This window comes from Pseudomonas sp. 30_B, assembly GCF_017491605.1.
GTDB lineage: Bacteria > Pseudomonadota > Gammaproteobacteria > Pseudomonadales > Pseudomonadaceae > Pseudomonas.
This window is the reverse complement of the sequence record NZ_JAFGYY010000015.1, coordinates 55,639-113,309: the sequence shown is the minus strand read 5'-3', so window position 1 is coordinate 113,309 and position 57,671 is coordinate 55,639. Positions and strand designations below refer to the sequence as shown.

At 65.1% G+C, this 57,671-nt stretch carries 46 protein-coding genes (2 of these 46 only partly in view); 21 read left to right on the top strand and 25 right to left on the bottom strand.

Features of this window, described 5'->3' with window-relative positions; translation table 11 throughout:
* Positions 1-903, bottom strand: partial view of a cystathionine gamma-synthase family protein gene (locus J5M67_RS17770; protein ID WP_207886655.1) — the 5' portion only. It extends 372 nt beyond the left edge of the window; the window shows 903 of its 1,275 coding nt (coding positions 1-903); the start codon lies at positions 901-903; the stop codon falls past the left edge of the window.
* Between the two features lie 303 nt (positions 904-1,206).
* Here J5M67_RS17770 and J5M67_RS17765 point away from each other — a divergent pair, with 303 nt between their 5' ends.
* Positions 1,207-2,115: a LysR family transcriptional regulator gene (locus tag J5M67_RS17765; RefSeq protein WP_207886688.1), complete on the top strand. Its 909-nt coding sequence runs from the start codon at positions 1,207-1,209 to the stop codon at positions 2,113-2,115.
* Here J5M67_RS17765 and J5M67_RS17760 read toward each other — a convergent pair.
* Positions 2,101-2,877: a substrate-binding domain-containing protein gene (locus J5M67_RS17760; protein ID WP_207886654.1), complete on the bottom strand. Its 777-nt coding sequence runs from the start codon at positions 2,875-2,877 to the stop codon at positions 2,101-2,103. The genes J5M67_RS17765 and J5M67_RS17760 overlap by 15 nt on opposite strands.
* A 16-nt stretch (positions 2,878-2,893) precedes the next feature.
* Positions 2,894-4,195: an MFS transporter gene (locus J5M67_RS17755; protein WP_207886653.1), complete on the bottom strand. Its 1,302-nt coding sequence runs from the start codon at positions 4,193-4,195 to the stop codon at positions 2,894-2,896.
* A gap of 358 nt (positions 4,196-4,553) precedes the next feature.
* Here J5M67_RS17755 and J5M67_RS17750 point away from each other — a divergent pair, with 358 nt between their 5' ends.
* Entirely contained in the window at positions 4,554-4,769 is a 216-nt protein-coding gene (locus tag J5M67_RS17750) for a hypothetical protein (protein ID WP_207886652.1), read from the top strand.
* Positions 4,770-5,125: 356 nt separating this feature from the next.
* Here the strand turns inward: J5M67_RS17750 and J5M67_RS17745 are convergent, their stop codons facing one another.
* Positions 5,126-6,049 carry a LysR family transcriptional regulator gene (locus J5M67_RS17745; protein WP_207886651.1) on the bottom strand — a complete coding sequence of 308 codons (924 nt, stop codon included), beginning with the start codon at positions 6,047-6,049 and terminating at the stop codon, positions 5,126-5,128.
* Between the two features lie 291 nt (positions 6,050-6,340).
* On the opposite strand from J5M67_RS17745, the gene J5M67_RS17740 reads away from it, so the two are divergent.
* Entirely contained in the window at positions 6,341-7,846 is a 1,506-nt protein-coding gene (locus J5M67_RS17740) for a cytosine permease (protein ID WP_207886650.1), read from the top strand.
* Positions 7,847-7,869: 23 nt separating this feature from the next.
* Positions 7,870-8,718, top strand: coding sequence for a nitrilase family protein (locus tag J5M67_RS17735; protein WP_207886649.1), 849 nt, complete (start codon positions 7,870-7,872; stop codon positions 8,716-8,718).
* A 91-nt stretch (positions 8,719-8,809) separates the two neighbouring features.
* On the opposite strand, the gene J5M67_RS17730 is transcribed toward J5M67_RS17735, so the two are convergent.
* Positions 8,810-9,751, bottom strand: coding sequence for a GlxA family transcriptional regulator (locus J5M67_RS17730; protein ID WP_207886648.1), 942 nt, complete (start codon positions 9,749-9,751; stop codon positions 8,810-8,812).
* 113 nt (positions 9,752-9,864) lie between these two features.
* Between J5M67_RS17730 and J5M67_RS17725 the strand changes: the two genes are divergently transcribed.
* Positions 9,865-10,656 (top strand): SDR family oxidoreductase, encoded by a 792-nt coding sequence (locus J5M67_RS17725; RefSeq protein ID WP_207886647.1) that lies wholly within the window; start codon positions 9,865-9,867, stop codon positions 10,654-10,656.
* A 134-nt stretch (positions 10,657-10,790) separates the two neighbouring features.
* Here J5M67_RS17725 and J5M67_RS17720 read toward each other — a convergent pair whose 3' ends face one another.
* Positions 10,791-11,084 (bottom strand): hypothetical protein, encoded by a 294-nt coding sequence (locus J5M67_RS17720; RefSeq protein WP_207886646.1) that lies wholly within the window; start codon positions 11,082-11,084, stop codon positions 10,791-10,793.
* A gap of 293 nt (positions 11,085-11,377) precedes the next feature.
* Between J5M67_RS17720 and J5M67_RS17715 the strand changes: the two genes are divergently transcribed.
* From J5M67_RS17715 to chrA, 5 genes are all read left to right on the top strand, one after another.
* The gene (locus tag J5M67_RS17715; protein WP_207886645.1) at positions 11,378-11,974 is read left to right on the top strand and encodes a DJ-1/PfpI family protein; all 597 of its coding nucleotides are present in this window, start codon (positions 11,378-11,380) and stop codon (positions 11,972-11,974) included.
* 104 nt (positions 11,975-12,078) lie between these two features.
* Entirely contained in the window at positions 12,079-14,199 is a 2,121-nt protein-coding gene (locus J5M67_RS17710; RefSeq protein ID WP_207886644.1) for a TonB-dependent siderophore receptor, read from the top strand.
* A 230-nt stretch (positions 14,200-14,429) separates the two neighbouring features.
* The gene (locus J5M67_RS17705; RefSeq protein ID WP_207886643.1) at positions 14,430-15,083 is read left to right on the top strand and encodes a dihydrofolate reductase family protein; all 654 of its coding nucleotides are present in this window, start codon (positions 14,430-14,432) and stop codon (positions 15,081-15,083) included.
* A 123-nt stretch (positions 15,084-15,206) separates the two neighbouring features.
* Positions 15,207-16,148, top strand: coding sequence for a chromate resistance protein ChrB domain-containing protein (locus J5M67_RS17700; RefSeq protein WP_207886642.1), 942 nt, complete (start codon positions 15,207-15,209; stop codon positions 16,146-16,148).
* Positions 16,141-17,505, top strand: coding sequence for a chromate efflux transporter (gene chrA, locus J5M67_RS17695; RefSeq protein WP_207886641.1), 1,365 nt, complete (start codon positions 16,141-16,143; stop codon positions 17,503-17,505). Before J5M67_RS17700 ends, chrA begins: the two co-directional genes overlap by 8 nt.
* A 17-nt stretch (positions 17,506-17,522) precedes the next feature.
* Here chrA and J5M67_RS17690 read toward each other — a convergent pair whose 3' ends face one another.
* Positions 17,523-18,881: a PLP-dependent aminotransferase family protein gene (locus J5M67_RS17690; protein WP_207886640.1), complete on the bottom strand. Its 1,359-nt coding sequence runs from the start codon at positions 18,879-18,881 to the stop codon at positions 17,523-17,525.
* A 139-nt stretch (positions 18,882-19,020) separates the two neighbouring features.
* Here J5M67_RS17690 and J5M67_RS17685 point away from each other — a divergent pair, with 139 nt between their 5' ends.
* The 4 genes from J5M67_RS17685 to J5M67_RS17670 all read left to right on the top strand — a co-directional run bounded on the left by J5M67_RS17685 (position 19,021) and on the right by J5M67_RS17670 (position 21,642).
* Positions 19,021-19,425 (top strand): VOC family protein, encoded by a 405-nt coding sequence (locus J5M67_RS17685; protein ID WP_207886639.1) that lies wholly within the window; start codon positions 19,021-19,023, stop codon positions 19,423-19,425.
* A 43-nt stretch (positions 19,426-19,468) separates the two neighbouring features.
* Entirely contained in the window at positions 19,469-20,098 is a 630-nt protein-coding gene (locus J5M67_RS17680; protein WP_368735939.1) for a LysE family translocator, read from the top strand.
* An 81-nt stretch (positions 20,099-20,179) separates the two neighbouring features.
* Positions 20,180-21,007: a PhzF family phenazine biosynthesis protein gene (locus tag J5M67_RS17675; RefSeq protein ID WP_207886638.1), complete on the top strand. Its 828-nt coding sequence runs from the start codon at positions 20,180-20,182 to the stop codon at positions 21,005-21,007.
* 59 nt (positions 21,008-21,066) lie between these two features.
* Positions 21,067-21,642 (top strand): DinB family protein, encoded by a 576-nt coding sequence (locus tag J5M67_RS17670; RefSeq protein WP_207886637.1) that lies wholly within the window; start codon positions 21,067-21,069, stop codon positions 21,640-21,642.
* A 330-nt stretch (positions 21,643-21,972) separates the two neighbouring features.
* Here J5M67_RS17670 and J5M67_RS17665 read toward each other — a convergent pair whose 3' ends face one another.
* Positions 21,973-22,317 carry a cupin domain-containing protein gene (locus J5M67_RS17665; RefSeq protein WP_207886636.1) on the bottom strand — a complete coding sequence of 115 codons (345 nt, stop codon included), beginning with the start codon at positions 22,315-22,317 and terminating at the stop codon, positions 21,973-21,975.
* 10 nt (positions 22,318-22,327) lie between these two features.
* Positions 22,328-23,692, bottom strand: coding sequence for an FAD-binding oxidoreductase (locus J5M67_RS17660; protein ID WP_243434733.1), 1,365 nt, complete (start codon positions 23,690-23,692; stop codon positions 22,328-22,330).
* Between the two features lie 386 nt (positions 23,693-24,078).
* On the opposite strand from J5M67_RS17660, the gene J5M67_RS17655 reads away from it, so the two are divergent.
* Genes J5M67_RS17655 through J5M67_RS17645 form a run of 3 tightly spaced genes read left to right on the top strand, consistent with a single transcriptional unit; the run spans position 24,079 to position 26,775 of the window.
* Positions 24,079-24,426: a RidA family protein gene (locus tag J5M67_RS17655; RefSeq protein ID WP_243434728.1), complete on the top strand. Its 348-nt coding sequence runs from the start codon at positions 24,079-24,081 to the stop codon at positions 24,424-24,426.
* A 60-nt stretch (positions 24,427-24,486) separates the two neighbouring features.
* Positions 24,487-25,431: an NAD(P)-dependent oxidoreductase gene (locus J5M67_RS17650; RefSeq protein WP_207886634.1), complete on the top strand. Its 945-nt coding sequence runs from the start codon at positions 24,487-24,489 to the stop codon at positions 25,429-25,431.
* A gap of 42 nt (positions 25,432-25,473) precedes the next feature.
* Positions 25,474-26,775 (top strand): MFS transporter, encoded by a 1,302-nt coding sequence (locus J5M67_RS17645; RefSeq protein ID WP_207886633.1) that lies wholly within the window; start codon positions 25,474-25,476, stop codon positions 26,773-26,775.
* Between the two features lie 54 nt (positions 26,776-26,829).
* Here J5M67_RS17645 and J5M67_RS17640 read toward each other — a convergent pair whose 3' ends face one another.
* The 11 genes from J5M67_RS17640 to J5M67_RS17590 form a co-directional block, all read right to left on the bottom strand.
* The gene (locus J5M67_RS17640) at positions 26,830-27,849 is read right to left on the bottom strand and encodes a GlxA family transcriptional regulator (protein ID WP_207886632.1); all 1,020 of its coding nucleotides are present in this window, start codon (positions 27,847-27,849) and stop codon (positions 26,830-26,832) included.
* Between the two features lie 117 nt (positions 27,850-27,966).
* A complete protein-coding gene (locus J5M67_RS17635) occupies positions 27,967-29,454 on the bottom strand; it encodes a TolC family protein (RefSeq protein ID WP_207886631.1) in 1,488 nt (495 codons plus the stop codon).
* A gap of 63 nt (positions 29,455-29,517) precedes the next feature.
* A complete protein-coding gene (locus J5M67_RS17630; protein ID WP_207886630.1) occupies positions 29,518-38,046 on the bottom strand; it encodes an Ig-like domain-containing protein in 8,529 nt (2,842 codons plus the stop codon).
* A 98-nt stretch (positions 38,047-38,144) separates the two neighbouring features.
* Positions 38,145-38,756, bottom strand: coding sequence for a phage tail protein (locus tag J5M67_RS17625; RefSeq protein WP_207886629.1), 612 nt, complete (start codon positions 38,754-38,756; stop codon positions 38,145-38,147).
* A gap of 80 nt (positions 38,757-38,836) precedes the next feature.
* A complete protein-coding gene (locus J5M67_RS17620; RefSeq protein ID WP_207886628.1) occupies positions 38,837-39,148 on the bottom strand; it encodes a hypothetical protein in 312 nt (103 codons plus the stop codon).
* Positions 39,145-39,648, bottom strand: a complete 504-nt coding sequence (locus tag J5M67_RS17615; protein ID WP_207886627.1) for a GNAT family N-acetyltransferase — start codon at positions 39,646-39,648, stop codon at positions 39,145-39,147. Before J5M67_RS17615 ends, J5M67_RS17620 begins: the two co-directional genes overlap by 4 nt.
* Positions 39,649-39,790: 142 nt before the next feature.
* The gene (locus tag J5M67_RS17610) at positions 39,791-40,792 is read right to left on the bottom strand and encodes a sulfotransferase family protein (RefSeq protein ID WP_243434727.1); all 1,002 of its coding nucleotides are present in this window, start codon (positions 40,790-40,792) and stop codon (positions 39,791-39,793) included.
* Entirely contained in the window at positions 40,780-41,580 is an 801-nt protein-coding gene (locus J5M67_RS17605; RefSeq protein ID WP_207886626.1) for an aspartyl/asparaginyl beta-hydroxylase domain-containing protein, read from the bottom strand. Before J5M67_RS17605 ends, J5M67_RS17610 begins: the two co-directional genes overlap by 13 nt.
* Positions 41,581-41,607: 27 nt before the next feature.
* Positions 41,608-43,704 carry an HlyD family efflux transporter periplasmic adaptor subunit gene (locus tag J5M67_RS17600; protein WP_207886625.1) on the bottom strand — a complete coding sequence of 699 codons (2,097 nt, stop codon included), beginning with the start codon at positions 43,702-43,704 and terminating at the stop codon, positions 41,608-41,610.
* Positions 43,701-45,020 (bottom strand): efflux RND transporter periplasmic adaptor subunit, encoded by a 1,320-nt coding sequence (locus J5M67_RS17595; RefSeq protein WP_207886624.1) that lies wholly within the window; start codon positions 45,018-45,020, stop codon positions 43,701-43,703. Before J5M67_RS17595 ends, J5M67_RS17600 begins: the two co-directional genes overlap by 4 nt.
* Positions 45,017-45,799 carry an efflux RND transporter periplasmic adaptor subunit gene (locus J5M67_RS17590; protein WP_207886623.1) on the bottom strand — a complete coding sequence of 261 codons (783 nt, stop codon included), beginning with the start codon at positions 45,797-45,799 and terminating at the stop codon, positions 45,017-45,019. The genes J5M67_RS17595 and J5M67_RS17590 overlap by 4 nt, the downstream gene beginning before the upstream one ends.
* Before the next feature lie 197 nt (positions 45,800-45,996).
* On the opposite strand from J5M67_RS17590, the gene J5M67_RS17585 reads away from it, so the two are divergent.
* Positions 45,997-46,398: a GFA family protein gene (locus tag J5M67_RS17585; RefSeq protein ID WP_207886622.1), complete on the top strand. Its 402-nt coding sequence runs from the start codon at positions 45,997-45,999 to the stop codon at positions 46,396-46,398.
* 179 nt (positions 46,399-46,577) lie between these two features.
* Here J5M67_RS17585 and J5M67_RS17580 read toward each other — a convergent pair whose 3' ends face one another.
* Positions 46,578-47,294, bottom strand: coding sequence for a class I SAM-dependent methyltransferase (locus J5M67_RS17580; RefSeq protein WP_207886621.1), 717 nt, complete (start codon positions 47,292-47,294; stop codon positions 46,578-46,580).
* Positions 47,295-47,876: 582 nt separating this feature from the next.
* On the opposite strand from J5M67_RS17580, the gene J5M67_RS17575 reads away from it, so the two are divergent.
* Together J5M67_RS17575 and J5M67_RS17570 are read left to right on the top strand one after the other, a co-directional pair.
* Complete coding sequence (locus J5M67_RS17575; RefSeq protein WP_207886620.1) at positions 47,877-48,782, top strand: LysR family transcriptional regulator; 906 nt, start codon at positions 47,877-47,879, stop codon at positions 48,780-48,782.
* Between the two features lie 212 nt (positions 48,783-48,994).
* On the top strand, positions 48,995-50,305 hold the full coding sequence (locus J5M67_RS17570; protein ID WP_207886619.1) for an OprO/OprP family phosphate-selective porin: 1,311 nt from the start codon (positions 48,995-48,997) through the stop codon (positions 50,303-50,305).
* A 71-nt stretch (positions 50,306-50,376) separates the two neighbouring features.
* Here the strand turns inward: J5M67_RS17570 and J5M67_RS17565 are convergent, their stop codons facing one another.
* On the bottom strand, positions 50,377-50,727 hold the full coding sequence (locus J5M67_RS17565; protein WP_207886618.1) for a DUF3147 family protein: 351 nt from the start codon (positions 50,725-50,727) through the stop codon (positions 50,377-50,379).
* 268 nt (positions 50,728-50,995) lie between these two features.
* Between J5M67_RS17565 and J5M67_RS17560 the strand changes: the two genes are divergently transcribed.
* A complete protein-coding gene (locus J5M67_RS17560; RefSeq protein ID WP_207886617.1) occupies positions 50,996-52,333 on the top strand; it encodes an OprD family porin in 1,338 nt (445 codons plus the stop codon).
* Positions 52,334-53,153: 820 nt separating this feature from the next.
* Here the strand turns inward: J5M67_RS17560 and J5M67_RS17555 are convergent.
* The 3 genes in view from J5M67_RS17555 to J5M67_RS17545 are tightly spaced (at most 38 nt apart) and all read right to left on the bottom strand, a layout consistent with a single transcriptional unit that may run on beyond the window.
* Positions 53,154-56,303: a CusA/CzcA family heavy metal efflux RND transporter gene (locus J5M67_RS17555; protein ID WP_207886616.1), complete on the bottom strand. Its 3,150-nt coding sequence runs from the start codon at positions 56,301-56,303 to the stop codon at positions 53,154-53,156.
* 12 nt (positions 56,304-56,315) lie between these two features.
* Positions 56,316-57,566, bottom strand: coding sequence for an efflux RND transporter periplasmic adaptor subunit (locus J5M67_RS17550; protein WP_207886615.1), 1,251 nt, complete (start codon positions 57,564-57,566; stop codon positions 56,316-56,318).
* A 38-nt stretch (positions 57,567-57,604) separates the two neighbouring features.
* Positions 57,605-57,671, bottom strand: partial view of a hypothetical protein gene (locus J5M67_RS17545; RefSeq protein ID WP_207886614.1) — the final stretch only. The gene runs 101 nt beyond the window's last position; only the last 67 of its 168 coding nucleotides appear in the window; its start codon lies beyond the right edge, outside the window — the gene reads right to left on this strand; it ends in the stop codon at positions 57,605-57,607.

Sequence of the window (57,671 nt, the reverse complement as noted above, 5' to 3'; positions counted from 1 at the left end):
GGGATGCTGGGGCAAGCCTGGGTAGTTCACCGCCTCCACCAGCGGTTCGGTGCACAGGTACTCGGCCAGTGCCTGCGCGCTGGCCTGCTGCTGACGCAGCCTGACGGCCAGGGTCTTGATGCCGCGGATGATCAGGTAGGCGGAAAACGGGTCCAGTGCCGCTCCGTTGATTTCCCGGTAGTGGCGTACCTGCGCCAGCAGCGATTCCGCGCCGCAGACCACGCCGCCCAGGACGTCACCGTGCCCGGAGAGGAACTTGGTCGCGCTGTGTACCACCACGTCGACACCCAGCGCCAGCGGATTCTGGTTCAGCGGCGTGGCGAAGGTGTTGTCGGCCACCACCAGTGCGCCGACCTGCTTGGCCGCGGCGACCAGGCGGCGGATGTCGAGCACCTTGAGCGTCGGATTGGTGGGGGTTTCCAGATAGAGCAGATCGCAGCCGGCGGTGATCTCGCGCTCGATGGCGTCGGTATCCAGGGTGTCGCACAGGCAGACCTGCACGCCCATGCGCGGCAGGAATTCCTCGAAGATCTTGTTGGTGCCGCCGTAGCTGTCGCGGGTCGAGACCACGCGCTTGCCGCTGGACAGGAAGGTATGCAGCACCGCGCTGATGGCGGCCATCCCGCTGCTGAAGGCGACCGCCGACTCCGACTGTTCCAGCTCGCACAGTTTGGCTTCCAGCGTGGCGACGGTCGGGTTGCTCATGCGGCTGTAGATATAGCCGGGCAGTTTACCGAGGGCGACGTCGTACCAGGCGTCGATGTCCTGGTAGCCATAGGCGGCGCTCACCACGATCGGGGTCTGAGTCGCATTGTACGGATGCTGGACCTGTTCGCCGCTCCAGACCACCCGGGTGCCGATTCCGGCACCGCTGCTGCACTCGTTATCTACATTCTTGTTCATGTCCAGTTCCCGCACGTCTGAGTTGACTACACCGATCCGGGATCGGTCTGCGGGGACTATAGGGACGCGCTCCGCTTCTGAAAAACGATGGAATCCGGGCCTGAGAGGCGTTTTTTTTAATGGCTCCGGGCGAACATCCGGAGTCGGACAAGCCTTGTGCGACCTTGCCCTCCACAGGCAGTACCAGCGTCCTGTTCAGGCTCGAAGCAAGCGACTGGGCCGGGCACTGGCCCTGTTGCGCTTTTCCGACTGCGGCCGAAAGTGTTATTGATGCTTTCCGATCATCAATCCGCGTCCGATCAGATGAGCATCAACTTCGATCTAGACGATCTTCAAGCGTTCCGGGCCATTGTTGAAAACGGCAGTTTTCGCAAGGCCGCCGAGGCGGTGAAGATCACCCAGCCGGCGCTCAGCCGTCGCATCGAGAAGCTGGAATCCGCCTTGAACGTGCGGCTGTTCGACAGGACGACCCGAAAGGTCAGCCTGACGGCGGTGGGCCGCGCCTTCGTACCGGAAGTCGAGCGGGTGCTCGACCAGCTGGACAATGCGCTGATGAGCATTGCGGATGTCGCCTCCAGCAGGATGGAGCGCGTCACCCTCGCGTGCGTGCCATCGGCTGCCTACTACTTCATGCCCAATGTCATCAGCGAATTCCATCGCCTGTATCCACGCATCAAGATCATGGTGGTGGACTCCAGCGCACATGAGGTGAATGTTGCCGTCGCCAGCGGCGAAGCGGACTTTGGCGTCACCTTCAGCGGAAACCTGAGCCCGGAAGTGAGCTTCGACCTGCTGCTCGAAGAGCGCTACGTGATGGCCTGCCGACGCGATCATCCCCTGGCGAATCGACACGCGGTGACCTGGTCCGAAATGTATGAGCATGACTACATCTCGCTGGACAAGACATCGGGCAACCGCCTCATCCTGAGTCAGGCCTTGAAGCGCCTGTCCCCAGCCAGACACAGCATCTGCGAAACGCGACATGTCACCACCGCGATAGGGCTGGTGGAAGCCGGCCTGGGTGTGGCGGCCGTGCCCTCCATCGCCATGCCTCGCACCAGCCACCCCATACTCAAGGCGGTTCCCCTGGAGGAGCCTGCGGTCGTACGCAACGTCGGTCTGATCAAGCGCCGCGGACGCACGCTGACGCCCGCTGCGCTGGAGCTTGAACGGCTGGTCCGGAATACGCCGGTGAAATCACCTGGGGACTGAGTCCAGACCCGTGGATTGCACGACGGGTTGCGCAGCCGCGGACGACAGGTAGGACAACAGCGCCTTCGCCTGCTGCGGGTGTTTCGCATTGCGGGGTACGCCGGCGGAGTAGCGGGTGACCGATTGCAGGCTTTCAGGAATCTTGCCGACGAAGGTCACCCCGGGGACGGGCAGCAGCTCGGCGACCTGCTGGAATCCGACTTCGTATTGGCCCGAGGCAACGACCGAAGCGACCGGAATCCGCTCGATCATCTTCGCTTTGGGGCCAACCTGCTGCTCCAGCCCAAGCTTCCTGAACAATGTGTTCTTGATGTAGACCCCGCTGGCGCTGTCCGAATACGCAATCGGCCCGGCATCCAGCAGGCTTTTCCTGAACGCCTCTTCCGTATCGATCCGGGGCTTGGGCGCCCCCTGCCGGACCACCATGCCGATGCGCGAATCGGCCAGTTCCACCTTGGAAGCCGGATCCACCACGCCCTGCTTGATGAGCTCGTCCAATGCGTAGCCGACCATGATCACCACATCGGCATTTTCCCCTCTCGCCAGACGGTTGGGGATCGCTTCACGGGCCTGGCCCATGGACGGACCGAGAATGGTCTGGATGGTGTCGCCGCTGTCCTGCGCATACTTCGGGCTCAGCCGCTGGAAGGCTGCGGTGAACCCGCCGGAGGTCATGACATCCAGCTCTTGCGCATGTGCGGCAGTGCCAAACGTACAAAGACCAATGGTCAATACGGCAAGGTGCTTTGCCAGTGCTTTCATTCAGGACGTTCCTCGATCAGACAGGAATGGGGGTACGCGAAGCGCTTCTGCGGTAGAGCACCAGGGTCGAGCACAGCGCACAGATGGCGGCGAAGGTCATCCAGTAGCCAGGGGCGCCTTTATCGCCGCTCAGATGGATCAACCAGGTGGAAATGGCGGGCGTGAACCCGCCAAACACGGCGGTCGCCAGGCTGTATGCCAGCGAGAAACCAGCGACCCGGACTTCCACGGGCATGATTTCGGTGAGCGCCGGAATCATCGCCCCGTTGTAGAGGCCGTAGATGAACGACAGCCAGAGCAGCACCTGCAGCATGTGGCCGAAGCTCGGAGCCTGGGCCAGGAACGACAGCGCAGGATAGGCCGTGAAAATGGCCAGCAGGGTCATGGCGATGAGCACGGGTTTGCGGCCGAAGCGATCACTCAGGTGCCCGCCGATGGGCAGCCAGACGAAGTTCGAGATACCGACCAGCAGCGTGACGAGCAAGGCATCGGTTGTACTCAGGTTGAGTACCGTTTTGCCGAATGTCGGCGCGTACACAGTGATCAGATAGAACGCCGTGGTGGTCATTGCCACCATCAGCAGACCCGCCAGGACGACGCGCCAGTTCTCACCCAGAGTGGCAAATACCTGCTTCATGCTTGGGCGCTGGGAACGACGGGCAAACTCCTCGGTTTCCTCGAGGCTGCGACGAAGCACGAAGATGAACGGGACGATCAGGCAGCCGACGGCAAAGGGAATTCTCCAGCCCCAATCCGCGATCATCGCCGGCGGCATCGCTTGGTTGAGCCCATAACCCAAGGCTGCGGCAACGACGATTGCCACTTGCTGGCTGGCGGATTGCCAACTGGTATAGAAGCCCTTCCGCCCGGCAGTGGCCATCTCCGCCAGGTAAACCGAAACGCCCCCCAGTTCAGCGCCCGCTGAAAAACCCTGGAGCAGTCGCCCGACGAGCACGAGCAAGGGCGCCCATAAGCCGATGCTGGAATAGCCCGGCACCAGAACGATCAGCAAGGTGCCACTGGCCATGATCGCAAGGGTGACGATCAGCCCCTTCCGGCGGCCGACGTCATCAATGTAAGCCCCGAGAATCACCGCCCCCAGCGGACGCATCAGAAAGCCTGCGCCAAACACCGCGAAGGTCATCATCAGCGAAGCAAATTCACTCGAAGCGGGGAAGAAAACGGCAGCTATCTGCGTGGCGTAAAAGCCGAAGAGAAAGAAATCGAACTGCTCAAGAAAGTTGCCCGAGGTGACACGAAACACGGCACCCGCCTTGGATCGTGTGGAAGACGGGCCCTGTTTGAGGGAGGCATGCATAGGTAGTTTCTCCAGCGATCTTATTTAGGCTTGTTGGCGCTTTGGGTCACTGGATTCTGCTTGACACAATTTGAAACGATAAGTGCTATGTTTGCATCCATTGATGCATGGAATTTATCAATCTGTCTTTTTCCAGGTATCAGGCAATCGATCCGATGCCGTCCTTGGAAACCGCTTTCGGCACGGACAAGCGGGCAAATCCAGGGCGCCTGACAGGGGCTTGAATCCGCATCCGTTTTTGGTAAATTTTTCCTGCCCTGTGGTTTGGAGAGCAGCAGCCACGGGGCACAAGGCCGTATCGATGGGGTACGGCCTTTCTTGCTTCCGAGTGCTCTGAAGTCTCTCTGCGGAGGTCATCATGAACACCGCCCCCCTCCCCTCGCTTGTCTGCCGCATAAACCAGAACATCAATGCCACCAGCGCCGCCATCCGGGAGCTTGCAGCCTGGGCAGAGGCCAGCGGGTCATCCGAGACCTCAGAAGCCGTCCGGCGCCATCTGATGGTCCTGGAGGCCAACTCCCAACCCATCAGCGAAGCGTTGGCAGAACTGATCGCACGGCAAGCCGGACAATAAGGCTCGACGCCCATACCTTTGCGCTGCCACACGCTCGAAACTGCTGGATATCGTCAGTTCGGACAGCCTCATGGTGGCCGGCATGCACCTTGGGGAGCAGTGTTGCGAACGCTCTTACGAGGCATGGGAAAGGAGTGCACTGCTTCAGCCGAGAGGACAGCCCGCTCAGGCACTCCTGGGCCCGATAACGACTAACCGAGGCTGAGCGGTGGAAGAACAACAGCTGGAGATTCGGGCTCAGCTAAGACTCAGTAGCTGCCGGTGACCATCGTCCGCAATTGCAGAGGCTGCCCAGCCAGCGTCAAGGACATTATCGAAGCCTCAATTCACAGGCTTGGTCATGAAGCTGGCGCAGCTTATCGATCACCGAACCGCACTTCCCTTACGCCAAACACCTTCACCAACTCCTCAAGAAAGGCGCTTACCAGTTCCCCCGGGCGAGATGAGCGACGCATTGCAACCTGGAAGTCCACTTCGTAATGCAGGAGTTCGGGATTCAACGCGCGCAATTGCTGCTGCTCGACGTGTTTGACGGCGTAGTGCTCGGGCAGGAAGCCCAGGTGCTGGCCTGACAGTATGAGAAGCGCCGCACCGTCCATGCTGTCGGTGAGCGCGGTCAGGCGCTCCAGTGCGGCGGGTGCCGGCATTTCCGGGAGAGGATGACTGGGCCAGACCCATTCATGCTCGGCGACATCGCTGTGACCCAGCTCGCCGGCATCCCCGTACAGAGGATGGGTAACTCCGCAGTAGGCAATCTGGGTTTCACGGAACAATGGCTGGTAGTCCAGCGTGTCGAGGCGGCGCCAGAAGTAGCCGATGGCAAGGTCCAGATGCCCGTTGATGAGCTTTTCTTCGAGAAAGGTCGAGGACAGTTCGGTGAACTGGAAGAACAGCCCCTGATGGCGAGCGCGTATACGAGCGACCGCCAGGGCAATCTGTTTGTTCGCCTGGGGATCGATCTGCCCGAGGAGGCCGATGTTGATGGTGCCGCTCAGGGTGCGGTTGATCTGCTGCACTTCGAGCCGAAATCCTTCGGCAGCGGCAAGCAGCCGTCGAGCGGCATCCAGGAACTGGCTGCCTTTGGAGGTCAGAGCAAACCCGGCACGGCCACGCTGGCAAAGCCGAAAGCCAAGTCGCGCTTCCAACGACGCCAACTGCGCACTGATCGTCGGCTGAGTGGTGTTCAGCGTCCCTTGTGCCGCGGAAATACCGCCGGCCTCAACCACGGCAAGAAAGACCCGGATCAGACGGATGTCCAGCTCCGACACGTTCCCCTGCATCGCGCACCTCTGACGCCTTTATATAGGCTGATATCTATGTAAACAGTGGGAGTCCAGTATTTTACGGCCCGTTAACCGGGCCTAGATTCTGTCTCCGACGGCACCATCTTGCATAAGTTTAGGGACGTGACAGGGCACTGTCACCGAGGGGTAGCGATGCTTTGCGTGCATAGCGCGAGTCTCGCCTCGTCCTGGTGAAGAGCCCCATGCGCAGCATAGATGGACTCCATGTGTAAGTGACCGTAAAGAATCCTCCACAAGAACAATATCGCGTTGAGCAGGAGCGTTCCCATGTCCGGGTCCAGCCATACCGCCCATACTGCCGAGACCGGCACCGGGCTGGCCATCGAAGGCCATTCCATCGATTACATCCCGGAGTCCGAGCGCCACGCTCGACTCTCCAGCCAGGGCCCGTTCTGGTTCCTGGGCAACTTCCACTTCTTCACCATCTCCATTGGCTTTGTCGGGCCGAGCCTGGGATTGTCCGCCTTGTGGACGACGCTGGCCGGTGCGCTGGGCATCATGTTCGGCACTTTGTTCATGGCCTTCCACGGCTCCCAGGGCCCGGAGATGGGGCTGCCGCAGATGATCCAGTCGCGAGCCCAGTTTGGTTATCGCGGCGTGGTGCTGGCACTGCTGGCCACGCTCTTCGTCTTCATCGGCTTCAACGTGGTCAACGTCTCTCTGATCATGGATGGCCTGCACAACGTCTTCGGCCTTGAGCCGGTACCGGTCGCCTGCACGGTCATTGCGGTGGGCGCCTTGCTATCGATCTACGGCCACGACCTGATGCACAAGGCATTCAAATGGGCGCTGATGCTGACGCTGCCGCTCTACTCGCTGGTGACGGTGGCGCTGATGTTCGGCGTCGGGCAGAGCGACGTGCCGGCAGCGCCATCAAGCAACCTGGGATTCAACTGGGTCGCGTTCGCCACCCAATTCGCCATCGCCGCCAGCTACAACATCTCCTACGCACCCTACGTGTCGGATTACTCGCGCTACCTGCCCAAGCACACCAGCCGCACCCGACTGATTGCGGCGGTGTTCCTCGGTGCGTCGTTGTCGGGGGCCTGGATGATTGGCCTTGGTGCCTGGCTGGCCCAGCTGCTGCAAGCGTCCGACGCCCTGGTGGCGCTGGACCGGGTCGGGTCTTCGCTGCTCCCGGGCCTCGGCCATCTCCTGGTACTGGTATCGGTGGCCGGCTTCCTGCCGGTGATTGCCCTGAACACCTACAGCGCCATGCTGACCCTGCTCACCGGAGTCGATTCCGTGCGTCGCATCACTCCCACACCGCGGGCGCGGGTGCTGTCGATCCTGGCCATCACCCTGGTTCTGATCGCATGCGTTCTGTCGATCCGCGGCAATGGCATTTCCATCCTCAATACCTTCCTGGTGCTGATGCTGTACTTCCTGGTGCCCTGGACCGCAGTGAACCTGGTGGACTACTTCGGCGTTCGCAAGGGCCGCTACGCCATTCCTCACTTCTTCACGCCCAGCGGCATTTACGGCGCCTGGCAGATGCGCGGCATCCTGGCCTATGTGGTGGGCTTCGTCTGCATGATTCCGTTCTTCTACATCTACGACGCCGCAGCCGGTAAAGAGGTCTTCGTCGGCCCCATCGCTCGAATGCTCAATGGCGTGGACATCGCCTGGCTGGTAGGCCTGCTGGTATCCGGGCTGACCTATTTCATGCTCAGCCGCTCACTGGACCTGGACGCCGAGCGTCGTGTAATCGACGCAATCGGTGAACACGAAATCCTCGCCATGACCCGCCAGGCCAGTGCTTCACAGCCATGACTTCATCAGCAGGAACCTCAACCATGATTGCTTCGAAACCTGTCACCGTGGCCTGCTGCCAATTGGCACCCAACGTGGGTGATCCCGCTCAAAATCGACGCGTGAGCGAGCGGGCAATACGTACCGCCGCTCAACGAGGTGCGCAGGTGATCGTGCTGCCCGAACTGGCGCAGAGCGGCTACGTCTTCCATGACCGCGCAGAGGCCCTTGCGCTTTCCGAAACGTCGGAAGGCCCGACGCTGCAGTTGTGGCGGAGTCTCGCGGAGGAGCTGGGCATAGTCATCGTCGGCGGATTCTGCGAGCGCCTGGATGACCACCGGGTAGCCAACAGCGCAGCATTGGTCGACACCGACGGCGTGCTTACGATCTATCGCAAGGCCCATCTCTGGGATGGCGAAAACGCCATCTTCGTTGCCGGCAGTGAAGCGCCCCCGGTTGTTGAAACGGTCTTCGGGCGGATCGCGGTGATGATCTGCTACGACCTGGAGTTTCCCGAATGGGTGCGCCTGCCCGCCCTGGCCGGCGCTGAATTGCTGTGCGCCCCGGTGAACTGGCCCTGGGGGCCGCGCCCGAACCAGGAGCGCCCTGCTGAGGTCGTTCGGGTACAAGCCAATGCCTCGGTCAATCGTCTGTTCATCGCCGCATGCGATAGACATGGCAACGAGCGCGGAGTCGACTGGGTACAAGGTTCGGTGATCGTCGATGCAGACGGGTTCCCACTGGCGGGCCCGGCTGAGGAAGGTGGCGAGCAGATACTGCTTGCCAGGCTCAACCTGGCAGAAGCGCAGAACAAGCGCATCAGCAGCCACAATCATCTCCATCAGGACCGCCGCCCCACCCTGTATGGCGAACAAGGATTGCTGGGAGCCTGATTGCGGCCAACGTCATGCCGACTTTCTGGAACAGGCCGCTTCGGGTCGATCGCCATCTGTCGCGACCCAAGTGAAAGGCCTCACCCGCCACTCATCGGGCCGCCGGCATTCCACTTCGCCGAACCGATTGCGGCGTCTGCCCGATGGTGCGCAGGAATGCGCGACGCATCCGCTCGCGGTCGACGAAGCCCGTCTCCCTGGCAATGACTTCGATGGGATGCCCGCTGTCTTCAAGCAGCATCCGCGCCGCCTCGACCCGCAGGTGCTCCACCGCCTTGGCCGGCGACTGGCCGGTCTCCGCGCTGAATGCCCGGCTGAACTGGCGCGGACTCAGGTGGGAGACTTCCGCCAGCTCCTCCACGCTCAGGGTGTTCCTCAGGTTGCGCCGGGCATAGTCCAGCGCCTGCTGGATGCGATCGGACTTCGGTTCGAGCTCCAGCAGCACCGAGAACTGCGACTGGCCGCCCGCACGGCGGTGATAGACCACCAGCTTGCGGGCGACGGTGCGGGCCGTTTCGAGGCCGTGGTCCTTCTCGATCATGGCCAGCGCCAGGTCGATGCTGGCGGTCATGCCGGCGGAGGTCCACACCGGCCCGTCGATGATGTAGATCCGGTCGGACTCGACTTTCACGCCGGGGAACCGCTCCTGCAGTTCCTTTGCGTAGAGCCAGTGCGTCGTTGCCCGCCGGCCATCGAGCACTCCGCTTTCGGCCAGGACGAAGGCCCCGACGCAAGGCGCGGCGACTCTTCGCGCCGACTCCATCGACTGCCGCACGAAGCTGGCGAGCCCCGGAGAGACCGGCAGGATGCGGGTACCGGAGCCGAACATCACGGTATCGAAGGTCCGGCCGCCGAAGGCTTCGGTTTCAACGCGGAAGCCCGCCGAGGAAGGCACCAGCCCGCCCTCCTCTGACAGCAACATGACGTCATAGGCCGGTTTGCCAAGGGTCAGGTTGGCGATCTCGAACGCGGTGATGGCCGTGAGCCCCATGACCTGAAAGCCAGGGAAGATGACGAAACCGATGCTGTGCATAGGGGATTCACCATGTCCTGAAAAGTGTCTTATATGTCATTCAGGACAACCCAACAAGCAATAGGATGTTTTCCAGACAGGGAGCACAACCACCCCTCCCACTGGAGACAGCCATGACGAAGAAACTGGGTACCGCACTCATTACCGGCGCTTCCTCCGGCATCGGCGCGATCTACGCCGACCGCCTCAGCCGCCGCGGTTACGACCTGATTCTGGTAGCCCGCAACGCAGCGTTGCTCAATACCCTGGCCAAGCGCCTGACCGACGAGACGGGACGCTCCGTCGAGGTCGTGGTTGCCGACCTGGGCGACAAGGCGGACCTGGCGCGAGTGGAGGAGATCCTGCGGACGGATGCCAGCATCACCCTGCTGGTCAACAACGCCGGCATCGGCGCCACCCGCCCGCTGCTCGAATCGAACATCGACAAACTGGACGACCTGATCACCCTCAACGTGAACGCCGTGACCCGCCTGACCTACGCGGCCATTCCGGGCTTCGTCGCCCGCGGCGGCGGCACCCTGATCAATATCGCCTCCATCGTTGCCATCGCCCCGGAAGTCCTGAATGGCGTCTACGGCGCCTCCAAGGCCTTCGTACTCGCGCTCAGCCAGTCGCTGCACAGCGAGCTCAAGGACCACAACGTGCGGGTCCAGGTGGTCCTTCCCGGTGCGACGGCCACCGATTTCTGGGCGGCTTCCGGCAAACCCGTGGAGCAGTTGCCCAGCGCCATCGTCATGAAGGCGGAAGACATGGTGGACGCGGCGCTGGTCGGGCTCGACCTGGGCGAGTTCGCCACCATCCCGGCGCTGCCGGATATCGCCGACCTGGCAGCCTATGAAGCCGCGCGGCAGAAGCTGATGCCGAACCTGTCGTCGAGCGTTCCGGCGAGCCGCTATACAGCCTGAGCCCGCAACAGACACGGGGCTGCCGCGGGCGGTTGGCCCCGTGCCGGAGTTGGGAACGTAGCGGGCTGGCACGTGCTTAGCCGGGTTGGGGGATGGAAAGCCGCCACGGCGATCCATCCCCTCCCCTTATCACGTCAGGCTGCGTCGGACACCTGCTGGCCCATCAGCTGCTTGCCCAGCGGGGTCTTGCCGGAGCCGTCCGCGGCCAGGGTCTGCTGAACCGGCGCCGCCGGGTTCTGCTGCATGCCCAGGGGAGTTCGGCTGAAGCCCTCTTCGGCCAGTTGCGGTGCTTCAGTCTTGCCGGCCAGGGGGGCCAGCTGGAAGCAGAGGTTGCCGTCCGGGCAACCTTTCTCGGCAGCATTCGCATGGACGGCGGCACCGGCAAGAACAAAGGCGATGGCGGTCAGGCAGGTTTTAAGCTGTTTCATGGCATTGATCCTCGAGCGTAAAGGGGAATCGGGACAGGATCGAAGGCACTCCAGGAGTTGTGCTCCGTGGCGTACGACGATGTCCTGATGGGGCCTATTGAAGGCCGTCGAGGTATCTCCAGGGTGTCGAAAAGAGCTGTTGCCATGTCCCCGGATGTCAGAGCCGCCCGCGGACACAATGGAATACAAAGCGGTGCCGGAGAGATATCGACGCGATGCTCAACGGATTACCTTGCACTGAATAGCTGGCCTGAATTCCAGCTGCACGTCCCCTGATCTCGCGGGAGAACGCCATGCACATCGCTATCCTGACCCTCGACGGATTCAACGAACTGGATTCGCTGATCGCCTTCAACCTGCTCAATCGCGTGAAGCGCCCGGACTGGCGCGTATCGATCGCGAGCCCGGAGAAAACGGTGCGCTCGATGAATGGGCTGGTGCTGGAGGCGCAATCCTCCCTGGAGGACGCGTGCCAGGCGGACGCCGTGCTGATCGGCAGTGGAATCCGAACCCGAGACCTGGTCGCGACCCCGGAGCTGATGTCGCGGCTGCGGTTCGACCCTGCGCGTCAACTGCTGGGGGCACAGTGCTCGGGAACGCTCATCCTGGCCAAGCTCGGGCAGTTGGACGGCGTTCCCGCCTGCACGGACCTGGTCACCAAGCCCTGGGTGGAGGAAGCGGGCATCGCGGTCATCGACCGGCCATTCACCGCGAAGGGGAATGTGGCGACGGCGGGTGGCTGCCTCTCCTCCCAATACCTGGCGGCCTGGTTCATTGCCCGTCTGGCGGATGTGGAGGTTACCAGAAGGGTGCTGTTCCATGCCGCGCCAGTGGGTGAGAAGGAGCTGTATGTCAGCCGCGCGCTGGAGAACATTGCGCCCTTTGTCTAGAAGACGGGACGCTCCATAAAAACGAAACGCTAGCATTTACTTACGATTCGTATTTACGAATAATTACTATTTGTAAATTTCACAAAAACAACGAGTCGTACCCCATGGCAAAAAAGTCTGTTGCCCCGGCATCCCTCTCGATGCTGGGCCTGCTGGTCTTCCCCACCGCTTACGCTGAATCCCAGGACACCCTGGCCCTCCCGGCGACCTCCGTCACCAGCGCCTACGATCAGGAAAGCTACAACCCCGGCGATAGCAAAAGTGCGTTGAAGATCGACGCGCCCCTGCGCGACATCCCCCAGACCGTCAACGTCGTGCCCGAAAGCGTGATCAAGGACCAAGGCGCCCGATCCATGGAAGACGTGCTGAAAAACGTCCCCGGTGTCGGCTTCTCCAATGGCGACGGGCAACGCGACCAGGTCACCATCCGCGGCTTCAGCGCGATCGGCGACATGTACATCGACGGCATCCGGGACGATGCCCTGTATTTCCGCGACCTATCCAACATCGAGCGCGTCGAGGTCATCAAGGGCCCCGCCGCCGTGCTCTATGGCCGTGGCTCGTCCGGCGGCCTGATCAACAGCATCTCCAAGACCCCGGGCTTCGCGCCCAAGCACGAGATCGGCATGAGCGTCGGCAGCGAGGGCGAGCGTCGCACGCAGTTCGATACCGGCTGGGCCGACCCGCAGACCAACCAGGCCTATCGCGTCACGGGCGCCTTCGAGGACAGCGACACCTATCGCGACGATGGGTACATCGACCGCAAGGCGCTCGCGCCCTCGGCCTACTTCCGGCTCTCCGACGACCTGGAACTGAACCTCGGCGCCAGCTACCTGTATGACAAGCGGCTGATCGACTTCGGCATCCCCGCCCTGGGCGACCGCCCGGTGGATGTCGACCGCGACAAGCGCTTCGGCTCCGGCGATCCGGACCAGGACTACGCCCGCAGCGAAGTGTTCTCGCTTACCTCCGGGCTGAACTACCAGATCAACGACGACCTCAGCCTGGTCAACACCACCCGCTTCTATCGCTACGACCTGGACCGCAACAACACCCTGGCCGACAGCAGCCCGACCCGCTTCGTCACCGCGCCGGACGGCGAACTGCTGGTGAAGCTCAATCGCGGCAACGTGGCGCGTGACGAGTACGGCGTGTTCAACCAGACCGAGCTGAAGCAGCGCGAAGCACTGGCCGGCATGGAGCACAACCTGCTGTACGGCGTCGAAGTGGGCTACCAGGACAAGCACCAGCGGGTGTTCAGCCAGAACAACGTGGCCCAGGTCCCGGTATTCGGCGATGGCCTGGTCCCGGTTCCGGAACACGCCGCCAACCTGACGTCCAAGGGCACCAACTCGCAGAACACCACTGGCCTCTACGTGCAGGACCTGATCACGCTGAATGACCAGTGGAAGGCATTGCTGGGCGTGCGCTACGACATCTTCGGCCAGGAATATGACGACGAGCGCGTGCAGAACGTCGACCTCGACCGCACCGACAAGACCTGGAGCCCGCGCGCCGGCCTGGTCTACCAGCCGAACCCGATCCAGTCCTACTACGTGTCCGTCAGCCGCAGCTATCAGCCCTCCGGCGAAGTGTTCGCGGTCAGCCCGGCGAACGAGAACCTCGAACCCGAGGAAACCACCAACTACGAGATCGGCACCAAGTGGGACCTGCTGGACAATCGCCTGTCGATCACCGCGGCGATCTTCCGTCTGGAACGCACCAACATGAAGACTGCCGACCCGGCGAACCCGAACCTGACCATCCTGGCCGGCGAACAACGCACCGACGGTTTCGAAGCCACGATCAGCGGGCAGTTGGCGGACAACTGGCAGGTCTATGCCGGCTATGCCTACCTCGACGCGGAAATCACCAAGTCCAACAGCAAGACCAACGGCGTTCCCAACGAAGGCCAGGTGCCGTCGCTCACACCGCGCAACAGCGCCAACCTCTGGCTGGTACGGACCCTCGACCCGCAATGGCGCGTCGCCGCCGGAGCCAACTACGTCGACGACCGCTACACCTCGCTGGACAACAACGTGGTGATGCCCAGCTACACCACCTTCGATACCGCCCTGTTCTACAGCGTGCCGCACTGGGACATGGCGCTGCGCCTGAAGAACGTCTTCGACCGTGACTACTACGTCTCCGCGCACGGCTCGGTGGACCTGATCACCCCCGGCGCCCCCCGGACCCTCGAAGCCAGCCTGAACTACCGCTTCTAGTCCACCCTGGGTGCCGCTACGTTTGCACAGTGCAGCGGCGCCCTGCTCCCACCCACTCTCGCAACCGGGCATCGGTGCGAACACAGCACCCCGCCATGCCGTCCGCTACATTGTCCTGATCTCGACACGGCTCGCCGTAGAAGCACTGACGCGCGAGCCGTCCCATCAGTGAACATGACCGAACGCCGGCGCCCATCGACCAACCGCCAGCGTCCAGACGGAGGCAAACCATGACACGGGTTCGCGTTGAGGGCTTCACCGTCTCGCTCGACGGGTACGGTGCCGGCCCTGATCAGGACATCGACAATCCACTGGGTATCGGCGGGACGGAACTGCACCAGTGGCTGGTCCCGACACGCACCTTCCAGCGGGCCTTGTTCGGCAACGACGAAGGCACCACCGGTGTCGACGACGACTTCGCCGCCCGAGGTTTCCACAACGTCGGCGCCTGGATTCTCGGACGCAACATGTTCGGCCCCATTCGCGGGGAATGGGCGGACACCGACTGGAAAGGCTGGTGGGGCGACAACCCGCCCTATCACGTTCCGGTCTTCGTCCTGACCCACTACCCGCGCCCTCCCATCGAGATGGAAGGCGGCACCACCTTCCACTTCATCACCGGGGGCATTCGCGAGGCGCTCGACCGTGCGCGCAAGGCCGCCGGCGAAAAGGACGTACGCATCGGCGGCGGGGCGGAAACGATCCGGCAATACCTGCGCGAGGGCCTCATCGACGAACTGCACATGGCCATCTCGCCGGTGCTGCTCGGCCGGGGAGAATCGCTGCTCGAAGGGCTCGACCTGCGCGCGCTGGGCTATGAATGCGTTGAATTCGTCGCCTCGCAGAAGGCCACGCACGTCGTCCTGCGGCGCACGGCCGGCTAGACCGGCTGCGCGTCTGCCCTGTTGCGCGGCAGATGCAGGATGAAACAGGTGCCGCGCCTACTTACCGTCCAGCCAAAGCCATAATATAGTAGAGATATCAACCAAATCAGTTGAATACTCTACATGAACACTTGGCTCCTCCTGGTGCTCGGTCTCCCCACTGCCAACGCAACCGAGCGCATGCGCGCCTGGCGAGCACTCAAGGCCTGTGGCTCGGCAGTGCTTCGCGACGGCGTCTACCTGTTGCCCGACCACGCCGCCGGCCGGGAAGCCCTCGAAGCCATCGAGCGCGAGGTGCTCGCCATCGATGGCACGGCCTACCTGCTCTCCATCCGCGAGCCCGAAGAGCGCTTCATGGCGCTGTTCGACCGCGGAGAGGAGTACGCCCGGCTGCGCGAGGACATCGCCAACTGCCTGGGCGAACTGACAGGTGAAAACGCCCTGCAAACGGCGCGGCACGTCCGCAAGTTGCGTAAGGCGTTCGGCCAACTGGCGGCCATCGACTTTTTCCCCGGTGAAGCCAGGCAGCTCACCGAGTCGGCCCTGCAGGCGCTGGAGACCGCCATCAGCCGCGCCCTCTCCGCGGACGAGCCGAGCAGCCATGAAGACCCCATCGCGCCGCTGGCTCGCGCAGACTTCCAGGGCCGCCGCTGGGCCACGCGCAAGCGTCCCTGGGTCGACCGCCTCGCCAGCGCCTGGCTGATTCGCCGCTTCATCGATCCCACGGCAGAAATCCTCTGGCTCGATGCTCCTCACGACTGCCCGACCGACGCGCTGGGCTTCGACTTCGACGGCGCCGCCTTCAGCCATGTCGGGCAGCGCGTCACCTTCGAGACCCTGCTGGCCAGCTTCCAGCTGGAAAGCCTGGCCCTGCTGCGCATCGCCGCCGTCGTGCACTACCTGGATGTCGGTGGCAACCCGCCGCCGGAAGCCTCGGGGATCGAGCGCGTCCTGGCCGGCCTGCGCGACAGCATCGTCGATGACGATCAACTGCTGCAGGCAACCGGCAGCCTCTTCAACGGCCTTTTGACCGCCTTCGCCAACGACGAGAAAAACCATGACTGACTCCACCGTACCCACCGCCGGGAAGGCGCCCGAGGCCGTGGCCGCCATCGGCCTGTTCGAGGCCTTCCTGTTCTGGCTGAAGCTGGGCTTCATCAGCTTCGGCGGCCCGGCGGGACAGATCGCGATCATGCACCAGGAGCTGGTGGAGCGCCGCCGCTGGATCAGCGAGCGACGCTTCCTCCACGCCCTGAACTACTGCATGGTGCTGCCGGGGCCGGAGGCCCAGCAGCTCGCCACCTACATCGGCTGGCTGATGCACCGGACCTGGGGCGGCGTGATCGCCGGGGGTCTGTTCGTGCTGCCGTCGCTGTTCATCCTGATCGGCCTGTCGTGGATCTACATCGCCTTCGGCGAGGTGCCGGTGGTGGCGGGCATCTTCTACGGCATCAAGCCTGCGGTGACTGCCATCGTCGTCCATGCGGCCCACCGCATCGGCTCGCGGGCGCTGAAGAACGCCTGGCTGTGGGCCATCGCGGCGGCCTCGTTCGTCGCCATCTTCGCCCTCAACGTGCCCTTCCCGGTCATCGTGCTGGCGGCGGCGGTCCTGGGTTACTTCGGCGGGCGGCTGCTGCCGGACAAGTTCGTCATCGGCGGCGGCCATGGGGCGGCGAAGACCAGCTACGGCCCCGCGCTGATCGACGACGACACCCCCACGCCCGAGCATGCGCGCTTCCGCTGGTCCCACCTGCTGCGCCTGGCGCTGGTCGGCGCCGCGCTCTGGCTGCTGCCCATGGGGCTGCTCGCGGCCTCATTCGGCTGGAACGGGACGCTGACGCAGATGGGCTGGTTCTTCACCAAGGCCGCCCTGCTCACCTTCGGCGGCGCCTATGCGGTGCTGCCCTATGTCTACCAGGGTGCGGTCGGTCATTACGGCTGGCTGTCGCCCACGCAGATGATCGACGGCCTGGCCCTGGGCGAAACCACGCCGGGGCCGCTGATCATGGTGGTGGCCTTCGTCGGCTTCGTCGGCGGCTACCTGCACCCGATGTTCGGCGCGGACCATCCCTTCCTCGCCGGCGCCATCGCCGCGAGCCTGGTCACCTGGTTCACCTTCCTGCCGTCCTTCCTGTTCATCCTCGCCGGGGGTCCGCTGGTGGAGTCGACGCACAACGAGCTGAAGTTCACTGCGCCGCTGACCGGCATCACCGCCGCCGTGGTCGGTGTGATCCTCAACCTGGCGCTGTTCTTCGGCTATCACGTGCTCTGGCCGAACGGCTTCGGCGGCGGCTTCGACTGGCCCTCGGCCCTGATCGCCATCGCGGCGGCGGTGGCGCTGTTCCGCTTCAAGCGCGGCGTGATCCAGGTACTGGTGGCCTGTGCGCTGGCAGGGCTGGCGGTGCATTTGCTGCGCGGGTGAAACCCGCCGTCCGGGCTTCAGGCGGGCGAGACGGCGGGGCTCGTCATCAGCCGGGCCAGAAGCGTCAGTCCTTGCGTCAGGTCTTCGAGGGACGGGCCACCCAGACAAAGGCGAATGCCTGACTCCGGGTCGCTACGGTCGACCATGACCGACTCGGGCGGCGTCACCCTGATGCCCACCGCAGCGGCCGCTGCCGCCAGGCGATCGGCAGCGGCGCGCGGCATCGGCAGCCAGAGGTGATAGGCATCCGGATGCGCAACGAACCCGACCGCGCCGAGCAGCGAAACCGCCAGGCTCGACCGGCGGCGTGCCTCATGGCGCAGGTCCTGCGGAATGGATGCGATGACGCCGCTGGATAGCCACTCCTCCACCACGGCACAGGACAGCGGCGACGGCGCCATCGGGATGTCCTGCAGGAGTTCCTGCGCCGCGGCAGTCATTTCCGCCGGCAGCGTGAGCATACCGATCCTGAGTCCGGGGCCGATGGACTTGGACAGCCCGTTGACGTGGAAGACGCGCTCGGGAGCCAACGCAGCAAGCGTTGGCGCCACGGGTGGCCCCAGGGCGTAGACGCCATCCTCGATAATCCAGGCGCCCGCCCTGCGACAGACCTCGACGATCGCCTGCCGGCGCGCCACACCCATGGTTGCCGTGGTCGGGTTGTGCAGCGTCGGAGTGAGGTAGACCACTCTGTTGCCGGTGGAAGCAAGGCCTTGCAGAGCCTCCGCGAGCGCCTCCGGCAACATCCCTTCCGCGTCGATCGCGACGCCTTGCATCCGATAGCCCTTGCGCCGCGCCAGCGCGATTGCGCCGGGATAGGTGACACGCTCGGTGAGGATCACGCCATGGGGGCCGCAGGCGAGATCGAAAGCCAGCGCAATGGCCTGGCGGGCATTGCTGGTCAGCGCCAGATTCGCCGGGTCGACCGTGACCCCGAGTGTTTCAAGCCAGCGCGCCAGCAGGCGCCGATGCTCCAGGTGTCCGGCGGGTGGCGAGTAGAGATTGAGATGATCGGCATCGATCTGTCGCGCCACGCCGGCCAGGGTCCGTGCCAGCAGGCGTGCCGACAGCATGGCCGGCGGCACATTGGAGGACAGATCGATCTCCCGGTCCTCATGAGCCTGGCGGATCGCCACGAACATGCCCCGGCCCTTGACGCTGCGAACCAGTCCACGCCGTTCGAGGGCGGCATAGGCCTTCGTCACCGTGCCCAGGCCAACCCCCAGCTGCCAGGCGAGATCGCGATGGGCAGGCAGGCGGTCGCCGCCCTTCAGTGGCCCCTCGATGATGTCGTCGGCCAGTGCCCGTACCAGCCGCTCGGCGGCACTCGCATCGATCTCCGCCAGGCGCGGTGTCCAGGGTGATTGAAGAAGCATGTTTAGCGTCCGGAATGACTAATAGTGTCGCGTGACACTATTTAAATAGTTCAAAAGTGTAACGTGCATTAGGGTGGTCTGCGACATTCACCGTTTCACCAACAGCCTCGCTGCGATGACGGGGGCAACGGAGAGCCAGATGTTCAGCCATGTGACCGTTGGCGCGCGGGACCTCGAGCGGGCCGGCCGCTTCTACGACGCCACCCTCGCACCGCTCGGCCTGAAGCGCCGCGCCATCACGCCCGATGGCGGACCGCCGGCGCTCTGCTGGGTGACGGCGACGGCCCCGCTGCCGCGTTTCTATGTCTACATCCCGCGCAATGGCGAACCCTCGACGGTGGGCAACGGCAGCATGGTGGCCTTTCTGGCCAGCTCCAAAGAGATCGTGGCAGCCGCCTACGCCGGGGGGCTTGCGAATGGCGGGACAGACGAGGGTGAGCCAGGACCGCGCCCTCACTATGGTGCGGGCTATTTCGGCGCGTACCTGCGCGATCCCGACGGCAACAAGGTTCACATCGTCTATCGCGGAGACCTCCCGGCATGAATGGGTCAGCGGAAGCACCGCAGGCGATCCGGAGGATGCACCAGTGATCGGCAACCCGATCGTCCTCGCCTTCGGCTCCTACTTCCTGGCCGCCGCCAGTCCGGGCCCCAGCAACATGGCAATCATGGGAACGGCCATGCGGGACGGGCGCATCCCCGCCCTCATCCTTGCCTGCGGGGTCATGACCGGTTCGCTCTGCTGGGCGGTCCTCGCCGCAACCGGCATTTCCACCCTGCTGGCGGCCTACGCCGAGGCGCTCGTGCTCATCAAGGTGCTTGGCGGCCTCTACCTGCTCTACCTGGCGATGCGCGCCGGCACGTCCGCCCTGCAGCCGATCCCGGACTTCACCGGTGTCGGCGCGGCACGAACGCCGCCGCGCTATCTGCCCCTGTACCGCCAGGGCGTCCTCATGCACATCGGCAACCCCAAGGCGATCATGTCGTGGATGTCGATCATGTCGCTGGGGCTCCAGGCGGACGCCCCCAGCGGCACCCTGCCAGCGATCATCGGCGGCTGCGCTGTGCTCGGGGTCCTGATATTCGGCGGCTACGCCGTCCTCTTTTCCACCGCCCGGATGATTGCCTTCTACGCCAGGCTCGGCCGCTGGCTTCAGGGGCTCTTCTCGGCGCTGTTCGCCGTCGCCGGAATGAAGCTTCTGCTATCGCCGGACTGATGCGGCGGAGGCCCAGTTAGCCCCCTCACGATCTACGCCATCACCCACGCAAGGAGAGGTGCTGTGACCCATGAGTTTCAGATGATCGACGTTTTCGGCGCGGAACCGCTGTCCGGCAACCCGCTGGCGGTCGTCATGGGCGCCGATGCGCTCACGACCGAGGAGATGCTGCGCCTGACGCGCTGGTTCAACCTGTCGGAGACCACCTTCCTGCTATCGCCCACGCACCCGGCGGCAGACTACAGGGTCAGGATATTCTCCCTGGACAGAGAAATGCCCTTTGCCGGACACCCGACATTGGGCAGTTGCCATGCCTGGCTTTCCAGCGGGCGGGCGCCGATGAAAGAGACGGAAATCGTCCAGGAGTGCGGCGTCGGGCTGGTGACCATTCGCCGTGATCAGGGCCTGCTGTCCTTTGGCGCGCCAGCGCTGATTCGCTCCGGCCCGCCGTCGCCCGAAGAGTTGACCGAAGCGATCCGATTCCTGCGCATCGAGCCACACGAAGTCCTCGACGCCGCCTGGGTCGACAACGGTCCCGGCTGGCTGGGAATCCGCCTGGCGTCGGCGGAGAAAGTGCTCTCCCTCGATCCGCAGCGGCACTGGTCAGGCAGAATCGACATTGGCGTAGTGGGGCCGCATTCCCAGGGCGATGCCGCTTTCGAGGTTCGCGCCTTCTTCAACAATCACCTGGGCACCATCGTCGAAGACCCCGTCACGGGAAGCCTCAATGCCTCCCTGGCGCAGTGGCTGTCCTCCACCGGCGTGGCCAGGGATGCCTATATCGCCGCCCAAGGCACCCGGCTCGGTCGCAATGGGCGCATCCATGTGGCTCGCGACAGCGCCGGCCAATTCTGGATCGGCGGCAAGACCTACACACAGGTGACGGGGCGACTTCAGGGGCTCCCGTAAGGGGCAGTCATGCCACATCTTGAAGAACTTCATCAACGCTCAAGCAAGGACTCGCACGCATGCCTTCCGCTCCGCAAAGCCCAGCTGAATCCGCTGACTCCGCCCGCCCCGCTGCCTCGCCCGCATCCGCCACGGACACCTTGAAAATGCTGGTGCGCTACAAGGCCTGGGCGAACGGGCTGACGTTCGACAGCGTGATGAGCCTGCCCGATGGCGAAGCACTTCGCCCAAGACAGACACGCTTCGGAAACATGGTGCATACCCTGAACCACGTTTACGTGGTGGACGATATCTTCCGGCATCACCTGCAAGGCAGGAAGCACCACTACACCGCCCGCAACACCGAACATCCCTCGCCGCTGGGCGAGCTCTGGAATGCGGTTCAGTCGATGGACCGCTGGTACATCGATCTCGTCGACAGCTGGTCGGCCGAGGAACTGTCCAGGGTCGTGCATTTCGAGTTCGTCGGAGGGGGCCAGGGCGCCATGACACAGGAAGAAATCGTGCTGCACCTGGTCAACCACGCCACCTATCACCGCGGCTTCGTCGGCGACATGCTGTACCAGGTTCCCGTTACGCCGCCCTCGAACGATCTGCCCGTCTTCATCCGGGATCACTATCGCAAGGGCCGCTGAACCTTTGCCGCATTGGCGAGCCCGCGTAGGGCGTATAACGCTCCGCGTTATACGCCGATTGGTCATGATTTCAGGGCGCTCCGGGTCTACTACGGCACGGCTGACGAACGAGGTGTATCGGCGTACAACCGCGAACGGTTGTACGCCCTACGCTCCCGGCCGCTCCGATCCTTCCGTAGGCCGGCGCTGTATCGGGTTCGCGAGCAAGCTCGCTCCTACAAAGGAGCACCGGCGCTCGGGCCCACCTGTAGGAGCGAGCTTGCTCGCGAACCGCACGGCACGATGTCCATCGCGGGAAGTCCCATTTCGCGCTGAAGCCGCGCCTCGTACTCATCCCAGAATCAGATACGCCTTGCGCACCTTCTCGACGATCTCCCACTCGCCATGGGTATTCGCGGCGAAGTAGATCGAGTCCCCGGCCTTGAAGGCGATCGGCTCGCCACCGTCCGGGGTGAACACGCCACGGCCTTCGATGAAGTAGCTGTACTCGGCCTCCATGATCGCCCGGCGCAGGCGGCCGGGTGAGCATTCCCAGAAGCCGCTGGAAGCATTCTGCGAGGCGAGCTCCTGGTGCGCGGCGGTGCTGGCCATGGGGATTGGCTCGCCGATCGGGATGCCGGCCGGCGCAGGCGCGGTGAACTGGGCGTTGTCGAGGCGGAACAGTACGGGTGTCATGGAGGTTTCCTCAGGCTTTGTCTTCGAGTCCAGCGGGAGCGAACCGGGCCATCAGTACGTCGAACTGATTCGCCGGCTTGCCATTGAGTTCGGCGCGTTCCTTGCGGATCACGGCCTTGCGCACCATCGAGCCACCGAGGTAGCGCACCGGCTCGGGCGGGAACGGCTTGCAGCGACGTCCGACCAGGGCGCAACCGCTCCACGCGTCCTTCCGGCCCAGCGCAAGGCTGGCCAGAATGCGCCCACCCAGGCGGCTCGGACCCACGCCGTTGCCGCTCCAGCCGATGCCGTAGTGAATGTTGTCGCTGCCGGCGATCTGGCCGAACACCGGCAGGCTGTCGTAGGTGCGATCGATCGGACCGGACCAGGAATGGGTGACCAGCGCGTCGTTGAGCATCGGGTAGGCGCGGCGCAGGTCGGCCTCGGTCAGGGCGATGCCCTCGCGGTCTTCGCTGAATACGGGCCCCATCTTCGATCCGTAGCTCAGCGAGCCGGTGCCCTTGCCGAACGCGATGCGCTCGTCGGGCGTGGTGCGGTAGTAGTCGACCAGCAGCTGCGAGTCGGTAATGGCTTCCGCCCCGCTCCACCCCAGGCTCTCCAGGCGCGGGCCGAGCGGCTGGGTGACCACGATGGAGCTGCCCACCGGCACGAACAGCTTCGAAAGCTCCGGGATGGCGGCGGACCAGGCATTGGTGGCCAGGACGACATTGGCCGCCTCGATCCGCCCGCCAGCGGTCACGAGAGTGACCGGGCGCCCCGGCTGGATCTCGCTGACCGCGGTGTTCTCGAAGATTTCGATGCCCGCCTCCAGCGCCACGCGGCGCATGCCCCGGACCAGGGCGGCCGGTTGCACGGTGGCGTTGCTGCGCTCCAGCACGCCGGCGATATGCACGTCCGACCCCGAGCGCCGCGCCACTTCCTCGCGGGACAGCCGCTCGAAGGGATGGAAGCCCAGGCGCTCGCAGGCCGCCAATGTAGCGTTCCAGCTGTCGACGTGGGCCTTGCAGGTCGCCGTCCAGAGCCAGCCCTTCTGCCGGAAGGACGCATCGATGCGATGGCGCTCGCAGAACTCCCCCAGTTCCCCGATCGCGCGCTCCGCACTGGTGGCGAGGAAGGTCGCCTGCTCGGTGGAACAGAACGAGGTGAGCGACTGGATCTTCGGCCACCAGGACATCACGAACCCGCCATTGCGCCCCGATGCGCCACCGCCGCAGATATCCCGCTCCAGCACGATGACCCGGCAATCGGGCTCGTGCTCCTTGATCGTCAGGGCCGTCCAGAGGCCGACGAACCCTCCGCCGATGATCGCGACATCGGCCCGACGGTTGCCCGCGAGCGGGGACGGCAGTTGCAGGTCGGGCTCGGCACTGAGCATCCAGAAACTGCGTTTCAGCGGCGGCACGGCGGGAAATTTCATGGCAGGTCTCATAGCGGTTGGAGTGATCGGTGGCGCTCGCCGGGCGATACGCATTCCGGCAGTCGCAGCAGTGCCGCCCAGGCGAAATCAGTCCAGCTCTCCCTGGTGGATTCGCAGGGCGCCGAGAACCCTCGCCGGCCTGACGAATGCTCCGAAGGCTAGCCACAGGCAATCTAAAAAACAACGATATTTTTTACTTTTAGAAAATTTTGAAGTTATTTTTTAACAGCGCAGATTTCTCCTATTTATCGTCCTTTTCTTCCTAGCTCGCCGCTCGCCAGGCCCCGAACAATCTGTCCCACGCCGAATCGGTCGGCCATGACAACAAGACAGGAGGGGTCGCCTTGGACATACAGCGCAAAGGCAGGAATGCCCGCTACAGCCAGTGCGTGCGTTTCAACGAATGCATCGAAACCTCGGGCATCGTCGCCCGTGATCCGGACCTGGGCATCGCCGAACAGACCCGCGATGTGCTGGAGCAACTGGAAGCCCTCCTGGACCTGGCCGGCGTCGACAAGAGCCGCCTGATCCGCGTGCAGATCTGGCTGGCCGACATGGCCGAGTTCGACGCCATGAACAGCGTCTACGACGCCTGGGTGGACCCGCAGCAGCCGCCGGCGCGCGCCTGCGTCGGCGCGGCCCTGGCCGACAGCCGCTACCGCCTGGAAATCCAGGCCAGCGCCGTGGCCTGACCGCACGTTCCCTTAACCGCTCTGCCCCTATTAGAAGAACAACCACACCTGGAGGTGCCTGTGCTGCACGACGTCGTTTTCCTCGACCGTGACGCGTTCCCCGCGAGCGTGAAGATCAGGGAACTGCCCTTCCCGCATCGCTGGAGTTGCCACGACTACACCGCGCCCGAGGAGATGGTGGCGCGCCTGTCCACCGCCACCGTGGCCATCACCGGCGGCGTGCCGATCCCGGTGGCGCAGCTGGAGCAACTGCCCGAACTGCGCATGATCTCCCTGGCCATGACCGGCACCGACGCAGTGGATCTGGAGTACTGCCGCCAGCGCGGCATCCATGTCACCAACGTCCCTGGCTACGGCACCCACGCGGTGGCCGAGCACGCGCTGGCGATGATCTTCGAGCTGCTGCGCAACGTTGGCCGCTACCACCGCCTGCTGATGGACGAGCGCCAGCGCGGCCAGCCGCTGAACCCCACCTACTTCGACTATCCCATCCGCGACCTGCGCGGCAAGGTGCTGGGCATCATCGGCCACGGCCCCATCGCCCAGCGCCTGGCCGACCTCGCCTCGCGCCTGGAGATGGAGGTGTACTTCCACGACCGCGACGGTCACTACCAGGGCGAACGCTACCTGCCCCTGCAGGCGTTGCTCGGCCGCAGCGACGTCGTCTCGCTCAACTGCCCGCTGACTCCGCAGACCCGAGGCCTGCTGGGCCGCCAGCAGTTCGAGTGGATGAAGCAGGATGCTGTGCTGGTCAACACCGCACGGGGTGCGGTGATCAACGAGCCGGACCTGATCCGGGCGCTGCAGGACGGCGAGATCGCCGGCGCCGCGCTCGACGTCGTCACCCACGAGCCGCTCACCCTCGATGAACCGCTGCTGCACCTGGCCGCGACCCACAACCTGATCCTCAACCCCCACGTTGCCTGGAGCAGCGCCGAAGCCATGCAAGGCCTGATGGATTCCGCCCTAGAGAACGTCGCGGCATTCGTCGCCCGGCAAGCCTGATCCCCCTTTTCTTACCCAGACAAGAACAACAAGAGGTAAGCCATGCAAAGCGTCGATCTATCGAATTCCCCCGCCACCCTGCACTCCCCCATCCGTCCGCTGCACATCCAGGCCGCGGTCGGTGGCGTCGGTGGCCAATTCTGCGATGGTTACGTGCTGGGCATTATCGGCATCGCCATCAGCCTGGCGACCACCCCGCTGGGGCTGGATGCCTTGTGGCTCGGCCTGCTCGGCGGAGCGGCCCTGATCGGCCTGTTCCTCGGCAGCCTGCTGACCGGCCCGCTGGCCGACCGCTACGGGCGCAAGCACATCTACCGCTGGAACATGGCACTGTTCTTCGGCGCCTCCATCGCCCAGTTCTTCGTCCAGGACGCCCAGCAGCTGCTGATCCTGCGTCTGCTGCTCGGCTTCGCCCTGGGCTCGGACTTCGTGGTCGGCGTCTCGCTGGTGGCGGAGCTGGTGCCCCGGCGCTTCCGTGGCCCGCTGCTGGCCTTGATGGCGGTGTCCTGGACACTCGGCTTCACCCTCTCCTACATCGTCGGCTACCTGATGCAGTCCTGGGGCGATGACGCCTGGCGCTGGATTCTCGCCAGCAGCGCGGTACCGTCCCTGCTGGTGCTGCTGGTACGCCAGGGCACGCCGGAGTCGCCGCTATGGCTGATGAAGCAGGGCCGCCACGGCGAAGCCCGGCGCGTCATCGAGCGCCTGGGTGGCGCTGACCTGCCGGCAGAGGAACAGGGCAAGGCCAAGGCTTCCTGGGGCCAGCTGTTCAGCCCCGAGCATCGCCGCCGCACCCTGGTCGGCATGGTCTTCTACACCTGCCAGGTGATCCCCTACTTCGCCATGAGCACCTTCATCCCGAGGATTCTCGACGCCCTGAAGATCGAAGACAGCTACACCGGCGGGCTGGTCTACAACATCTTCCTGCTGGCCGGGTCGGTGGTCGGCCTGCTGCTGATCAACCTGCTCACCCGCAGGGCCTTCCTCATCGGCACCTTCAGCATCAACGCCGTCGCGCTGTTCGTCCTGGCCACCTGGAGCGGCATGCCGGGGCTGTACGTGGTGGGCGTGTTCGCGGTGTTCGCCTTCGTCATGGCGGCCTCCGGGGTGCTCGAATTCGCCTACACCTCGGAGCTGTTCCCCACCGAACTGCGCGCTTCGGGCGTCGGCATCTCGGTGGCCGCCAGCCGCATCGGCGCGGCGTCCTGCACCTTCATCCTGCCGGTGGTGATGGAACGCTTCGGCGCCTCGGCGGCGATCGGCATCTGCGTCACGGCACTGGTCATCGGCGCGGTGGTCTGCCAGCGCTGGGCGCCGGAAACCAACCCGCGTTACGTCGGCTGAACCGCCAGCGCCAACGGCCCGCCAGTGCAGTGCGCTGGCGGGCCGTTGGCGTTTTCACTGCAGGCGTTCGGCGTCATGCCGCAGCTTGCGGAACAGGTGCGGCGTCTCGCCATAACTCTTGCGGAACTGCTGGATGAAGTGCGAGGCATCGGAGAAGCCCGTGGCATAGGCGATCTGCGTCACGTGCAGGCTGGTGTCGCTGAGCAGCTTGCGCGCCTCCTGCAAGCGCAGCTTGCGCCAGAACTGCGCCGGCGGCTGGCCGGCGTTGGCCAGGAAGGCACGGTTCAACTGCCGCTCGTTGCTGCCCAGTTGCCGGGCCAGTTCACGGATCGTGCAGTGGCTGTCGAGATGCGCGCGCATATAGTCGAGCGCCCGGTGCACCAGCGGGTCCTGATAGACATGCGCCACGCTGTTGTCGGTGCCGCGCCGGACATCCTCATCGGCCACCAGCAGGTACTCCAGGCTCTTCTGCGCGCGGCGCTTGCCGCAGTGACGGCCGATGATCTCGGCCGCCAGCTCGAAGGCGGAACCGCCGGGACAGGTGAACACGCCACTGTCCTCGATGTAGCTCTTGTCGACCACTGCCTGGGTCTCGGGGAACATCGCGGCGAATCGATCCTGCACGGTGAAATGCACCGCGCAGCGACGGCCCTTGAGAATGCCGGCCAGGCCCAGGGTGAAGTAGGAAGCGCACAGCGCCACCAGCGGCACCTTGCGCGCGTGCAGGCGGCGAATGTAGTCGAGCAGTTCGGGCGCCGGGTTCATCACCCCGGACAACAGCCCGCCGGCCAGCACCACGTAGTCGTACTCCGCCTCCAGGTCCAGGCGCCGGGTCGGCGCTATCGGCAGGCCGCAGCTCGCGCTGACCGGCTCGCCCGTCACGCTCAGCCACTCCCACTGGCAGAGAATCTGCCGGCTGTCGAAGGAACGGTCGGCGGCGAAGCGCAGCGCGTCGACGAAGCCCGCCACCGGCGTCAGGGTGAACTGGTCGATGAGGACGATGGCGACCCGCAGGTCAGGCTTGAGCACGTGCTCGAGCGACTCCTCATCGGGCACGGGGGGAACTGGGTTCATCGGGGGTCGAGTCGGTGGGTGGATCGGGGAGCCATCCTAGTCCCAAGCCGCACAGCAGAACAACAAGGGGCGGGAGGGAAATACCGTGCCCTCGCCCGCCCCGGTTCTCGCCGCCGGTTACTTCAGCTGGCCACCATCGAGCTGACGCTCGCGCTCGGCCAGGCCGTTGGCCAGGGTCTTGAGCTTTGTATCAGGCATGCCGCTGGGCAGCGGATCGATACCGGCAGAGGCGAAGATCTGCCCATAGCTGTTGCGCAATTCGGCGTAGGCCAGGTCACGACGCAGGTCGGCCTGCAGGGCATTGAGTTCGCCCTGGATCAGTTCGAGTTCGCCGATCCCCTGGGCCTGCTGGCGATTGCGCAGCTGGCCGACGATCTGGTTGTCGAGGCTGGCCAACTCCTGAGTGGTGAGGAACTGGCGCCGCGCCTCGCTGTAGTTGGCGTTGGCCACATACAGCTGCGCCAGCACCGCCATGGACATGGCCTGGCGCCGCGCCGCATTGACGTCTTCGCCCGCCTTGGCCGCGTCGATTGCCGCCGGCGCGGAGAGCACGTTGAACAGGTTCCAGGTGACCTTCACGCCATAGTCGGCCCAGCGATCGTTCACCAGGAAGGAGTTGCTGTCGTAATGTCCGCCCGCGGAGAACTCCAGGCCCGGCAGCATGCGCAGCATGGCTTTCTTGGTTTCGGCGGCACTGATGCGCGCCTGGTAGTCCTGCTCGCGCAGCTCCGGACGGCTGGCCAGGGCCTGCTGTTCGAGCGAGTCGAAGTCGGCCTTGAGCTCGGGGACGTCGTAGCCCTCGGGCACCGCCAGGGTCAGATCGGTACCCAGCGGCAGGTTGATCAGGGTCGCCAGCTCCGTCTTCGCCAGGGACAACGCGCGGCGCTGCTCCTCCAGCTGCCGGCTGGCTTCGATCAGCGCGCGCTGGTAGCTCAGAGCCTGCACCGGGTCGCCGATGCGCTGCTGGCTCATCTGCTGGCTGTCCTTGCGGGCGCTGTCGACGCGCGCCATCAGGCTGTCGATCTGCCCCAGCAGGCGTTGCGCGGCGATGGCACGCCAGTAGGCCGAGCGCACGTCCTGAATGATGGTCTGCACCACCTTGCGCCGGCGCTCCTGCACGATCAGGCGCTGATCGGCCTGTTGCTTGGCGCTGACGTAGCTGACGCCGAAGTCGAGCACGTTCCACACCATGGTCAGGTCGGCAACGTCGCGGTCGCGGTCCTGCGAGGTGGACGGTTCCAGGGACTGGGTGTTGGTCAGCACGCTCTGGCTGCTCGACGCACTCACGTTGTTGCGGCCGACGTAGCCAGCCTCCAGCGCCATGCGCGGCAGCATGTCGAAGGTGGCAAGGTCGAGCTGGCGACGTGACAGCGCTTCCTCCATGACCTTCAGCCGCGACTCCAGGTTGTACTTCACCGCACGGGCCATGGCGTCGTGCAGGGTCAGCGGGCCGCTGAGGGGCTCCTGGTCCTTGAACATCGCCTTCAGGTCATCGCGGGCGCGCTGCTCGCTGACGCTGCGCTCGATCGGCTGCGTCGTCACTGCGCAGCCGCTGACGGCGAGCGCCAGCAGGCTGACGCCGAGTAAGGTTATCTGCTTGTTCATCCCTGTCCGTCCCCTCGTTACGGATTCTTGCTGCTTTGTGTGCGACATCTTCGGCATCGCTGGTCAGGATGCTTCGCGGTCCTGGGCAATCTGCCCCAGCGCCCAGGCCAGGTCGCGCACCGGTTGTTGTTCTGATTCGTGGATCTGCTGTAGTTGCTGCGCCAGGGTTGGTGCGCCGAATACGCCGTGCAGGCCCTGGTTGATGTCTCCGCTGCGACGCTCGAACACCTTCAACGGCGTGCTGTCGTCGAAGCCATCGCGGTTGAACAGGCCCGACAGCGTACTGCTGCCGAACACTCCGGCATCACCGCCACCAAAGCCGAGGAAGCCCCGCGCGCTGCCATCGCCGTAGCTTGCATCGCCAAATACCTGGGACAGGAAGCTCTGCGTGGGCGCGCCGTTGCGGGTGAAGATGTTGCCCAGCGGCGGCAGGCCACCCAGGCTCGGCGGCTCGAACAGCGAGGGCGGCAGCACCGGCGAGAGGCTCGGCGGTGCGACGAACGCCGGCACGTTCGGCTGCAAGGGTGTCGGCGACGGCAACGGCGGTGCGCTGGGCGTGGTCACGCGGTACTGCGGGTCGCCATCGGAAATCGAGCCGATGGTATAGCTGTCACCGCTGAAGCCTTGCGCCAATGGGTTGCCGGCGATATCGCTGATCCCGCCGACGTTCACCGACAGCCCCAGGTTGCCCTGGCCGCTGATGCCGCCAACGGTGACGCGCCAGGTTCTTGCGTCGACCTGGGTTACCGCCTGCACGCTGCCCTTGGCCGAGTTGCTGGTGATCACCGAGAAATCGGCGCTGTCCACGCCGCTCACGTTCTCGTCGAAGCTCACCAGGAAGTTCACCGACTGCGCGCCGGTGGGCGACGGGTCGAGGCGCACCACGCTGGTGACCTCGGGTGCGCGGGTATCGACCAGCACGGCATGGCTGTCGCCAACCTGGTTCAGGCCCAGGTTCATGGCGTTGCCGGCGGCATCGCTCAGGCGCCCGCCGTTGGCCGACAGGCCGGTCACCTGGATGCCATCGCTGTCGTTCTCTCCCGGCTGGATGCTGTATTGGAATACCAGGGTCGAGGTGCCCGAGCCCGCCACATAGTTGGCGAATACCGTGGCGCCGCCGATATCCAGGCTCAGGCGCGGGGTGCCGCCGGCAGTGTCGACCTGAACCGCCTCGCTGGCATTGACCACGAACGTCAACACGTCGCCGGCGTTATAGGACAGGCCCGCCGGTACCGTCACGCTGTCCACCACCGGCCCCAGCGCATCCACCCTCACACCCGTGGTGCTGGCGACGTTGTTCAGCGTGGTGTTGGCGTCGTTGCCCACCGCATCGCGCAATGTCCCGCCGTTGGCCTGGATACTGCTGCCGACGCTGATGCCATTGGTGTCCAGTTGCCCACTGGAAACCACCAGGCGGAACACCAGCGCATTGCTGCCGGAGCCGCTGAGGTACTGCGCGAAGACCGTGCCACCGTCGTCCAGGGTGATGGCGATGCGCGGGGTGCCCAGGGTGGTGTCGACTGTCGTCGCCTCGCTGAGGTTGACGGTGAAGTCGAGGCTCTGCCCCGCCACATAGGTTCCGTTCGCCGGCACCGCGACGCTGGTGACGGTCGGCGCCACGCCATCGATGACGATGTCGTGCTGCGCGGCAATGGAGTCCGTGCCGCCTGTGGCCGGCAGGGTCAGGATGGCGTCGCGATTGCCGGCATTGCGGATGCTGCCGCCGTTGAGCGCCAGCGCGCCGCTGGACTGGTGGTTCAGGTCCGTACTGAGGTCGCCGGCCTGCACAGTGTAGAGGAAGGTCAGCGTATTGCTGCCGGAGCCGGACAGGTAGACCGCCCCGCGATCGATCAGCCCGGTTTCCAGCAGCAGCGTGGGGACGCCACTGCCAGTGTCGACGATCACCGTCTGATCGAAGGTGACGGTGACGGTGATGACCTCGCCCGGGTGGTAGCTGCCGTTGGGGTTGCTGACGCCGATATGGGTGACCACGGGGTTGATCGGGTCGACGCTGATGGCGATGGTGTCGGTATCCAGCAGGGCGCCGCCGCTACCGCTGTTGCCCAGGTCGCTGGTGCTGACCTGCACGCTGGCCGGGCCGTTGTAACCGCCGGCGGGGCTGAAGGTCAGGCCGTTCAGGGCATTGTTGATGTCGGCCAGGCTGCCGCTGAAGACCAGGGTGGCGTCCGCACTGCCGTCGCCGGTGCTGAAGCTCAGGCCCGTGAGACTGCCCAGGGTCAGCACACCGTGGGTGGCGGTGAGGGTCACCTGCAGGGTGCCGCCGCCGGTATCCACGTCGCTGATGCTGATGAGGTTGCCGTTGCCGGCGCTGAACACCAGGCTACCGTCCTGGTCCAGGCTCTGCGAGCCCGGCACGCTGTTCACCGGCGCATCATTCACCGCGCTCAGCGCAAGCGTCACGCTGGTGCTGTCGGTCAACGCCCCGCCGCTGCCGGAATTGCCGCCGTCGTCAATGCTGATGCCGAGCGTGACAGTACCATTGGCATTGGCCGCACCGGTGAAGCTCAGGCCATTGGCGGCGATGAAGGCGTTGATGTCGACGATGCTGCCCACCAGCGTCAGGCTGCCGGTGCCCGAGCCGGACACGCTTACGCCTGCACCGCTGCCGGCACTCAAGGTGCCGCTGGCAACGTTGAAGTGCACGCTGACACTGCCGCTGTCGGCATCCACGTCGGCGAAGGAAATGCCGCTCAGTGGCTGCGGCGTATCCTCGATGACCGCGATGCTGCCGGGCGCGCTGATGCTGGGCGCATCGTTGACCGCGACGACGGAGACGGTCGCGGCGATGCCGACGCTGGTACTGTCCACCCCGCCATTCGCCGTACCACCGTTATCGCGAACGCCGACCAGGGTAATCGTGCGGTTACCGATGCCGGGCGCGTCGCTGGCGTTGCGGTAGCTCATCGCATCGATGACGCCCTGCGCGCTGGCGACGCTCAGGGCGGCATGGCTCAGGGTGACGCTGGCGGTACCGCCGACGAGGCTGACGCTGTAGGCGATGCCGGAGCCCGCGGTCAGTCCGCTGGCGCCGTGCACCAGGGCGATATCGGTACCGTCGATGCGCAGGATCTCGCTGGCGCCGTCGCTCAGGCCACTGACCGTGAAGGTCAGCCCGATGATGCTCTGGCCGGCTTCCACGGTGTTGATGCTGACACCGCCGAACAGATCCACGGCGCTGCCGTTCTCGGTGAAGGTGGCGTTGCCTCCATTGGCGCTCACCACGGGCGCATCGTTGACCGCCACCAGGCTGAGCAGGCTGCTGCCCTGGGTGGCGGCGCCCTGCTCGTCAGCGAAGGTCCAGTCCAGGGTGACGCTGGCGGCCGGGTCGTGGGAGGCGTTGGCGTAGGTCAGCTGCTGCAGGATGTGGTTCACATCGGCGCCGGTCGGCGTCTGGCCGTTTGCGTTGGTGAAGGTCAGGGTCAGTTGGCCGGCGACGCTGGTATCGAAGCTGGCGATCGCCTGGCCGTTCTTCACCAGGGCATTGCCCACGCGGGTGATGCCGTTGCCGGCGAGGAAGCCGAACAGATCGCTGGCATCGGCGCCCGCCTGGCGCACCACCACCAGCGATGCCCCGCTGTAATCGCCGGCGCCGCCGTTGAGCGCGTCGAGGTCCGCATCGGCAACGCTGACATCGCTATCGATCACGATGGCCACGCCGCCTTCGGTGTAACTGCCGCCACCGTTCAGGTTGCTCAGCACCGGGGCCGCGTTAGCCTGTACCGCACCGATGTCGACGGAACTCCCTGCTGCCCGCGCGTTGCCGATCGAATCGATCGGCAGGGCCTCGCTGGTATTGCCGTCGCCATCCAGGTCAAAGGTGTCGGCCGGCAGCGCGGCACTGCTGCCGGCGTGCAGCAGCGCACTACCCGCCAGGGGCTTGTGGGTGAGCAGCGTGCCGCCGTTGTTGACCAGGTTGCCCAGCAGCAGGCTGGCGGTGCCCTGGTTGTTCAGGCTGCCGTTGTTGATGGTGATACTGACGTTGGAGCCGAAGTAGCTGTTGGTGGCGACCTCCACGCTGCCGCCCACATCATCGGCGCTACCGCCGGTGGCCAGCGGCGAGCCCCCCACCGCCGCGGTGGCGCCGGCACCGGAGGTGTTTCCGGCTACCACAGTATTGACGAACGTGTCGGTGCCATTGGCGTTGATGCCGCCACCGCTACTGGTGGCGGCGTTGCCGACCACCGTGACGTTGTAGAGGAAGGAAGTACCGCTGGTGATGCGGATACCGCCGCCGAACGAACTGGCGCCCAGTGCGGCGTTGCCGCTGAAGGTGCTGTTGATGATGACCAGGGGATTGGTGCCGCCGAATTGCAGGCCACCACCATGGGCACCTGTGCCGGTGGTGGTGTTGCCGGTCACCGTGCTGTTGATCAGGTTGAGCCCGCCGCCGGCCGATACCACCCGGATGCCGCCGCCGAAGGTGTTGCTGGTATTGCCGCTGATGGTCGAGTTGATCACGGTCACAGTGGAAGCGGTGGCGTACAGGCCGCCACCGCCGCCACCTGTATCGGTGTTGTTGCTGATCACCGAATCGCGCAGGGTAACGTTGCTGCCGGTATTGACGTACAAGCCGCCGCCACCGGCGCCAGTGGTGCCCTGGGTCAAGGTCAGCCCAGTGATCTCGACCCCGCTGAGGCTCGACCCCACCGCCATCACGCGGCTGCCATGGTTGGCGGAAATGGTCACGTCGGCGACGCCGTCGTCGTTGAGGTCGCCGTCGATCTTCAGGTTGCTGTAATGGATGTCGAGCTGGGTGCCATTGAGAGTGATGGTGCCGCCTTGGTTGCCCGCCAGCACTGGGTCCAGGTCAAAGGTGATGCGGTCGCCGCTGCGCGCCCAGAACAGCGCCTCGCGCAGGCTCAGGCCATTGCCGTCGGCCTGGTCGGCGGCAAAGCTGGCGCCGGCGGTCTGGTCGGCGCCACTGTCGAGGTTGGAGGTGACCAGCAGGGTGGAGTTGTTGACCGTCAGCGCGACCGTATCGGTATCGATGTTGCCCGCCGAGTCGGTGGACTGGATGCTGAGGGTTCGCACGCCGCCCCCATCCGCCTGGTAGGTCAGGCCCTCCAGCGCGGCGTTCACTTGGGCCACCGTACCGCTGATGGTGACGGAGCCGGAGCCGTTTCCGACGATGGTCGCCGTGCCACCCGTATTGGCATTGAGCGAGCCACCCGATACGGACACCAGCACGCTCAGGCTGCCGCCATCGCTGACGGTGATGGCATTGCCGTTGGCGCTGCTGAACACCAGCGGCGTGACGGTATTGGTGGTCTGGCTGCCCGGCACGCCATTCACCGGCGCCTCGGTGTCGATCAGGAAGCTGTTGGAGTTCGTGGTGCCGGTGCCGGCATTGCCGGCGCCATCAGCCAACCCGGTATTGTCCAGGGTGATCATATTGGCAGCGCTGAAGAGGCCCGCGGTCGGCGTCAGGGTGGCCGTCCAGGTGATGCCTCCATTGCTGGAGCTGAGATTGCTCAGCACCCCGTTGGCCACCGTGAAGTCGGCGGTGGTAAGCCCGCTGATGGCCTCGCTGAGGGTGATGGTGACGAGGCTGGTTTCGCCCACCGCGAGGGCGGTATCGGCCACCACGATGGTTGCCGTGGGGCGCAAGGTGTCGATGGCATAACTGCCGGAGTTGGTGGTACCGGCGCCGGCATTGCCGGCCAGATCGGCCACGCCGGTGTTGTCCAGGATGATGAAGTTGCCGCTGCCCTCGATGCCGGTGGCCGGGGTCAGGGTGGCGGTCCAGACGAGGTTGTCTGCCGTGCTCAGGTTGCTCAGGGTGCCGCCTGTCGCCGTGAGGTCATTCAGGCCCAGCCCCGTCACGGCTTCGCTGAAGGTGATGGTGACGGTGGTGGTCTCGCCGGCCGCCAGGGTCGGGTCGGCCACTACGATGGTCGCGGTGGGGCGCAGGGTGTCGATGGCGTAGTTGTTCGAGTCGGTGGTGCCGACGCCCGCATTGCCGGTCTGGTCGCTGTAGCCCGTGTTGTCCAGCGAGATATGGTTGCTGCCGGCCTGGAGGTTGGCGGTCGGCGTCAGGGTCGCGGTCCAGGTGATGTTATCCAGCGTGCTCAGGTTGCTCAGGGTGCCGTTGCTTACCGTGAAGTCGCCGAGGTCCAGCCCGGTCACCGCCTCGCTGAAGGTGACGGTGACGGTCGTGGTCTCGCCGACTGCCAAGGCCGTATCGGCCACACCGAGGGTCGCCGTGGGCGGTACGGTTTCGACGACCGCAACCGTGAGGTCGGCATTGCTGGAAGTGGCGCCATCGCCATCGTTCACGCTGACCCGGACGGTGCGGGCCAATTGGCCGATGCCATTGCTGGCATTGCTGTTGTCGTAGGTGAGGTTGTGAACCAGCGCCTGCACCGCCGCTGCCGTGGCATTGGCGTTGAAGCTGATCACCAGGTCACTGCCGGCGCTGCCGCCGGACAGGCTGCCGATGATCGCGCCGCCGAAGGTGACGTCCGTGCCGGAGACGCCGATTTGCCCTGCACCTGTCCCCTGGTTGCGAACGCCCAGTACATCTTCGGCCGACACGCCATTGGCGGCGAAAGACGCGCGGAGGTTGCCGCCGTTGAAGTCAGGCGAGTCGATATCGGTGACCGTGGCATCGCTGCCGCTATCGAGCAGGATGGACCCACTGCCCTGGGTGAAGGTGACGCTGTCGCCGCCGAGGTTGGCGATGACGGGCGCCGAGTTGATCACGATGTCTTTGTTGGCGCCCAGGGAACCTGCGGCACCCGGTGCCGCCAGGGTCAGGTTGGAGTCATTGCCGAAGCCATCGCGCAGGATGCCGCCATTCATGGCAAGGGCGCTGGTGCTGACGTAATCGAGGTCGGCGCTGCGGTCCCCGGCCTGGACGGTGTAGTTGAAGGTCAGGGTAGTGCTGCCCGAACCGCTGACGTAGTTGGCGATGCGGTCGGTGGCGCCGGTTTCCAGGGTCAGTTGCGGGGTGCCGGTGACGTTCACCGCCTCGCTGAAGTTCACCTGGATCGAGATCACGTCACCGGCCTTGTACATGCCGTTGGCCGTGGACGAGGTGACCGAGGTAACGGTCGGGGACACGTTGTCGATGGCGTAATTGTTGGAGCTCGCCGTGCCCGAACCCGGGGTGCCGGTGCTGACGGAGGTAACCCCGGCGAGGTTCACCGTGATCAGGTTGGTGGTGTCGGTGACGCTACTGTTGGGGGTGAGCATTCCCGTCCAGGTGATGCCGCCGTCGCTGCTGGACAGTCCGCTGACGAAGCCGTTGTCGACGGTGAGATCGCCGGTGGTGAAACCGCTCACGGCCGTATTGAACGTGAAGGTCACCAGTGAGGTTTCACCCGCCTTGAGGCTGGTGTCGGTGACGGTGGCCGACGTGAGGGTCGGGACAACTACGGCCGTATCGAAATTCAGGTCGTCCAGATTGAGAAGCAGAGTCCCGCCGGAAATCGTGAAGCTGGTGATGTTCTGGAATTGACTGTTGGCTGAAAGATTGATGTTCTCGTGAGTGACGAACAAGCCATTGCTGGCATAGCTGACCGCAGTGCCTCCATTGGGCGTGATGGAGATGTTCGTATCCGCGACCCCATCGATGGACAACCCCAGCAGGCGAAAAGCACTGCCATCGGCAGCCTCGATCTTGATGCTGCTGACACCTCCAATACCGTTGGAATCGAACACCATGTAATGATCGTTGCCGTCATTGCCCAGGGGCGATCCAAAGCTGTCATTGTTGATCAAACTGGAGTAGCCAGCGCCTCCGCCAGTGATGGTGTACTTGATGCCGTCCAGGATGAATGTGGAACCGCTGAAGGTGGCCCCGAGCGAATTGTCGTCATAGTTCTCATCCGCCGGAGCGGAGAGCAGGTGTTCGTAGCCGGTAAGGCTCATGGTGGCTGTTTCGATCGGCCCGCGGTGACTCTCCAGCACCCAGTTCCCGCCCTGCGAGGCGGCGCCGGTCAGGTCGCTGGATGCCTCAACATCGGCCCCGGTGGCCGCGGCGAGCTGGTCGAGGAATGACTGTCCTTCCCCACCGGCTCCCACCTTGCAGCCGTACAGCAGGATGTCGCCGTCCCTGGTCAGCGACTGGCCAATGGCACTGAGCAGCTCGCTGCGCGCGGGAAGGTCCCCGCCCTCCAGCCAGTCGTTGCCCAGCTGGATCTTGCCCACCTCGCCGTGGCTGAGGACATGGATGGCGTCGACGCCATGGCGGCCGCTCAGGTAATCCGCCATCTGCTTCAGGCCGTCCTTGTTCGCATCCAGAACCACCACCTCGGTGCCGGGCTTCAGACCGCTGACGAGCTGCTGGTAATCACGGACGTTACTGTCGACGAAAACCACTTCGTGGCGCTGGTCGGTAGTGCCCGTCGGCGCCGCGGCCGGGTGATCGGTCGTGCTGTCATGCTGCTGCGCGTCCGCCGGGTTGCCCTTTGCCCCCGCCGCATCGGCAGCTGCTGCGGCATCCGCCGCTCCCACCGCGGTAGCAGCGACTGCGCCGTCGAACATCATCCGGGCTTCGAGCGCCAGGGCAAGCGCCGAGCGAACCGGCTGGCCGACCACTTGCTCGCGGGCAGTCTTCTTCCACCACATGGGACACCTCCTGCTTCCATTCAAGAAGGGGAAAGACGCGTCTCGTCTTTCCCCTCCCAATCGTTACGACTCCGGTTTCCGCCAGGAGCGGACGGGCGTCAGTTGCGCGACGGGAAGACGCCTTCCAGCGCGATCACGAAGTTGGTGCCCAGGTAGGGGTTGCGAACCCCCAGCGGCTGGCTGCCACCGGCGTTGCCAATGGTAATGCCCGGCATATCGCCCAGGACGCTGACATTGAACGGCGCCAGGTTGGTATCCGCAGTGCCGGTGGCATACAGGGTGCCGGCGCGTCCGGCAGCCGAGACCGGACCCAGGACGGTGGTCGGCCCTGGGGTGGCCTGAGTGGTACCGGTGGTGGCGGCCGGTATCGAGGCCTGGCCGGAGGCACTGATGGAGTTGCTGGCGGGGGTCGCGGTATGGCTGTGGATGGGCATCTGGGTGGAGAGGATGGTCACGTTTTCCACGCCGCTCAGCTCGCCGATAGTGATGTCGCTCAGGCCCGGCCCCTGCCCCTGGCCCACCGGGCCGCGACCACGGAAGTCCGGCAGGCCGAAGGTGGTCTGGCCATTGCCGCCGTACAGGGTGCCCAGCAGCGCAAACAGCGCATTATTCTGCGCGATTGACATCACCTGGCCCTGGCACAAGGCCCAGCCACGGGGGGCGAAGTTGAAGCCGACCATACGGATTTCGCCGATGAAGGGATCGCTCATTACTGTTGCTCCTTGTTGATGCCGGCTGAGCGGCAGGGTGCGCGTCGGTGCGCGGGACAACCTTGTGTGCAAGGCCCGGGTTACTGGGCCTTGCGGCAGTGGAACACTGCCTGCAACAGATGGCGCTCACCCTCCTCATCCGGCCCGATAGGGCACAACATCACCGTCCACTCGGCGTTGCCGGGGCTGCGCAACTGGTAGGTGTGCTGGGGCAGGCGGACCCCAGCGGGCTGCGCGAAAATCGCGCTGTAACATTCATGGCGCGCGTTCATCGGCGTGCCTTCGCTGACCTCGACCAGGGTGACGGCAATGCCTTCGCCGGTACCCCAACTCAACAACCAGGGCTGATGCAATTTCTGCTCGAAGTCCAGCCGGGTGGGTATCGGGCTCATGCGGATACGTCCTGTACGAGGGGAGTCCTGGCGCCGCGCTGCATCTGCAGGTAGGCGCGATTGTCGCCGCAGACGACGAAGCCGAAGCGGTCGTAGAGGCGCCGGGCCGGATTGGCGGCCTCGACGAACAGCCGGATCGCGGTGCCGGCCCGGTCCGCTTCGTCGATCAACGCCTTCAGGTAATGCGTGCCGATGCCGTGCCCGCGCCATTCGGGCAGCAGGGCGATATCGATCAGGTTGAAAGTGCTTGGCCCACGGAACACGTACAGCCGGCCAATAGGCTGGCCCTGATGGCAGATCAGCGAGAACTGCGCATCCTGGTAGTGTTCCTGGTAATAACGGTGCTGGGCGTCGAATTGCTGGGCAAGGAAGGCATCGATGGCCGGCTGGCTCCAGCCGGTGCTGGCCATTTCGTCGACACGGGTGGTCGCGTATAGCCTGCGCAGGAAGCACAGGTCGGCTTCCCTGAAGGGGCGAAGGTTCAACTCGAAAGTTGACATGTGTCGTGCGTCCTTGCTGAAGCCAGATCCTAGGAACCGGACTACGCGGTATTGTTTTGTTTCACGCGACTACAACGGGCGAAGAGTAGCCGAAGGTGCAGGCCACTAGCCACTGATTAGTTAATACTCAATAGATATATTTCTAAAAATTCGTATGAAGCGTCTGTTTTAAGCAGCGAACTTGCTCCAATTTTTCGTAGGGCGCGCGAGCCCAGCGATCCACCGCCGCCCGAACCTCATCACCGGCCTCATCGCGCTTGCGCTGGCTGTCGGCGCTGAACCACATCGCCGGCTGTTTGGCGTCGAAGGCGGCGATATCGCGCAACTTCGGCACATCGGCATCGACCAGGCCAAAGAGCGGCGCCAGGCGGCCCCACAGCGCGCCGGGCAGTTCGCTGTAGTTCACCGGCACGCAGCCCTGCTCCTGGCACAGCGCCAGCCCCTGCTCGATAATGCGACCGATCATCCGACAGGTGAACTCCAGCGGAGCCATCGCCTGCGCGTCCAGCCCGGCGCAATCCAGCCCCGATGGCCCAAGCAGGCCCGGCACCCGGTGCATGCCGGGTTGGCGCAGTTGCGAGATGACGATTTCCAGCGGGTCGCGATACAGGAAGATGCCCGGCGTGTCCGGATACAGGCGGTGCAGCAGCGGCGCCTCGAACACGTTCCAGGCGTCGAGCTTGACGAACAGCCGCTCCTCGCCGCCCTGTCGGCGCTGCCCGTAGGCGGACAGCAAGGCGCGAATCCACTGCGGCTGCCGATCCGTCGCCGCGGGGTCGAGCAGGTGGGCACGTAGCAGGCTGTCCAGCGCCGGCGGCTCGGAGAGCACGATGTGCCGCCCCAGGCCCGCCAGCATCTGCGCGAGCAAGGTGGAGCCGCAGCGGGACGCGTGATAAATGAAGGCGCCGGGCGCGACGCCCGGACTCGCGGCCTGCCGCTCCAGCAGGACATTCAGCGAGGTTTCCCGGCGAAAGACCTGGTTGAAGGGCAGACGCAGGGCCAGGTCCACATCATCGCGGAAGAATGGCCGGGTCAGCCGCTGCTCGCCGAACCAGCACCAGTCCAGACGCCATTCGCCATCGCGGCGCCAGGCCCGGATGGGCAGCCAGCCGTGGAAGTTGTCCTCGACCATCATGCTTTCCATTGTTCACTCCATGCCTGCCTGCCCCGGCGCATGGCGGAGCGGACTTCCGCCTCGGAAAACCGCAGTCCACGCTCCGCGCCCAGGGCCACCGCTTCCCGCAGGAAGTCACGCGTAACGACCAGCGACTGCAGCTGCCGCGCCAGTGACAGGTCCTGCGCCACCAAGCGGCGAAAGTGCGCGAAGGCCTGCCCCGCCCTGCCCGGCTGCAGCACCGGCGTGTCCGGCAGGCCGCGCGCGATGGCGTCGAGCAGCCAGGGGTTGGGCCGGCAGTCCAACACCAGGTGGATGCGCTCCCCAGGCCCGGGGTTGTCTACCCGGTGCGGCCGCGACAGGTCGATGAACCAGCACTCGCCGGGCCGCATCGGCACCTGCAGATCATCGACGAGAAACTCGACACCGGGCGGACTCAATAGCGGCACATGCACACGCAGGTCACTTCCCGGCACACCCAGGTCCGGATCGCAGTGTTCGTGGATGCGCGACCCCGGCCCCAGGCGCAGGAGGCGTGCGCTGCTCACGCTGGTATGAAAGACCTCCAGTAGAGCATTCCAGGCGGGCTCACGCTGCCACCGGCCGCTGCGCACCGGCGCGCCCTGGCCGGGGGCCAGCGGCAGCGGAGCATCCTCGGGCGTGATCAGGGCCACACCGCTCCAATCGCCTTCGTAGTAGCCGGTGTTGAAATGGCTTTGCCAGGCGCCCGGCTCGATGCGCCCCAGGGCATCCAGCAAGGGCGCCAGCGCGAACCTCAGGGGCAGGCGCGAACAGATCGGTAGCGGCTCGGTCGGCATGCAATCGTCCTTGTTCTGGGTGTCACTTCAAAAACCGCTTTCTCGCACTCCCAACGCCGCCAGCCGGCGCCAGGCGCTGCCCAGCAACGACTGCCCCGCCCCGTCCAGCACGACCACGCCACGCAGCGGTTGCGCCGGGTGGAAGGCGGCATCCAGCAGGCTCAGGCGCACGCCGTACTGCGCCTGCACCGGTTCGGCGCGGCGCTGCTCGTCGCGGCGCACGGCAATGGGGCCATGGTGGTCGGAGACCAGGGCCTCCAGTTCCAGGTAGGCAACGCCGGTGGCGTCCACTTCGTCCAGGCGCACCGCCAGTGCCGGGCGCGCCGGGTCGTCGGCGATGAAGCGCCCCTGGGCGCCGGGCTGCACGCGCCAGAGATTCTCCTCGGCGAGATAGCCGCGCAGCCGCTGGCCCGGCTCCACTACCCGCGCCAGGACCTCGCCGGGGCTGAGCCAACGCCCCAGCGTCAGGTCGGGCAGCAGGTCGCGCACCACGCCTGCCTGCGGCGCCCGGATCTGCAAGCGCTCGCGCTGCGCCGCCAGTCCCCGGTACTCGGCCACGGCCTCGGCGAGTTTCTGCTCGATGATCCCGGTATCGCCAACGGTTTCGCTGCGCGCGGCCTGTCGGCGCAATTGCAGTTGGAGAATCTCGATCTCGCGGCGGGCAATGGTTTGCCTGGCATCCAGGTCCGGGGACTCCAGCTCCAGCAGCAACGCGCCCTGCTCCACTGTCTGGCCATCCACTACCTGCAATGCCTTCAGCCGGGCCGCCACGGGCGCGTGCAGGGCTGTGGCGCGGGAGGCCTCCAGCAACGCCGGAACCTCCACCGAAGCCCGCCAGGGCACGGCCAGCAACACCAGCGCGAGCAGCAGGCCAGCCCCCACGAAGAGCACCTTGCGCGGCTCGGCCTGGTCACGTCGCCGCCACCATTCGCGCAGTTCCCGCCAGACCGGCAGGCCAATGAACCAGACCACCTCCACCAGCATCAGGAAGATGCCCAGCACCTTGAAGAACAGGTGGTAGACCGCCAGAGCGATACCGAAGAACAGCACCGCGCGCCAGATCCACGAGCCAAAGCCCCAGAGCAGCAGGCGCCGGGCCATGGCCGGGGGCCAGGGCTCAGGCGCCGGCTCGCCATAGCCGAACAAGATCTCGCGCAGTCGCCAGCGGCACAGGGCGAACGCGCGGGCCTGGAGGTTCTCCACCCCAAGCAGGTCGCTGACGAGGAAGTAGCCGTCGAAACGCATGAGCGGATTGAGGTTGATCAGCACCGTGGTGATCCAGGTGGCGCTGGCCAGCATGAACGCCGCGGTGCGCGCCGGGCCGTCCGGCAGCAGCGACCACGCCAGCAATGCCAGCACCGCCAGCACCAGCTCGGCGAGCACACCACCGGCGCCGATCAGCAGCCGTGAGCGCCGGTCGCTCACCCGCCAGGCGTCGCTGACGTCGGTGTAGAACATCGGCAGCATCACCATGAACGCCACGCCCATGCTCTGCACGCGGCAGCCGGCGCGCTTGGCCATGAAGGCATGGCCGAACTCGTGGCAGAGCTTGGCAAACCCCAGCGCCACGCCAAAGGCCAGTGCTCCGCCCAGGCTGAACAGGTGCGGAAAGGTGGCGATGAAGCGTTGCCAGTCCCTGGCCACCAGGAACGACCCCAGAGCGAACACCAGGGGCAACGCCCAGCGCAGCATCCACCCGCCGTTGCGCTGCAGGACCGGCCAGGCGCGATTGAGGAAGGCATCAGGCCGCCACAACGGGATGCGGAAGAACAGGTACTGGTGCAGCACCTTCTGCCACAGGCTCTGCCGCATCGCCGCCGCCTTCAGCGCGTAACTGGCGCGCTGCTGCTCATCAAGGGCGGCAATCAGGTCATGGCCGCGCAGAAAGCGCAGCATCTCATCCAGCTCCTCCGCGCCCAGCGACTGGCCGGGCTCGGCGTTGGCCGCCTGCAGCACGCGCTGCGGATCGCCCAGCGGCCAGTGGCGCAACAGGCGCACGGCGGCGGAACCGAGCTTGAAGTAGCGCCCGCGCAAGGGGTCGGCCAGGGTCCACTGCGGAGCGCCGTCCAGCCCCGGCGCGGCAGGCGAAAGCTGCAAATCGACGCGCAAGGCGGGCAGCATCACAGGCCCAGGCTCTGGCGCAGCGCGGCCAGGGGCCGGCGCAGCAGGTAATAGGCCAACGGCACGCGATCACCGAAGAGCTTCGCGGTACCGCGCAGGCCGATGCGCGGCGACGCGTCGATGAAGGCCGCGTCCAACCGATAGGCAAGCTGCCCGGCCGCCGTCGACTGCGCTTCGTAGGCGGCGCGCTCCAGCCGGGCGTCGTGACGGCTCAACGGATCGCTGTCGAGGAACAGCGCCACCTCGCCCCCCGGCGCCAGGGAGATGGCGTCCCCCACCGGCAACTCGATACGCAGCTCGGCCTGGGCCGGGTCGGCGATCTGCATCAGCCGCTCCCCGGTCTGCACCGGCTTGCCGGTAAGGCGCTCGGCATCGGCGAACACCGCGATGCCAGCACTCTCGGCACGCACCTCACTGCGCGCCAACAGCTGCCGGGCGTAATCGCGCTCGGCGCGCTTCTGTTCCACCCGTGCGGCCAGCAGGTCGACCCGAGCGCTCGATTCGGAATCGGCGAAGGCCCGCTGGGTACTGGTCTTCAGCTCCGCCTCGGCAACGCCCAGCGCACGGTCGGCGACGTCCGCCTGGGCCTTGAGGCTGGTGGCGTCGAAGCGCACCAGCAGGTCGCCGGCCGCCACCGTCTGATTGGGCTTGACCAGGAACTCGGCAATCACCCCATCCAGCGGCGCAGCGACCACGCGACCGCCCAGGGGCACCACTTCAGCCGGCGCCAGTACCGACTGGCGCACCGGCACCAGGAGCAACAGGCAAGCAGCGCCAGCGATCATCAGCAACTTCTTCTTCGGCCAGCGCAGGCGCCAGGGCTTGCGCGGTTGCAGCGCCAGCCAGGCGTGGGCATAGGTGTTGCCCAGTTGCGCCAGCAACGCCTGCTCCGCGTCGTTCCAGGGCTGCTCGCGGGCGAGCCAGAGGCCGCCAAAAAGAGCGCCCTGACGATCCAGGAACGGCAGCCAGAACACCTCCCCGGCGGACAGCGACTGCCAGTCCGCCTGCTGCTGTGCCCCCAGCGCCTGGAAGTCAACGCAGTGGGCACCATTCAGCGCCCCACGGGCCTGCAACTGCGCGCAGGCTTGCTCGACGAAAGCCACGAAGGGCGAGTTCGGCTCCACCACACTGATGCCGGTGAGCGCGTTGACCTTGCCGGCGATCAGCAACGCCGCATGGCGGAAGGCGAACAGCGCCTGGGCGTCATTGACCATGTGATAGGCCAGTTGCTCCACGGTAGCGGCGCCCCGCGCCTGCCGTTCAAGGCCGAGGAACTGCGCGAAGACGCGCTCCAGCATGCCGACCTGCGGCGCGTTCATGGCGCATCCGCGAAGCGCGCGCTGCCGCTCATACCAGCCAGCAGGCCCTTGGCATCGGCAGGCAACGCAGCTATCAGCGGCAGCATCTGGCTGCCCTCGTCGATCCGCGCACCCAGGCGCTTGACCTGGACCTGCAGCGGCTGGCCGGTCTCATCGGGAACGAAGGTGAAGGACTGCCCCACCTTCAGTTGGGACACCCAGCGCGACGGCACCAGCAGACGGATTTCCAGGCTGCGGTTGTCGACGATTTCCAGCAGCGGCGCACCGCCGGAAACGCTCTCGAACGGCTGCGCCTTGCGTTGCACCACCTGGCCATCGAAGGGCGCGAGCACCGCACAGCGGCCGACCTGAACTCTGTAGACCTGTGCCTGGGCCTGCGCCTCGGCGAGCTTGGCCTCGGCCAGCGCCACCTCGAAACGGCCCACGGAATTCAATGCCGCCAACTGGCGGTTGTGGCCCAACTGTTCGCTGGCCGCCTTGGCGCCGGCCTGGGCAGCGTTGAGCTGGGCCTGGTAGGCCGAGCAGTCGAAGCGCACCAGCACGTCGCCCTTGCGGAAGGTCTGGCCCTCGGCGAAGGGCATTTCCAGGATGCGCCCGGACAGTTCGCTGGACAGCATCGCCTGGTCCCGCGCCCGCAGCACGCCACGCACATCTCCGGCAGCAGCACCGGACGGAGCAGGCGCATCCAGCAATGGATCATCCGCAGCTTGCTCCGATCCCTGAGCCGCGCAGGCTCCGTACAACGACAGTCCTAATCCCAGCCACGCCCATCCACGCATCGCTCGCCCTCCCCGGCAGTCGGCGGAGTGTACGGCAGTCCTATGGCGCCGGAAATTGGCTGACGTAATTTTCCTTTATTGGGAAAAGTCAGACCCGCCAGGTGCAATTCCAGGCAGGTATGGGCGATTGCGCGCAGGTTCGACAGCCCGGCCCGTTCTATTTAAGCTGCCGCCCTCTTCAAGGGAGTGCCAGCAGGATGACGGAGTCTTTCCAGGGAAGCTGCCTGTGCGGCACGATCAGGTACGAACTGCTCTCGCCGCCCAGGGCGCTGAGCCACTGCCATTGCAGCCAGTGCCGCAAAGGCCACGGCGCGGCATTCGCCAGCTACGCCAGCGTGCCGCGTAGCGACCTGCGTATCCTGTCGGGCGCAGAGGCGCTCAAATCCTACGCGTCCTCCGAGTCCGTGCTGCGGCAGTTCTGCAGCCACTGCGGCTCATCGTTGTTCTGGTCGAAAAACCAGGGTGAGTTCTCCGACTGGATCTCGATAGCCCTCGGCACCCTGGACACGGCCTTCACCCCGCACAAGCAAAAGCATGTCCAGGTAGCCTCCACGGTTCCCTGGTTCGAGCTGCCGGATCACTGGGCGCAAACGGAGTGATAGCGTTGGCTCGAACGCGCTCGCCTGCAATGCGGAGAAGAACTGCGGGAACGCGGGTACGTACCCCGTCGGCTGCATCAGAATCCGGCTCACGGCAGCCATTCGCGTTCCCCCGTTGCGCAGACCAATAAAAAGGGCCTTGCGAAAACAAGGCCCTTTTGACTGCTGCCATCAGGTTGTTACAGCTCGGCAATACACATCAGGCGCTCACTGCACTCAAGGTAGCGAGTGCCGGACAACTTGAACACCATGTTGAGCAGGAACGGGTCATGCAGGCCGTGGCGTATAAGCCAATCCTCATGGAATCTATTGCCTTTTCCAACCGGAATGACCGCTATCTTGCGGGCGACTTTACCGAGGATTCCGTGCATCTGATCGAGGGTAAAGAAGCGGATATTGAATAATGGATCACGCTGTTTTTCCGAGTTGAACAATTCGGCAAACGCATGATTATGAGCATTATGCACGGTCACGATCATTCTTCCCTTGGTGATGCGTGCCTGCTCCCGTGCCATTCGATCAATGTCTTCATCTGAAAACAGCCCCCAGAAACCGTTATGGAAGCTGATATCAAAATGATTGTCCGGATACTGCAGATCAAAAGCATCCATCACCTGGAAACGCTCCTGCAATGAAGGATAAAGCTTCTGGGCCAGGGCGACCGACTCCGGAGAAAAATCGATACCATGACCTTCGACACCTCGCTTGGTCAGTTGCACGATATCGCGGAAGCTGCCGGCGGCAATTTCCAGAACCCGCGTCTCATGGCGCCTTCGGACGGCATCGATATAGTAGGCGTGGCGAATGTCATTCTGATAAAGATTGAAAATTTCCTGCCATTTTTCGTCCCAGTCCTTGGCCGTAATCAGTTTAGCTGGCTCGGCGACTTGGCTCATCTTCGCGATCCTGTAATTGATAGTTCAATAACGTGACGGCGTTTAAAGACGACTTTTCCCGGCAGTAGACAACTGAATTGGCTGCTGAGTGAAACAATAAACAATGAATGCGGCTCTGTCGGCACCGCTCTTATTACGCCTGATTTTCGAAAATTCACAGGCACATCGGCAGGCGACCAATATACAGGCCTGGGGCTCTGCGTCAGTATCAAGGCGATCAACGGAGTGCCACCTTCTTAAACTGGCAAATTGCAGTTAAAGTGCCAGCAAAGGGATGCTTTTTATTTATCAAATCCACTGAATAAGTTCAGAAAAGAATTAGAACGCAAAGAATGAATTCATCCTTATTTGCCATTTATCCTCATGTACGAATTGGCGCATTTGAGAATTTCCCGAATCGCCTGAAAGGCTCCCCGTTCAGCCCAGGCCGATGAATCCGGCTCACCGCCCTGGCGAAATTCCGAACCTTACAAATATCTCAACTTCCTGCGATCCCCGTGTTAGACACCGGGCAATAGGCTCGGGACGACTCAGTCCCGTGAATCCACGCCCTCGGCTACGAGGGCTACGAGCCTTTTCGCCATGTTCGAGCACCTCCCCATCGACCGCCAGTTGGCGCAGATCTTCCTCACCAGCGCCCGCTGCGCCTGCTTCCGGCAAACCGCCCGCAGCCTCAACCTGCATGTCACGCTGATGCGCAGGCAGCTCATGAAGCTCGAAGCCAGTATCGGCAGCCCGCTGTTCTTCTACGAGAACCGCACGCTGCGCCTGAGCCCTACCGGAAAAGCGCTGCAACAGGCATTGACTCTGCGATTCGGCGACCTGCAGCCGGAGGTGGCCAGCACCCGGCGGCGACGCATACGCCTGGCCGTGCCGTCCGACCTGTTGGATGACTTCCTGGCCCGCGACCTGATCGCCTGGCTACGCAAGGATGCCGCAATGAACCTGGAGATCCTTCCCCTGGAAGGCCCCCCGGAAGAGCCGGCGGAAGTGACGGTCTGGCTAGCCGACCCCGACAGCCCCCGCCCCGATCCCGGCTTCGCCATGAGCAAGCCGACCCTGCTGGCGCGCCTGCACTACTGCGCGCACATGGCCAAGCGCTACGCGGGCCGCCGGCTCCCCCGCGCGGCGTCGGACCTCACCGACTTCATGCTGGCCCAGCACTCGGCCAACGACTCGATCAGGAGCTTCGAACCCTGGAACAAACTCCTGCGCCAGCGGCAAAGCTCGGTGGCGCAGGTGCACTCCCAGGCCTGGGTCCGGGAGCTGGTTCGCAACTCCGCCTGTATCGGCCTGCTCCCGGCGTACGTGACGAAGCTGGACAGGAACCTGCTCCCGCTGGAGCCCCTGTTCAGACAACCCATGGAGCGCATCGCCTGGCTGTCGGTCGCGCCACTGGCGGCGAACCTGAGTGAAGTGGAAGCGCTCGTCGCGATAGTCCAGCGCGCCTTCGAACAACGCCGGGACTGGTTCACTGCGGACAACTGAATGCACCTCGGTGCACCGGGAAAAATCCCCACGTCATCGTCCTGAAACAATCGAAACCCGCCTGGAGAAACGCCCACCCCGCGCCGTGCCTGCCCTTGCGGCAGCCCCCCACCGATCGTCACGCAAGTGACACGCAAAAAGCACAGAACCGTCATCCGCCCCGCCGAGCCTGCGCCCCGTCAACCACTACACGACGCAACGAGGAGAAGCGCATGTTCGGCAAAACCCACGCTCAATGGCCCACCCTGGGCCTGCTGTTGAGTGCCGCCAGCCTGTCGGCCCAGGCCGGCACCGTCACCACCGATGGAGCCGATATCGTCATCAAGACCAAGGGCGGGCTCGAAGTGGCGACCACCGACAAGGAGTTCAGCTTCAAGCTCGGCGGCCGCCTGCAGGCGGACTACAGCCGCTTCGACGACTACTACACGAAGAACGGCAACACCGCCGACGCCGCCTACCTGCGCCGCGCCTTCATCGAGATCGGCGGCACCGCCTACAAAGACTGGAAGTACCAGATCAACTACGACCTCTCGCACAACACCGGCAACGACGACACCGGCTACTTCGACGAAGCCAGCGTCACCTACACCGGCTTTGCGCCGGTCAACCTCAAGTTCGGCCGCCTCTACACCGACTTCGGCCTGGAAAAGGCCACCAGCTCCAAATGGGTGACCGCCCTGGAGCGCAACATCACCTATGACCTGGCCGAGTGGATCAACGACAACAACGGCATGGGCATCCAGGCCAGCAGCACCGTCGCCGACATGGCCTTCCTCTCCGGCAGCGTGTTCAGCGAGAACAACGACGACACCGACGGCGACAGCGTGAAGCGCTACAACCTGCGCGGCGTGTTCGCCCCGCTGAACCAACCGGGCAACGTGCTCCACATCGGCGCGCAGTTCGCCTACCGCGACCTCAAGGACGCCGCCGTCGATACCCGCATCCGCCCCCGCATGGGCATGCGCGGCGTGGACACCAACGGCGGCAACGACGCCGGCGACAACGGCAACCGTGGCGTCTTCGGCGGCATGGCCGCCAGCGAAGGGCTGTGGAAGGACGACTCGGTCTGGGGCCTGGAAGGCGCCTGGGCCATGAACGCGTTCTCCGTCCAGGCCGAATACCTGAGCCGCACGCTCAAGGCCGACGAAGCCGAAGGCGACGTGAACGCCTCGGGCTACTACGGGCAGGTCGCCTACACCCTCACAGGCGAGCCGCGCGTCTACAAGCTCGACGGCGCCAAATTCGACACCATCAAACCGGCCAACAAGCAGACCGGCGCCTGGGAAGTCTTCTACCGCTACGACTCCATCACCGTCGACGACGAGAACGTCACCACCAGCACCGCCACCCGCCAGGTCGGCGATGCCGAAGGCAACACCCACACCCTGGGCGTCAACTGGTACGCCAACGAAGCGGTGAAGATCAGCGCCAACTACGTCAAGGCCAGCACCGAGAACGTGACCAACGAAAACGGCGACGACAGTGGCGACGGCATGGTGATGCGCTTGCAGTACGTCTTCTGATCAGCCGCCCCACGAAAATGAAAAAGGGACACCTGGGTGTCCCTTTTTCATTTCCATCCCGACGCGCTCGCTCAAAGCAACTCGATCCCGAACCGTCGCACGAACAGCGCGAACAGCCCGAAGCACGCCATGGTGATGACGATGCAGGCGATCAGCGTCGGCCAGAAGCCCAGGCGCGGCAGCAGCAACGGGAAGGCCAGGAACATCGGCAGCGTCGGCACCACGTACCAGAAGGTGTACCAGGCGTGGTTGGCGATCTTCTCCTGGCTCTGCTGCTCGATGTACAGCCAGATCAGCGTCAGCACCGTCACCAACGGCAGCGCGGCGACCAGGCCGCCGAGCTTGTCGCTGCGCTTGGCCAGTTCGGACACCAGCACCACGATGCCGGCGGTGAGGAAGTATTTGGTGATGATCCAGGCCATGGCTGCTCCAGGGGCGCACGCCGGGTGGCGGCGCGTTGCGCTCTGGCTGGCATCCTATCCAGTCCCGGCATCGGGCAGAAGCCGTCTGTCCATCGAACCCAGGACGGCAGGCATATCCCACCTGGCCGCCGCGTCTTACAGAATTGTCACCTCCCGCTCATCCAGCCGTTATCCGTGCTCCTACACGATGCCCGTGGCCCTCGCCACGCCTGGGCGAAAACAACAACAGCAGGCGGTGACAACCACCCTGCCCTTAGGAGCAAACACCATGTATCGACGCAAACTCCCCCTGGCCGCATCCCTGCTGGCCCTGGGCGTCGCCACGCCAACCGTCCACGCCGAGGCTCTACCCGAAGAGAAAGCCGAAGGTTTCCTCGAAGGCGCCAGCCTGGACATCCTCGCCCGCAACCTCTACTTCAACCGCGACGCCCGCAAGGGCCAGTCCATGCCGCCGCGCGGCAACGGCTACTCGGAAGTCTGGGCGCAGGGGATCATGGGCAAGTTCGAGTCCGGCTTCACCCAGGGTACGGTCGGCGTGGGCGTGGACGCCTTCGCCATGCTCGGCTTCCAGCTGGATACCGGCGGCGGCCGCAACGGCGCCGGCAGTTCGGTGGACGTGCTGCCCACCGACAACGAAGGCAACACCGAGAGCGACTACGCCAAGGCCGGCGGCGCCGCCAAGGTGCGCCTGTGGGACACGGTGGCGAAGTTCGGCGACGTGTTCCCGGAGACGCCCGTGGTCCACTACGGCGACTCGCGCCTGCTGCCGGAAAGCTTCCGTGGCTTCACCCTGCAGAACACCAGCCTCGAAGGCCTGACCCTGCAGGGTGGCCGCCTGCACTCGATGAGCCAGCCGCAGTCGCGGCAGATGGACGACGGCTTCGAGACCTTCTACGCCGGGCCGGTGGACTCGCCCTGGCTCGCCTACGGCGGCGGCGACTACGCGATCAACGACAATGCCAGCGTCAGCCTCTACAGCAGCCGCCTGAAGGACGCCTGGAACCAGTACTACTTCGGCACCGCGTTGAACTTCCCGCTCACCGAGGCGGTGGAGCTGTTCGGCGGCGTCAACTACTACAAGTCCCAGGACGAAGGCCGCCAGTTGCTCGGCGAGTTCAATACCAACATCTGGAGCGCCAACACCGGCGTGCATTTCGGCGCGCACCGCGTGACCCTGAGCTACCAGCGCAACAACGGCAACAACGACTTCGACTACCTGCGCCAGTCCGACTCGATCTACCTGGACAACTCCATCCAGTACAGCGACTTCAACTCGCCGAAGGAGAAGTCCTGGATGGCCCGCTACGACCTCGACATGGCCACCTACGGCGTGCCGGGCCTGAGCTTCATGACCCGCTACGCGCGCGGCAGCGACGCCGACTACTCCAACGCCAACAGCGTGTACATGCGCGAGGACGACAACGGCAATCCGCTCACTGACCAGAAGCGCTGGGAGCGTGACGTCGAAGCCAAGTACGTGTTTCAGGAAGGCAGCCTGAAGGACCTCTCGCTGCGCGTGCGCCAGGCCACCACCCGCGCCACGGCCTTCGAGTCGGACCTGGACGAGGTGCGGCTGATCGTCGAGTACCCGCTGTCGCTGATGTAAACCCATGCGCCGTGGCGCCGGGCGGGCAGATGTCGGAATTGTCAGTTTCGGCTCAGCGTCCTGTTAGGTGCCGCTGCGTATAAAGGAATCCATCACCTCCCCACGGTGGGTGATGCCCCGCAATACCGCTCCTCTTTCTGGCGCTCCACGTGCCCCTTTGGAGAGAGAGGAACACTTGGCGCCCGAATGGGCGCCTTTTTTTCGCCTGGATTCTGGAGGCTGCCGTTTGAGATCCGGGTTATGCGCCTGCCTGGAACTTTGCGCTCAGTCGCAGGATGGGAAATCCGCAGTCGCGTGTGGGATTTCGCGGACAAGGTCCGCTCCTACGGGAGCTCCTCTCATTGCCCCGGCTTTTGCTCTGAGGATTTCCAGAAAAACGCCGGCGCACTCCGGAACGCCCCTTCAGGAGGCCGAGTGGAGTCGGAGTTTCAGGGGTTGAGCGGCATGGATGCCGCGAGAGCCGCGATGGGCCAGGGATGGCCCTTCGCGGCGGGCCCCTGAAACTTCGATGGAGCGAGGGAAACGAAGCGAAGCGTAGTAACAGCCGAAGGCTGGCCCGAAGGGTGAGCGAAGCGAATCACCCCCGGCGAAGCCGGGGCCGGATGATGGGGCATAGACCTTTGCCTCCTTTGGGTGGGGCGGCCATCCGTCGTTTGCCAAAGGAGGTCGCCCGAGGGGGCGAAATAAAATCTCTCAGCACACGCCGAAGCGGCGCAGAAATACCCAAACCCGAAGCATCGAGAAAGACGATGGCGCCAACCTGTAGGAGCGCGCCATGGGAGCCATCGCAAGCATAGGCTTGGCGCCCCCACCATAGGCGTCAGGCGCTCTGCGCATCCTCATCCCGCCGATGCATCCACCGATACAACGCCGGCAGCACCAGCAGCGTCAGCGTGGTCGAGGACAGGATGCCGCCGATCACCACCGTCGCCAGCGGCCGCTGCACTTCCGCGCCGGTACCGGTGGCCAGCGCCATGGGCACGAAGCCGAGGGACGCCACCAGCGCCGTCATCAGCACCGGCCGCAACCGGGTCAGCGCGCCCTCGCGGATCGCCGCGTCGAGGCTGCGCCCTTCCTCCCGCAGGCTGCGGATGAAGGAGATCATCACCAGGCCGTTGAGCACCGCCACGCCCGACAGCGCGATGAAGCCGACACCCGCGGAGATCGACAGCGGAATGTCCCGCAGCCACAGCGCGACCACGCCGCCGGTGAGGGCGAAGGGAATGCCGGTGAACACCACCAGCCCGTCGCGCAGGTTGTTGAACATCATCATCAGCAGGGTGAAGACCAGCAGCAGCGCCACCGGCACCACGATCTGCAAGCGCTGCGCCGCCGATTGCAGCTGCTCGAACTGGCCGCCCCAGGTGGTCCAGTAGCCGGCCTGCAGCTTCACCTGCTGCTCGATCTTCCCGCTGGCCTCGGCAACGAACGAGCCGATATCCCGCCCACGCACGTTGGCGCTCACCACCAACAGGCGCTTGCCGTTCTCGCGGCTGACCTGGTTCGGCCCCTGGATCAGCTCCAGGCGCGCCACTTCGCCGAGGGTGATGAAGCCGATCCGCGTGTCGGTGGCGTTGGCCGGGGCCGGCACCGGGATCAACATGCGCGACAACGCGTCGATGTCGCTGCGCAGGCTCTCCGGCAGGCGCACGATCAGGTCGAAGCGGCGATCACCCTCGAACAGGGTGCCGGCCTGGCGACCACCCACGGCCACCGCGACCGTGTCCTGGATGTCGCCGACATTGAGGCCGTAGCGCGCCGCGCGCTGGCGGTCGATGTTCACCGTGAGTACCGGCAGCCCGCTGGTCTGCTCGACCTTCACCTCGGACGAGCCCTGTACCCCGCGCAGTACCCCGGCGATCTGTTCGGCGGTCTGGTTGAGCACCGCCATGTCGTCGCCGAACACCTTCACCGCCACGTCGCTGCGCACCCCCGAGATCAGCTCGTTGAAGCGCAGCTGGATCGGCTGCGACAGCTCATAGGCGCTGCCGGGCACGCCATTGGCGGCTTCCTGGATTTCCGCCTCCAACTGCGCGCGGGTCTTGCTCGGGTCGGGCCACTGCTCCTTGGGCTTGAGCATCACATAGGCGTCGGAGATGTTCGGCGGCATCGGGTCGGAGGCGATCTCGGCGGTGCCGGTGCGGCTGAACATGCGCTCGGCCTCCGGCACCTTGGCAAGCACCTTCTGCTCCAGACGCTCCTGCATGGCCACCGATTGCGACAGGCTGGTTCCCGGCGTGCGCAGCGACTGCAGGGCGAAGTCGCCCTCGCCCAGGCTGGGCACGAACTCGCTGCCCATGCGGCTGGCCAGCAGCCCGGAGAGCACCACCAGCACGGCGGCACCGGCGAACACCCAGGCACGCCGCGCCATCACCGCGTCGAGCACCGGCTCGTAGGCGCGGCGCGCACCGCGCATCAGCAGGTTCTCCTCTTCCTTCACCTTGCCGGTGATGAACAGCGCGATGGCCGCCGGCACGAAGGTCACCGAGAGGATCATCGCCCCTAGCAGCGCCAGCACCACGGTGAAGGCCATGGGGTGGAACATTTTCCCCTCGACGCCGGTGAGGGCGAAGATCGGCAGGTACACCACCATGATGATCAGCTGCCCGTAGATCAGCGCGCGGCGCGCTTCCTTCGAGGCGGCGAAGACTTCGTGCAGGCGCTCGCTGCGGGTCAGCATGCGGCCGTGGTGCTGCTGCGCGTGGGCCAGGCGGCGGATGGCGTTCTCGACGATGACCACGGCGCCATCGACGATGATGCCGAAGTCCAGCGCGCCCAGGCTCATCAGGTTGGCGCTGACGCGGTTGCTGAACATGCCGGTGAAGGTGAACAACATGGCCAGCGGAATCACCATGGCAGTGATCAGCGCCGCGCGAATATTCCCCAGGAACAGGAAGAGGATGGCGATGACCAGGATCGCGCCCTCTGTGAGATTGCGCTTGACCGTGGCGATGGCCTTGTCCACCAGTTGCGTGCGGTCGTAGACGGTCACGGCCTTGACCCCGGCCGGCAGGGTGCGGTTGATCTCGTCCAGCTTGGCGGCGGCGGCCTTGGCGACGCTGCGGCTGTTCTCGCCGATCAGCATGAACACGGTGCCGAGCACCACTTCCCGACCGTTCTCGGTGGCGGCGCCGGTGCGCAGCTCGCGGCCCAGTTCCACCTCGGCGACGTTGCGCAGGCGGATCGGCGTGCCGTCGACGTTGGCCACGACTATGTTGGCGATGTCCTCCAGGCTGCCCACCTGTCCCGGCGCACGCACCAGCAACTGCTCGCCGTTGCGCTCGATGTAGCCGGCGCCGACGTTGGCGTTGTTGCGCTCCAGGGCGGCGATCACGTCCGCCAGGGTCAGGCGGTAGGCGGCCAGGCGGCGGGTGTCCGGGGCCACCTGGAACTGCTTGGCGAAGCCGCCGATGGTGTTCACCTCGGCCACGCCGGGCACGTTGCGCAGCTGCGGCTTGACCACCCAGTCCTGGATCACCCGCAGGTCGGTCGGCGTGTACGGAGTGCCGTCCTCCTTGCGCGCGCCCTCCTCGGCCTCGATGGTCCAGAGGAAGATTTCACCCAGGCCGGTGGAGATCGGCCCGAGGGCGGACTCCACGCCTTCGGGCAACTGCTCGCGGGCCTGTTGCAGGCGCTCATTGACCAGTTGCCGGGCGAAGAACAGGTCGGTGCCGTCCTTGAAGATCACGGTCACCTGGGACAGCCCCGAGCGGGAAATCGAGCGGGTCTGCTGCAACCCCGGCAATCCCGCCATGGCGGTTTCCACCGGGTAGGTGACGCGCTGCTCGGTCTCCAGCGGCGTGAACCCCGGTGCCGAGGTGTTGACCTGCACCTGCACGTTGGTGATGTCGGGCACCGCGTCGATGGGCAGCTTCTGGTAGCTGGCGATACCCAGGCCGGCCATGCCCAGTACGGCGAGCAGCACCAGGTAGCGTTGCTCGATGGCGAAACGAATGATGCGTTCGAACATGCTCGGGCCCCGTCAGTGCGCGTGGGAGGCCGAGCTTTTGCCCAGCTCGGATTTCAGGACGAAGCTGCCCTCGCCCGCCACCTGATCGCCCGCCGCGAGACCGGCGAGCACCTCCACCTTGCCGGCGCTGCGCATGCCCAGATCGACCGGGCGCACGGCGAAGCCTTCGGCGTTGCGCACGAACACGCTGGGCTTACCTTCCACCTCCTGGATCGCCTGTTCCGGCACGGCCACCGGCACCGGGCGCGCGCGGTCGCTGACCCGCACGTTGACGAACAGGCCGGGGCGCCAGGCGCCGTCGGGGTTGGCCAGGGTGACGCGGGCCACGGCGCTGCGGGTCTGCTCGCCGAGCAGGTTGCCGACGTAGCTCACGCGGCCCTCGACCTGCATGCCGAGGTCCGCCGCCTCGACCCGCGCCGGCTTGCCCACCTGCACCCGCGCCAGGTCCTGCGGGGCAACGCTGAAGGTGGCCCAGACCCGCGACAGGTCGGACAGGGTGAAGGCGGCGGTGGCCTCGCTGACCACCTCGCCCGGTACCAGGTGCTTCTCCACCACCACGCCGTCGAAGGGCGCGCGCAGTTCGTAGCGGTTGCCGCCGGCGCTGGCCGACACGCCGCTCAGGGCGTTGGTCTTCTGCCGGGCGTTGGCCAGGGCGATCTGCGCTTCTTCCAGGTCCTGCCGGGCCTGCAGGTAGTCCTGCTCGGCGGAGATCTTCTCGCGCCACAGTTCGCGCTCGCGCTCGAAGGTCTTGCTCGCCAGGCTCACCCGGCGCTGGGCGGCGGCCAATTCGCTGCGCAACTCGGAGACCTGCTGGCTGGCGATCACCACCAGCAGCGCGCCCTGCTTTACGCTCTGCCCCAGTTCCACCGCCACCGACTCCACCACACCCGGCGTGCGCGGCACGACGTGGGCGGTGCGGTCTTCGTCGAAGCCGATTTCCCCCGGCAGGCTGAAGCCCTGGTCGAGCTGGCCAGGACCGGCGGTCACCAGCTGGATGCCGGCCGCGCCGATCTGCTCGGCGCTCAGGTGCAGGCCCTCGCCCTCGGGTTCGGCCGACGCGGCGTGGGCGTGCTCGCCGTCGGCGTGGCCGGCGGATTCGGCGTGGCCGGCCGGGGCAGCGCCGCCGTGGTGTTCGCCATCGGCATGGGCGGCATCGTCCTGGTGCGCGGCGCCCGGGCGTTCGCCGACCTGCCAGGTGAAGGCGCTGACGCCCAGTACCGACGCCAGTATCAGGGCGCCGGCAAGGTGGGTTTTCTTGATCATGGGAACTCCGCGGAAGGTCCGGCGGCGACGCGTGGGCGTCAGGCGCCGGGACTGATGAATAGGTGGTGCAGCTGACGGATCAGGTCGTGGATGCACCAGTGTCCG

Excerpts from the sequence above, each read along its gene's own strand:
- J5M67_RS17750 (WP_207886652.1), top strand. The coding sequence starts at position 4,554 with ATGAACACCGCCCCCCTCCCCTCGCTTGTCTGCCGCATAAACCAGAAC.
- J5M67_RS17560 (WP_207886617.1), top strand. The coding sequence starts at position 50,996 with ATGTATCGACGCAAACTCCCCCTGGCCGCATCCCTGCTGGCCCTGGGC.
- J5M67_RS17550 (WP_207886615.1), bottom strand. The coding sequence starts at position 57,566 with ATGATCAAGAAAACCCACCTTGCCGGCGCCCTGATACTGGCGTCGGTA.
- J5M67_RS17555 (WP_207886616.1), bottom strand. The coding sequence starts at position 56,303 with ATGTTCGAACGCATCATTCGTTTCGCCATCGAGCAACGCTACCTGGTG.
- J5M67_RS17660 (WP_243434733.1), bottom strand. The coding sequence starts at position 23,692 with ATGCTCAGTGCCGAGCCCGACCTGCAACTGCCGTCCCCGCTCGCGGGC.
- chrA (WP_207886641.1), top strand. The coding sequence starts at position 16,141 with ATGACTGACTCCACCGTACCCACCGCCGGGAAGGCGCCCGAGGCCGTG.
- J5M67_RS17745 (WP_207886651.1), bottom strand. The coding sequence starts at position 6,049 with ATGCAGGGGAACGTGTCGGAGCTGGACATCCGTCTGATCCGGGTCTTT.
- J5M67_RS17615 (WP_207886627.1), bottom strand. The coding sequence starts at position 39,648 with ATGTCAACTTTCGAGTTGAACCTTCGCCCCTTCAGGGAAGCCGACCTG.
- J5M67_RS17620 (WP_207886628.1), bottom strand. The coding sequence starts at position 39,148 with ATGAGCCCGATACCCACCCGGCTGGACTTCGAGCAGAAATTGCATCAG.
- J5M67_RS17690 (WP_207886640.1), bottom strand. The coding sequence starts at position 18,881 with ATGCTTCTTCAATCACCCTGGACACCGCGCCTGGCGGAGATCGATGCG.
- J5M67_RS17570 (WP_207886619.1), top strand. The coding sequence starts at position 48,995 with ATGTTCGGCAAAACCCACGCTCAATGGCCCACCCTGGGCCTGCTGTTG.
- J5M67_RS17700 (WP_207886642.1), top strand. The coding sequence starts at position 15,207 with ATGAACACTTGGCTCCTCCTGGTGCTCGGTCTCCCCACTGCCAACGCA.
- J5M67_RS17765 (WP_207886688.1), top strand. The coding sequence starts at position 1,207 with ATGAGCATCAACTTCGATCTAGACGATCTTCAAGCGTTCCGGGCCATT.
- J5M67_RS17575 (WP_207886620.1), top strand. The coding sequence starts at position 47,877 with ATGTTCGAGCACCTCCCCATCGACCGCCAGTTGGCGCAGATCTTCCTC.
- J5M67_RS17630 (WP_207886630.1), bottom strand. The coding sequence starts at position 38,046 with ATGTGGTGGAAGAAGACTGCCCGCGAGCAAGTGGTCGGCCAGCCGGTT.
- J5M67_RS17635 (WP_207886631.1), bottom strand. The coding sequence starts at position 29,454 with ATGAACAAGCAGATAACCTTACTCGGCGTCAGCCTGCTGGCGCTCGCC.
- J5M67_RS17670 (WP_207886637.1), top strand. The coding sequence starts at position 21,067 with ATGCCTTCCGCTCCGCAAAGCCCAGCTGAATCCGCTGACTCCGCCCGC.
- J5M67_RS17585 (WP_207886622.1), top strand. The coding sequence starts at position 45,997 with ATGACGGAGTCTTTCCAGGGAAGCTGCCTGTGCGGCACGATCAGGTAC.
- J5M67_RS17710 (WP_207886644.1), top strand. The coding sequence starts at position 12,079 with ATGGCAAAAAAGTCTGTTGCCCCGGCATCCCTCTCGATGCTGGGCCTG.
- J5M67_RS17760 (WP_207886654.1), bottom strand. The coding sequence starts at position 2,877 with ATGAAAGCACTGGCAAAGCACCTTGCCGTATTGACCATTGGTCTTTGT.
- J5M67_RS17605 (WP_207886626.1), bottom strand. The coding sequence starts at position 41,580 with ATGCCGACCGAGCCGCTACCGATCTGTTCGCGCCTGCCCCTGAGGTTC.
- J5M67_RS17715 (WP_207886645.1), top strand. The coding sequence starts at position 11,378 with ATGCACATCGCTATCCTGACCCTCGACGGATTCAACGAACTGGATTCG.
- J5M67_RS17565 (WP_207886618.1), bottom strand. The coding sequence starts at position 50,727 with ATGGCCTGGATCATCACCAAATACTTCCTCACCGCCGGCATCGTGGTG.
- J5M67_RS17590 (WP_207886623.1), bottom strand. The coding sequence starts at position 45,799 with ATGCGTGGATGGGCGTGGCTGGGATTAGGACTGTCGTTGTACGGAGCC.
- J5M67_RS17735 (WP_207886649.1), top strand. The coding sequence starts at position 7,870 with ATGATTGCTTCGAAACCTGTCACCGTGGCCTGCTGCCAATTGGCACCC.
- J5M67_RS17740 (WP_207886650.1), top strand. The coding sequence starts at position 6,341 with ATGTCCGGGTCCAGCCATACCGCCCATACTGCCGAGACCGGCACCGGG.
- J5M67_RS17730 (WP_207886648.1), bottom strand. The coding sequence starts at position 9,751 with ATGCACAGCATCGGTTTCGTCATCTTCCCTGGCTTTCAGGTCATGGGG.
- J5M67_RS17645 (WP_207886633.1), top strand. The coding sequence starts at position 25,474 with ATGCAAAGCGTCGATCTATCGAATTCCCCCGCCACCCTGCACTCCCCC.
- J5M67_RS17705 (WP_207886643.1), top strand. The coding sequence starts at position 14,430 with ATGACACGGGTTCGCGTTGAGGGCTTCACCGTCTCGCTCGACGGGTAC.
- J5M67_RS17725 (WP_207886647.1), top strand. The coding sequence starts at position 9,865 with ATGACGAAGAAACTGGGTACCGCACTCATTACCGGCGCTTCCTCCGGC.
- J5M67_RS17595 (WP_207886624.1), bottom strand. The coding sequence starts at position 45,020 with ATGAACGCGCCGCAGGTCGGCATGCTGGAGCGCGTCTTCGCGCAGTTC.
- J5M67_RS17755 (WP_207886653.1), bottom strand. The coding sequence starts at position 4,195 with ATGCATGCCTCCCTCAAACAGGGCCCGTCTTCCACACGATCCAAGGCG.
- J5M67_RS17685 (WP_207886639.1), top strand. The coding sequence starts at position 19,021 with ATGTTCAGCCATGTGACCGTTGGCGCGCGGGACCTCGAGCGGGCCGGC.
- J5M67_RS17625 (WP_207886629.1), bottom strand. The coding sequence starts at position 38,756 with ATGAGCGATCCCTTCATCGGCGAAATCCGTATGGTCGGCTTCAACTTC.
- J5M67_RS17640 (WP_207886632.1), bottom strand. The coding sequence starts at position 27,849 with ATGAACCCAGTTCCCCCCGTGCCCGATGAGGAGTCGCTCGAGCACGTG.
- J5M67_RS17720 (WP_207886646.1), bottom strand. The coding sequence starts at position 11,084 with ATGAAACAGCTTAAAACCTGCCTGACCGCCATCGCCTTTGTTCTTGCC.
- J5M67_RS17580 (WP_207886621.1), bottom strand. The coding sequence starts at position 47,294 with ATGAGCCAAGTCGCCGAGCCAGCTAAACTGATTACGGCCAAGGACTGG.
- J5M67_RS17665 (WP_207886636.1), bottom strand. The coding sequence starts at position 22,317 with ATGACACCCGTACTGTTCCGCCTCGACAACGCCCAGTTCACCGCGCCT.
- J5M67_RS17675 (WP_207886638.1), top strand. The coding sequence starts at position 20,180 with ATGATCGACGTTTTCGGCGCGGAACCGCTGTCCGGCAACCCGCTGGCG.
- J5M67_RS17610 (WP_243434727.1), bottom strand. The coding sequence starts at position 40,792 with ATGGAAAGCATGATGGTCGAGGACAACTTCCACGGCTGGCTGCCCATC.